Raw genomic sequence first — 53,704 nt, forward strand, 5'->3', positions numbered from 1 at the left:
AATGATGTGGGCAAGGGTAAAAGGCAGAACGGAAAATACGTTAAAAAAGATGGGTTTCAGGAATGCATTCAATTTCCGCCCGGGATTTATGAAACCCGTTGAAGGTCAAATTAATGTAAAATGGTTCTTCAAGCCATTTATTTGGTTTTTTCCTGTTGTATTCCCCTCAAAATCATTAACTTTACATGAAGTGGGCATAGCAATGATCAACGCTGTGCATAAAGGATATCCTACCTCTACTTTGGAAATTAGGGACATTAAAAATTTAGCAATATGAGAGACATGTTAAAAAGAATAATTCTTGTGGTTTTTATACTTCTGGTTCTGATGGCTGTTTCAGGCTATTTTTATATGCAGAAACATCCGATGGAAGGAAAAACCTCTGCGGGTAAATCCCTGAATTTCTCAGGAAATAAAGTAAGCGAGTAAACAAATAAGGCCGATTATCATTTGTCTTTAATTTTTACCTTTATTATACACTTTTCTCTATATTTCATCTTCCCGCAACAACTGTTACCTTTTTATTAAACATTTCTTAAAACTCCATTAAAATACTTGCAGTGTATAAAGTTCATTTTTGCATACATCTAATGCAAGTAAAAATGACCAACAACTATCTATTAAAAGGGGCTGTAATTGCCGCATTCTTCCTTCAGGGAGGGCTCTTTGGGCAAACACTCATCCATTACTGGAATTTTAACAACAATACATCTGCAGCATCCATTACCACACCTTCCTCCACTTTAGTGAGCGGTTCTCTTGTTCCCATACCCGGCGGAACCAGCGAAATAGATTTTGCCGGCGGTACAGGACAGAATTTCAGCCCTGACAATTTCAATGCACGGAACGGAGATCCGGCCGGAACCCATTTAAGACTCAATAATCCGATTGGAGGCGCACTGCAGTTCAATATTCCTTCTACAGGCTATAATAATGTTATTAGAAGATCGGAACAGGGTGCAGGATTATGAACTTTATGATATGTCCGGAAAAATGCTTGGAAAAGAGAAAAATACTTTAACTATAGATACTTCCAAATTAGCTACAGGAGTTTACCTTATTAAAACTTCTGAAGGTTATATGAAAAGAGTTATTGTAAAATAGAATATGTTATTTAGTTGATTGAAATTGCCCTGGAATACTACCGGGGCTTTTTGCTTTATTTATCGAAAAAACTTATAAAAGCGGCATTAAATTTGATACAGCAGAATGCAAAAACAAACAGATGAAAAAAATCTTTATTCTTATGGCAGCAGCAACCGCTTTCTGCTCAAATTTTAACGCCCAAATCATTAGTTTAAACACTTCTTTCGGAAACCAGGGCATAGTTTCAATTCCTCTGACAGGTGAAGCAAATGAGCTTCAAATTCTGGAAAGCAATGACGGTAAATTATTGGCATATGGAAAGGATGTTCCCGGACATGGCAATAAGATTTACAAACTTAATATGGATGGCAGCTTTGATACTTCCTTCGGAAATGCAGGTACGTTAACATTACCTAATTATCCCGGAAACTTCAACGTTGTGTTTCAGGGAAGTGATAAAATCCTGGTGACTTTTCAGAAATCCACCAATATATCACCCTTACAATTAAGCGTTCTGAGATATAACGCAAATGGCACACCGGATACAAGCTTCGCAACAAATGGTGAGTTTACCGCTTCTACTGATGCTATTGACGGTTTCGTGAATAACACGGCTGTACTTTCCGACAATTCTATTCTTATTGCAAACGGAAGCAAATTAATCAAGTTAACGTCTAACGGAGCTATAGATTCATCTTACGGAAATAACGGATCTGTTGATTATCTGAACAATGGCAGTATTCAAAATTCAAATTCTGATCTGTTTATTTTTCACAACGATAAAATCAATAAAACCAGCCTGAACGGAATCAATAATGCTACTTTTGGTACAAACGGAACGTTTACTTATCCTGAAGCCGGTTATTTCTTTTCAAAACAAAATACTGACGGCACTATCTATTCACTGGATCTGGATAACAGCAAATTCTACAATGTAAGTTCTGCCGGAATTTTGTCAAATACTATTTCATTAACGAACGACAGCAATACACTTGAATATTACAGCAGTTTTGCTTCTGCAGGGAACAAGATCTTTTTTGTTGGAACCACTTCGGCAGATGCTCCGTTTATTGTGAGTTATAATAATTCCGGGAATCCTGTTTCTTTAAATTCTCAAATTTCTTATAAAGAAACAGCCATTCCTACAGGAAATTACACTTCATTACTGGCTAAAAACAATACACTGTATGTTGCAGGTGACAGAAAAGATACTTCAACAAATCAATGGTATTATGTAGTTGCCAAATACAACATATCAGATGCTACTTTGGCCACTATGGAAAGTACAGCTGAACATTCCATTTCATTTGAAAGCCCTGCAAAATCAAACCTGAATTTTTCCACAACGGAAAAAGTAGATAAAATTGAAATATATTCTGCTGATGGAAAACTGATCAAAAGAGTAAACAAAAACAATTCTGATGTTTCGGACCTGGCAAAAGGAGTTTATATCATAAAAACAGAACTTTTAAATGGAAAAGTGATTACGAAGAAAGTTTTAAAAAATTAAGATTTTAAAGCCCTTATTTTAAAATTACTTTAGAATAAAAGACTCGGGCGGAAAGCTTTGCTTTCCGCCCGAGTCTTATGTATTATACTTCAATATTAAGCTTTTGGAGCTTCAGTTTCCGGGTTTTCCGGATTCATATCATCAAAATTCTTCTTCTCCTTTTTCTCCGGAACAGTGATGATCTCTGTCTTAACTTCATCCGGCTTTCCTTTTAAATAATCAGGTAAATTAAGACCTGCCATATTAAATAAATCGTTTAAAGGCGGAACTGTTTTCATCATTCCCGACACGAAATTAGCTGTAGAGCTGTTTCCATCCTGCCCGTTTCCGCTGTCCCAAACCGTAACTTTATCAATCTTGATATTCTTAACGGCTTCAACCTGGGTTCTAACAAGTTCAGGAAGCTTTTCAATCAATAGCAACTGGAAAGCACTGTTTGTATCACCTCTTGCGGCCTGCACTACTTTATCGTAACCTTCGGCCTGCTTGGTAAGGATTTCGTAAAGACCTTTTGCTTCGGCTTCCATCTTTGCGAAAATAGCATCTGCCTCTCCTTTTGCCTGTAATCTTATTTTTTCAGCTTCTGCCTGGGCATCAATAATAGCTTTTTGCTTTGCAATTTCTGCATGTACTACAACGTTGGCCTGTTGCGTGGCACGTTCTCTTTCTGCTCTTGCTGCTTCAGCTTTTTGCTCTGCAAGATATGATTCTTCCAAAGATCTTGCAGCCTGTACTTTTTCTGCAGCGGTTGCAATTCTTAATGCTTCTGCTTCTTTTTCTCTTCTTTCAGCATCAGAGCTTGCAATGGTAATTTTTGCCTCGTTCTCCCCTTTTACAGCAATGGAATTAGCTAATGAAGTGGCAATTCTGGACTCTTTTTCAGCTTCTGCCTTACCGATAGATTCATCTTTGATCGCAGCGGCAATACTGATCTCCTTATCTTTTCTTGTAATCGCAATTTTTACGTCTCTGTCTCTTTGTGTTTCTGCAATTTGTGTATCTTTCTCTCTGTCGGCAACCGCTTTTCCGGTTTCCCCGATCTTAGTTTGCTCGGCAACGCTGATGATGGCTTCGTTAATTGCTTTTGCAGCCGCTTCTTTACCAAGAGCTTCAATATATCCTGATTCATCGCGGATATCCGTAACGTTTACGTTAATCAGCTTTAAACCGATTTTCTTTAATTCCGTATCTACGTTTTTGGAAATATTATCTAAGAATTTATCCCTGTCTGAATTGATCTCTTCAATGGTCATCGTTGCGATCACCAAACGCAGCTGTCCGAAAAGAATATCTTTGGAAAGTTCCTGAATCTGCTCCTGTGACAGTCCCAATAATCTTTCCGCAGCATTTCCCATAGAGTCCGGTTCTGTAGAAATTGCAATCGTAAATCTACATGGTACATCTACACGGATATTCTGTCTGGATAAAGCATTGGTAAGATTCGCTTCAATAGAAATCGGTTTTAAATCAAGGTAAGAATAATCCTGGATAACGGGCCATACGAATGCACCGCCTCCGTGGATACATTTGGCAGAACTGCCTCCTGTTTTACCGTAAATAACTAAAATTTTATCCGACGGACATCTTTTGTATCTTGAAATAAGGGCCAAAAATGTGACGAATAGTACAAGTACAATAACTAATGTAAGAATAAGAGTTCCTGGTATTGCCATAAATAGTTTTATAAAATGGTTGATAATGAATTAAATTTTTGAAACAACAAGAATCTTGTCATAAATATAGATCACCCTCACCGAATCTCCGGAAGGAATATTTTCTTTCTCCTCTGTCATTGCCTGAAGTTCATGGCTGGTTCCGTTCACAGAAATGGTGATTTTCCCTTTACCGCCCATATTTGCCGGAATGGTAAGATAGACTTCTCCGCTTCTGCCAATAAGGTTTTCCAGTTTAAATGTATTGTCTTCGGTAAGTTTAAGGATCTGCATAATAAGAATAAAGAACAGAAAAATAAACCCTGCTCCCACAAGCACTGCAACAAAGATCAGCAGCGATTTGTTACCTATTGAACTGTAGAATGCCACACCACTCCATCCGAACCCCAAAAGGAAGTTGATAAGATTCCTGAATGAAAATAACTGAAAAGGGCTGTCCGCATGACTGTCTCCACTGAAATCGGCATGCATTGTATCTCCATGACTCCCTCCAACAAAAGTAAGAACCGTTTGAATTAAAAAGATAAAGCTGGCTGCTATAGCTGTATACCAGAACCCCTGATGAAGCGGTTCCAGGTTTTGTAAAAATTCAAACATAAGATGCGTTTTTCACAAATATAATTAAAAAAATTCAATAAAACCAATAAAAAACAGCATAAAACAGGTCTTTAAAGTATGAATCTGAGTAATCCGAAGCGGCAACTTTCCTGACTAAAATATACAAAAAAAGACAGGCTGAAAAACCTGTCTCTAAAAAATATCTCGTGTAATTTTTTACTCTACATTAATTACTTTTTCAATTTCGGGAGCGTGCTGCTTGATGGTATTTTCTACACCCAGTTTCAGGGTTGAGAAATTCAGCGAACACCCGGAACAGTTACCCAGAAGTTTTACAAAAACCTGGTTATCCTTCACGTCAATAAGCTCAATATCGCCTCCATCCTTATTCAGGAACGGCCTGATGCTTTCCAGAGCTTCCATTACTCTTGTTACTGTATCTTCGTGTGTTATATTTGTTTCCATATTTTTTTTCGATTCAATTCGGTTTTTTCAAACGTATTGAAAATAATTATTTTTTAGCTTTCGGCGAGCAACCTGCCATAGTGGTAATCTTTACCGCTTCTGTAGGAGGAAGGTTTTTATTTCTTTCCACTAAGCTTTCCACCATATTTCTTGCCGTTTCGGTATAGATGTCTGCAATTTTAGAGCCTTCCTGAAGCGCAGCCGGTCTTCCCACGTCTCCTGCTTCTCTGATACTCTGGATCAAAGGGATCTCTCCCAATACCGGAATCCCCAGATCTTCAGCAAGATACTGAGCTCCCTGTTTTCCAAAGATGTAATATTTGTTATCAGGAAGTTCTTCCGGTGTAAAATACGCCATATTTTCGATTAATCCAAGAACCGGAATGTTAATACTTTCCATCTGGAACATCGCAATTCCTTTTCTTACGTCTGCCAGAGCTACATGCTGAGGGGTACTTACAATCACAGCACCTGTTACAGGAACTTCCTGAATAATGGATAAGTGAATATCGCCGGTACCCGGAGGAAGGTCGATCAATAAGAAATCAAGCTCTCCCCATGCTGCATCCCTGATCATCTGGTTCAGAGCCTTTGAAGCCATAGGACCTCTCCAGACCACAGCCTGGTTGGCTCCTGAGAAATATCCTATAGAAAGCATTTTTACTCCGTAATTTTCTACAGGTTTCATTAAACTTCTGCCGCCAACTTCTACAGAAATTGGTTTTTCTCCTTCAGTATCGAACATGGTAGGCACAGAGGGACCGTAAATATCGGCATCCAGCAATCCTACTTTGAAACCCATGTTAGCTAAAGTAACTGCCATATTTGCAGAAACTGTAGATTTTCCTACGCCTCCTTTTCCGGAAGCAATAGCAATAATATTCTGAATTCCCGGAATCTGCTTGCCTTTGATCTGGCTTTGCTGAATCTCGCTAGGTTCCGGAGAAACTATTTTAAGTTTTAAATGAACTTCTTCTCCAAATTCGCTGGCAAATGCCTGCTTCATGGCTGCCTCAAGCTTTTTCTTTTCGTGCATGGCAGGCGAATGGGCTGTCATATCAATATACACATCATTACCCATAATCTGAAGGTTATTCACCAAATCGTCTACTTCTATCTCTTTAAGGAAATCCTGAACCTTTTCTTTCGTCAACATACTAAATATAAATTGTTCACAAATTTACGGATTTTTTTGACAATTTAGAATCAATAAAATCTATAACCTCATGTGATAAATAAGATTACAAAACAGATTGCTGTAACATTTCTTATCTTCATCTTTAAAACATAATATCATTCTTATAAAATCTTTTGTATGAATTCTAACATTTATCCTTCCAAATATGCTTCTCCGAAAGGTATCTTCGCTGTAGGAAAGACCCAATTCAAGTGGTATGATCTTGCAACAGATCCCGCTGAAATTCTATCTGAAGACATCAGCAAGGCCAGAACCTGCATAGAAAATGCCGGAGAAAATTTTCAGGATAAGGACGATCTTGGATTTGTCATTATGCACAGATGCGGTGAAAATTATCTTCTGCTGGTCTGCACCTGGAGAAATGAAAATGAATTATGGGAAAGTGTGTATTATGACGGTTCGGGAATATTTGAAGTCTGGGACAGGAACAAAATCCATCTCCCGACTTATTGTGTCTGGGAAATGGGCATCGTCTACCATGAATCTAAAGCCTGGAAAAAATTTCTGGGAACAGACCGGACAGAAATTCATCAGCAGGATTATTTAGATGATATTTTTGAAGGGGAAGTTTAAAAATGATCGTAATAACAGTTTAATAAAATGGGCCGTCATTCAAATCAGTATCATAATAGCTGCTATAAAAATGAGTTCCGGTCGTGTACACTGACTCCGAAAATAATATTCTCTTCATTTATTAATAACCCATCAACAAGACAGCTGTTTTTTTATTACATACGGTTCTCTGGTTTTTCAATATATTCGTTGGCATAAATTGATGTTATGAAAAAAAGCCTGGCAGTTTTCTCACTATTCATTGCCCAGATCATCTATTCCCAGGATTATTCCCAATATGTAAACCCTTTTATTGGGACCGGAGGGCATGGCCACACATTTCCGGGAGCTATTGTACCTTTCGGAATGGTGCAGCTTTCTCCGGATACCCGGACAGATGGCAGCTGGGATGGCTGTAGCGGTTATCATTATTCAGATAATGTAATCTATGGTTTTTCCCATACCCATCTTAACGGAACAGGAGTTTCGGATTACGGAGATATCATGTTAATGCCTACAATAGGAGTAAATACATTAGATTCCAACAAATATTCTTCAAAATTTTCCCACAAAAACGAAAAAGCCACGGCAGGTTTTTATGCTGTTCATTTGGATAAATATGACATTGATGTAGAGCTAACAACAACTGCAAGAGTTGGTTACCATAAATATACTTTTAATAAAGACGGATATGCGCATATAATGTTAGACTTAAATCATCGGGATAAATTACTTGAGTGGGATTTTAAAATAATTAACGACACTACTCTCGAAGTTTTCCGAAAAAGTTCAGCTTGGGCAACCAACCAACAAATTTGGGCAAGAATAGAATTTAATCAGCCAATGATTGTTGATTCTTATAAAAACTCTATGCAAGACGGGTTTATTATTTATCCCAAAAAAGGGAAAGTAAAAAAAGGAGAAAAGATTCTTGTAAAAGTGGCGATTTCCCCAACAGGTTATGAAGGTGCAGAAAAAAATATGCTCGCTGAAGGAAAGTCTAATGATTTTGATATGATCAGGAAACAAGCTGAAACCAACTGGAACAAGGAACTTTCAAAAATTGAGGTAAAATCTGATGATAAGGATAAACTTTCTGTTTTCTATACGGCTTTATACCATGTTTTCACCCAGCCGAATATCAGTATGGATGTGGACGGAAGGTACAGAGGCCGGGATAGTAAGCTTTATACGGCAAACGGATTCGATTATTATTCTGTATTCTCGCTTTGGGATACATTCCGGGCAGCTCATCCGCTGATGACGCTGATCGACAGAAAAAGAACGGCAGATTTCATCAATACTTTCATTAAACAGTACGAACAGGGCGGAAAGCTTCCGGTGTGGGAACTTGCCTCAAATGAAACGGAATGCATGATCGGGTATCACTCCGTTTCTGTAATTGCAGATGCTATGGCCAAAGGCATCAAGGGATTTGATTACGAAAAAGCATTTGAAGCGTCTAAAAACTCTGCCATGCTGGATATTTTCGGTTTAAATGCCTATAAACAGAATAATTATATCAGCATGGATGATGAATCTGAAAGTGTTTCCAAAACTGTAGAATATGCCTATGATGACTGGTGTATTGCACAAATGGCTAAAATTTTAGGCAAAAAGGAAGATTATCAGTATTTCATGAAGCGTTCCCAGAGCTGGAAAAACCTTTATAACCCAAGCAGCGGCTTTATGCAGCCGAGAAAAAACGGAAGCTGGTATGAACCTTTTGATCCCAGAGAGGTTAACAATAATTATACGGAAGGAAATTCATGGCATTATTCCTATTCTGTGCAGCAGGATATTCCGGGGCTGATCGCGGCTCATGGCGGAAAGGAAAAGTTTGAGCAGTTCATTGATGCTATTTTCGCAGCACCGGATAAAACAACCGGAAGAGAACAGGCAGACATCACAGGACTGATGGGACAATATGCACAGGGAAATGAACCGAGCCACCACATTGCCTATCTATACAATTATGCAGGAAAACCGGAAAAGACAGATGCCAAAATCAGGTATATTCTCGATAACTTCTATAAAAACTCACCGGATGGCCTTATTGGAAATGAAGATTGCGGACAGATGAGCGCCTGGTATATTTTAAGTTCAATGGGAATTTATTCAGTAACACCCGGACTTCCGGAATGGCAGACAACAACGCCTTATTTCGATGAAGTTAAAATTCATCTGGAGGATGGTACTACAAAAGTGATTACGAAAAACACAAGCAAACAGGAACTTCAAAAATTAGGTTTCGAAGATATTAAACCGGCAAAGGATTTTAAATATACTCAGCTTACTGCTGCACCAATAATTGCATCCGACAGAATTTTTGATTTTTCTGCAAAAGTTCAGATCACCCCACTGAACCCGGGTGATAAAGTATATTATATGACTTTAAGCGAGAGTGATGCGAATGTAAGAAAGACTTTCACTGCATATAAAGGACCTTTCATCATCAGTACAACTACCCAGGTTCATGCTTATTCGGAAAGAAAAGGTGAAAAAAGCTCCATAACAGTTGCCAATTTCAACCGAAGACCTAATTACTGGGATATTACCGTTAATTCAAAGGTCAATCCGCAATATACTGCCAACGGAAAACTGGCCCTGATCGATGGAATTCATGGCGATATCAACTGGAGAAAAGGTGAATGGCAGGGGTACCAGGGACAGGATTTTGAAGCCATCATTGATCTGAAATCTCCGCAGCAGATCACCAAGTTATCTTCGACCTATCTTCAGGACAGCAAAGCCTGGATCTTACTGCCTAAAAAGGTGGAATATTATGCTTCCATGAACGGAAAAGATTTTATTCTCCTGAAAAGTATGGATAATACCATTGATGCTAAAGATGAAAAAGTACAGATCAAAGATTTTGGGACAGAAATTCTTCCAACTGAAGCGCGCTACATCAAAGTAAAAGCCTATTACTACGGAAAACTTCCGGAATGGCACCAGGGAGCCGGTGGTGAGGCGTATATTTTTGTGGATGAGGTTTCTGTGAAATAGTTTAATATTTTAAATTTAAATACAAAAACACCTCTTTCAGACTGAAAAAGGTGTTTTTGTATGTATAATCATATCAGATTTTAGAGCCAAAATAATTTGAATATTTTTTAAATTCGGAAAGTACAGATTCTACTTTCTTTATTCTCTCTTCCAGATTTCCGGAAAGTAAAATATAAGGAATGTTTCTTTCTTTTAAATCTGCAATAATTTGCTTCTGAAAAATTTCTCTTTTCTGGTTTCCGCTTCTGTCCCAGGTATCATCATAGGGAATATCAATGTCGCAAAGAAAAAACAAATCATATCTTTTGTAATTTAGATTGGCTGTTTTGGTTAAAAAATCGGGAGCTTTGCCATGATAGTCCAGGGCAAACATATAAGTTGTGATCGCATTGGTATCAACAAAGAAATATTTGTCTGCATTTACAATTTCCCGGTCTTCAATTTCGATATGTCCTTTTGCTATTTCATCAAAGGCTTCAAAACCTATTCTCCTGTCTACCTGGTGCTGTGTCCAATATTCCCTTCCGTATTCAGGGGCAAAAGTTGTATTAAATTTTTTAGCCAGTGCTTCTACAAGGGTAGATTTCCCCGAAGACATGGCTCCGAGAAAAACACTTTTCGTTATAAGATCCCTGTAAACAGTATCACTAATATATTCTTTATTGGCAAAAGAATTCCCCCTGATTTTCGTGGCGGATACAGGAACGGTATTCCGGGCTTCATCAATTCTTCTGTCAACAGCATTTAAAGCTTTACTTACATGGTCACCGTAAAATTCGCTTGAATAAAAATGAGTGATTTTCTTTCCGTCCAGCATCTTCAGGATATATTCTTCCTGAATAATTTCAAACCATCTTTCACTGGAATATCCGTCCGGGCCATCCCAACATTCTATAACCTCAACCTGCGGATAAAGATTTCTTATCCAATTTGCACGGATATGCAGAGGAATTTCTGTAACATCTGTTTCATAAATAAGGACAACCAGCTCATCAACTTCACTCAAAGCCGTATCAAAAACAAACTGATGCCCTTTGTGAAAGGGTGCGTATTTTCCTAAAGTAAGTCCTGTTTTTTTCATCATTTCACTTCTTTACTTCCTTTGTTCCAATTATAATATCCGTATATAGCATTGATCAGAAAAGCGGACCACATTACGGTCATCATGACACCACTTTCGCTTCCGTTTAAAGTTCTGATTATCCAGATAATAACTGTAATAATATTTAAAATTACATATAATAACCACTGTTCTTTGTACCGAAATATCATTAAAACCGTCGCTACAATTGAAATAACTGTAGACATCCCATCTAAATAGGGATTGTTCTGACCATGAATTGTTGATAAAAAATATCCCAGAAAAATACATCCCAAGACGGTTATTAAAAACATCATTAAGACGGATTTTATATTGAGGGCTTTCATTTCCACGATATTGTCTTTCAGATGTTTTTTCCACATAAAATACCCAACGATATTCATTGGGAGAAAAAATAGGGTGTAAAGTCCAACCTCGCCAAATAATCCATTGGTAAAGGCAACGTAAGCATATGCCACTGTATTTACGGTTCCCAATACATAATTCCAGATGCTTCCTTTTGCAGCTAATACCACGCAGAAAATACCGGAAACAAGAACCAGAAAATTCAACCAGTTGTCTTTGCTTACCAGGGTAATAATAATTCCAAGTAATGAAAACGACAGAAGCCAAATGATTTCAAATGGCTTCCATGATTTTAAAATATTTTTCATTAATTTTTTAACTAATTAATTCATTCTTTCGGACCATTGCAACTCTTCAGGCAGTTCAAGATCAGAGAATTCTATATGGATCACCCTTCGTCTCCTGCCGTCTGTAGTTCTGTTGGAACCGTGCAATATTAAAGGCTTCATAATCATAATACCACCCTTTTCCACATTGCAGATTTCCTCGGTTTCTATGTTCCAGTCAATTGTTTCCGGTCTGTAAATTCCTTTGGCATGAGATTCCGGCACAATTTTCAGAGCTCCGTTATTTTCATCAGTGTCATCCAGATGAATTCTGATGGTATAAATATTTTCAAGAACAGGAAGAGGCGGTTGCACGGCAAACTGATTCTTTTTGGTTGTCCATGGACCAAAACCATCTATTTCAATCTTTTTATCTACCGAAACAGTAAGATCCTGATGATAGGCAACATACCAGTTTGAGGTTTCCGGCTTATCAAAATAGATACTTTTTACCACAAAATACTTATCCCCGAAAATTTCTCTGATAATCGTTTTAACAGTTTCATTGAATATCAATTCCTTAACTTCAGGCACTTCTTTCAGAAACTGTCGTACCGCAAAAAGATCATCAGATTTTCTAAAATTTTCCCTTGATGTATCTGCTTTCTGGATAGCTTCGGTTATCAATTCAACTTCATTATCCGTAAAGACTGAATTGATAACTGTAAAACCTTTTTTAAGAACAAATTCTTTATGATTCTGTAAATATTGTTCTTTCATATATCTTTTAAACTTCCTGAGGTGTATTTTCAAGCTGACCTTCCCATTTGGAAACAGCTGAAGTAGCCAATGCATTTCCTAACACATTTGTCATACTTCTTCCCATATCGCAGAAATGGTCAATTGGTAAAATCAAAGCGATACCTTCCGGCGGAATTCCGAACATGGAGCATGTTGCAACAATAATGACCAGGGAAGCTCTCGGAACCCCTGCAATACCTTTTGACGTTAACATCAGTACAAGAAGCATGGTGATCTGCTGACCCAGTTCCATTTCAATACCGTAGATCTGGGCAATAAAGATGGAAGCAAAGGTCATGTACATCATACTTCCGTCAAGGTTAAACGAATATCCTAAAGGTAAAATAAATGATACTACCCTGTTGTTACATCCGAATTTTTCAAGCTCTTCCACCAATTTTGGGAAAACGGCTTCTGAACTCGTTGTAGAGAACGCAATCAGTAAAGGAGCTTTAATTCTTTTAATCAATTCGAAAAGACGGTTTCCCAGGATCAGATAACCAACCAGCAGAAGCACCACCCAAAGCACCCCCAATGCAAAGAAAAAGTCTCTCAGGTAAATTGCGTATACTTTAAATATTTCAAATCCGTTAACAGCTACTACCGCAGCAATAGCCCCCAAAACCCCGAGCGGTGCAAACCACATGATGTAGCCAACCATTTTAAGGATGGCATGGGCAATAATATCGAAAAGTTTAACTACTGGCTTTGAATAATCTTCGCCTAAATTGGCCAACGCCACTCCGAACATGATGGAAAACACCACAATCTGAAGTACCTCATTGGTGGCAAAGGCTTCAAATAAACTTTTAGGGATCATGTGCTTTACAAAGTCTTCCATAGAAAAACTTTTACTGCTTTTTAAAAGATCGTCTGCAGCCGCAGCATCCTGGATAGGCAGCTTGGTCACGTGGCCCGGCTCAAGCCAGTTTACCAGGATCAATCCTATAAAAAGAGAAATCAATGAAGCACTGATGAACCACAGCATTGCTTTTGTTCCTACCCTTCCAATCATTTTGATATCGCTCATCTTGGCAATTCCCACTACCAGAGTTGTAAAAACCAGCGGCGCAATAATCATCTGTACAAGCCTGATAAAAACGGTTCCCAACAATTTGATATTTTTGGAAAACGGCTCTGCACTCTCAGGATACTGTATGTGTACCAGGCCTCCGATTCCTACTCCTACAATAAGCGCAATGATAATGGCAATAAAAAGTTTATTTTGTCCTTTCATATAAATAGTTCAATTCCCACAAATATAATAGTTTTTCAATTGGTATGAGATTTTGTCCGAATCCGGTTAAGCTTAGATTAAGTTTGTAATACATTAAAATTAAATCACTGATTTATAAAATATTGTAAAAAAATCAAGAAATATTTATTGAGTTTTTATTCTTTTGGTACAAATTTTATTATTACATTTGATCGTATTAACAATATTAATAAATATACAACTATGAAAAAAACTATCGCAATGGCTGCATTAGCTCTAGCTATATCTTTTGGAGCGGTTTCTTGTAAAAAGAAAGTTTCTGATGCTGATCTTCAGACTCAGGCTACAACTGTGGTAACTGCTAATCCCAATGCTTCTGTAGAAGTAAAAGAAGGGGTGGCTCACTTAAGCGGAACCTTCGCAGACCAGCAGTCTAAAGATGCCATGATTGCTAAATTAAAAGCTATCACCGGAGTAAAAGAGGTAATGGATATGTCTACTATTGCTGCTCCTGTTGAGGTTGCACCGGTAGAAACGGCATCTGCTGTAGATCCTGCGGTTCAGAAAAAAGTTCAGGATGCTGTTAAAGATTTCCCTTCTGTAAAAGTAGAGGTTGTAAACGGACAGCTTACGCTTACAGGAAATGTTTCAGGCCTTCAGGCAAGAAAAATCAAAGAATCTGTAGATGCTTTGAAAATCGGAAAGTATAACAATAATCTAGTGGTAAAATAATTTAAAATGAGCACATTACAAGATAAATATTCAAGTGTGGTTTCAGCAGCACAGTCTGCAGGAATTTCTAACCTTCAGGTTCAGGAGCAGGATGGTATTCTTTATGTTACAGGAAGCGCATCCAACACAGCAGCAAAAGATGCGGTATGGAATGCTTTGGGAGCTATTGATTCTACTTATTCCTCTTCAGACATCAACATTGATGTACAGGTAGCCGGGCTAACTTCTGGTGCTGCTTTAACGGTAGCTACGGAAGATTCTAACCTTAACATCAGACAGGAGCCTTCTACTGAAGCTGCTGTAGTAGGAAAAGCTGCAAAAGGTTCATCTGTAACTTTAATTGAGCAGACTTCTGATGACTGGTGGAAAGTGAAGACTGATGACGGTCAGGAAGGATATGCTTATTCAAGATATTTAAGAGCATAATTTTTAAAATACTGAATTTTAAAAAAATAATACAGGCATCCCCGATTGGGGATGTTTTTTTTATACTTTTACGCTTTAAAAACACTTAATGAAGAAAATCTTATGGCTGCTGTTACTGGCAGTCAATAGTATGATGTTACATGCGCAACACTTTTCAATCAATGGAAAGGTCTCTGATCCTGAGAAAAAACCTGTACAGGATGCCACCATTTATCTTCTCAAAGAAAAAGATTCATCCATTATCAATTATACCTCTACGAATAAAGAAGGCAAATTTTCCCTGAAAACAGATGTTTTGAATGAGCCTTCGATTTTAAGGGTTCATCATGATAAATTCTCCGGTTATTCTCAGAAAATAGAAAAAATCAGCCAATCTCTTTCTTTGGGAGATATTGAACTTCCTTCAAATAAGGTGCAAAATATTGAGGAAATAAAAATTACCGTATCGCCCGTAAAAATTAAGAAAGACACGATAGAATTTAATGCAGCAGCACTTAAAGTACGTCCGGACAGTAAAATTGAGGAGCTTCTGAAACAGATTCCCGGTGTAGAGATCGGCAATGACGGTAAGATTACCGTAAGCGGAAAAGAAGTAGACCAGGTAATGATCAATGGCAAACCTTTTTTTGATAAAGACGGTAAAATTGCACTTAAGAACCTTCCTGCAGATATCATTAAAAACATCCAGTTTACCACCACCAAAACAAAAGAGGAAGAGTTTACCGGAAAAGCACCAAAATCCAACAATACAACGATCAATTTTAATATTGATGAAAAAAAGAACAAAGGTCTTATTTCCAGGCTGAGTCTTGGCTACGGTTCCGATAAACGCTATGAAGGAAGTGCATTTATAAGTTATTTTAAGAAAGATACCAGAATAAATATTATTGCTTCATCCAACAATATCAATTCCCAGGGATTTTCCAATGATGATGTTTTTGACAGTATGGGCAGAGGGAGAAATTCTACAGGAGGCTCATCCGGTGGCGGTATTCAAAAATCTACTACTATAGGCATCAATTATAATGATAAACTTGCAAAAAATGCTGATCTGGATAATTTCAGCATAACACGCTCCAATTCTGGTTCGGAGACAGGATCGAAGGTTTCAAGAACAACCCTTCTTCCCGAATATGCACTTACCACCCATTCTGAAAGCAAGGGAGAAAATAACAGCGAGCAGTATAATTTTGATACATCTGCAAAGATCACGCTGGATTCTTTGACCACTATTTATCTTTCACCCAAATTCAACAATTCACGGAACTCAAGCATCAGCAATTCAAATTCATCTACTTCAAGGGATAATTCTTTATTGAATGAAAGCAGTTCCTATACAAGCTCTGAATCGGAAAGTAATTCATTCACTCCTAATATTTATTTCCTGAAACAGTTCAGAAAAAAAAGACGTTACCTGAACGCTACGATAAACACCACAATTTCTGAATCCACCACCTCAAACCTGAACAAATCCGGGACTGTTTTTTATGAGGGTAATAGTCCATATGACAACCGAAATCAGCTGGCGGAAACCAAAAATCAAAACAATAATTATTATTTTGGTGTGGGTTATAGTGAACCTGTTTCAGATTCTGCATCTGTAAGCCTGAATCTAACTTATAATTCAAAAATTTCCAGAGATTTCAGAGATGTGAATGATTTTAACGCTGTCTCAGGAATGTATTCCGATTACAATATATTTTTATCCAATAGCATGAATCAGAAGTTTAATGAGATTAACCCTACGCTTTCTTTTGACATGGCTAAAAAGAAATTCAGCGTATGGGCATACATGAATGTGAGTATTTCTGATATGAAAGTACATTCTATCTACAACGGGCAAGCCTACAGCCTGCAGAAAAATTTTACACTTCCGGGATATAATGTGAATTTCAATTATGAGCTTGCTGAAAACAAAAAGATTGGACTCTCCAATTCTTCAAACTTCAGTATTCCCGGGGCGAATCAACTTATACCTTATGAAGATACCTCTAACCCGTTAAGCTCTCACACGGGAAATCCCGGTTTAAAGAATACCTGGATAAACAGCAGTTCTTTGTATTTCAGCAGCTATCACAGGATAAAGGAAATGAACTACCGTTTGAATGTCGGTTTTACGTATCGGAATAATGATATTGTCAATTATTCCAGGTATGACGATTCAGGAAAGCAGCTTATCACTTATGATAATATAAGCGGTAACAAGAATGTAAATGCTACAGGAGATTTCAGTAAAAGTTTTAAATGGAAGGACAGCAAATTAACCATCAATCCCAGGTTTAGTATGCTGTATAACTACAATAAAGGATTTATTAACGGACAGCTGTTCAGCAGCAGCTCGTACAGCATGAGCCCGGGCCTGAATATAACATATACCCTCAAAGATAGATTAAGTATAAAACCTTCTTACAGGCTTTCCTACAATTCTTCAAAATATACCAACTACAGCATTGATAAAGCAAATACAACCAACCAAACTTTAAAGCTGGAGCTTACCAATTATATTTTCAACAGCAGGCTGGTTTTCGGAAATGATTTTGAATACAGTACCAATTCTAATATTGCACCCGGTTTCAAAAAAGATTTTTATTTCTGGAATACAAGTTTAGGGTATTCATTCTTTGATAAACAGTTTACAGCAAAAGTGAAAGTTTATGATGTACTGAACCAAAACCAGAGCGTAAAGAGAACCATCTCCAATGCCTATATTGAAGACCGCGAGGATCTTATTCTCAGACGCTATATCATGTTCTCGCTAAGTATGAAACTGAACAAATTTGCAGGCAAAAAGATGTAAAGAAAAACTTTACCTTTCGTTAGTTCTTAAATATTTTTATTGGAACACTAAAAGAATCTGCTTAATCTGTGAGCGTAAAAATAACCTCCGCAGATTAATAAGATTGAGCAGATGCTTATGTTTTATTTTTTTATTTTCTCTCTATTTTGTCGTAAAGATTGATGGTATACTATGTACCGGAAGCTATTTATTTTTAAATTAGCTGTAAATTTTATTTATGAAGATCCATATTTCAATTTTATTTATTTTCTTTTTTATCCTTGGAAGTGCCCAAAATGCAGATCAGAAGGATACTTTTGTAAAAGACAACTTCATCAAAAAGGAAGTCTATATTCCAATGCGTGACGGAGTAAAGCTTTTCACCGCAATCTATATCCCGAAAGATATTTCCGGTAAAAACAAATATCCTTTTCTGATGCAGAGAACCTGCTACAGTATTGCTCCTTATGGTGAAAATGAATACAGAGCCAAGCTGGGACCTAACCAGTACCTGATGAAAGACAAATATATTTTCGTGTTTCAGGATGTACGCGGAAGGTATATGAGTGAAGGAACATTCACCAATATGACCCCACAGGTAGACCGCAAGACCAAAAAAGATGTGGACGAAAGCACAGATACTTATGACACCATAGATTGGCTTTTGAAAAACGTTAAAGACAATAATGGCAAGGCAGGTCAGTACGGAACTTCATATCCTGGATTTTATACTGCGGCAGGAATACTGGCACAGCATCCGGCTTTAGTTGCCTCTTCTCCTCAGGCTCCTATATCTGATTTCTGGAATGATGATTTTCTTCACAACGGTAGGTTTATGCTGGGGTATTTCAGAACCTTCCCTGTTTTCGGGGTTCAGAAGACAAGGCCTGAAAACAAAGCCTGGTACATGGATTCTTTTGTAAAGCAGACTTCTGAAGACGGCCTTAAATTCTACAGAGATATGGGAACTTTGAAGGACGGCTATGAAAAATATTACAAAAATAATTTCTTCATGACGGAGATTATGAATCATCCAAATTATGATGAATTCTGGCAGAAAAGAAGCCTTCTTCCTCATCTGAAGAATGTAAACCACGCGGTAATGACCGTTGGCGGCTGGTTTGATGCTGAAGATCTTTCAGGACCGCTTAATATTTATAAGACTATAGAAAAAACAAGTCCAAAGGCAAAAAATACAATTGTAATGGGACCTTTTTCACACGGAGCATGGGCACAGGAACAGGGGAAACATTTTCATAACCAAATCTATTTCGGGGATAGCATTGCAACCTATTACCAGAAAAATATTGAAACCAAATTCTTCAACCATTATTTAAAAGGAAACACAAAAGAAGATGCCGGACTTCCGGAGGCTTTAATGTATGATACGGGAGCTAAAGAATGGAGAGAGTTTGCTTCTTATCCTCCGAAGAATGCTCAGAAAATCAATTTCTATTTAGCAGATGGAACATTGAAAAATTCTTCAGGGCAAGGTTTTTCAGAATATTACAGCGATCCGGACAATCCTGTTTTAAGTTCGGATAATCTGAAGGACTTTAATGGGTTTACTCCTAAAAACTATATGTCGGAAGATCAAAGGTTTGCAGTAGGGAGGCCAGATGTTCTGACTTTTACAACAGACGTTCTAACAGAAGATATCACATTTGCCGGTGAGATCATGGCTAAACTTAATATTGCTTCCACTTCTACAGATGCAGATTTTGCGGTAAAACTGATCGATGTTTATCCTGAAGATTTTAAACCAGTGGAAAAGAAAGACGGTGTAATCTATCCTAACTATCATCAAATGGTAAGAAGTGAAATTATGCCTGCCAGATTCAGAAATACCCGCGAAAAAGGAGAAGCTTTGGTACCTGACCAAAAAACAGCCCTGAATTTCAGGCTTCAGGATGTAATGCATACTTTCAAAAAAGGTCATAAAATCCAGATTCAGATCAGCAGCACATGGTGGCCGCTATTTGCAATAAACCCTCAGAAGTTTATGGAAAATCCAAATTTTGCGACGAAAGAAGAGTATACGAAAGCTTTTATTAAAGTATATAATGACAGTTCTATTGAAGCAGAGATATTGAAATAGAAATTTAGGTGGTGACTTCTGCAACTTAGTCATCGTAAAGTATATATTTAAAACTCCGGCCGCTGAGGTTCCCTCAGCGGCCGGAGTTTTTAGTTGCAGGTGGCTTCGAGAGCCTCAGCCACCTTATTTTATTCTTCAATTGTTCTGAAAGTAAGATTTACACGTGGTGCATTTACTTTAGTTGTAGGTGGAAGCCTGTGGAGCCAGTTTTCCTGGGTTGTTCCTTTCATGATCAGTAAACTTCCGTTTTCAAGGAATATCTCCACTTTCTCTTTGGTTGTTTTATGTTTAAATAAAAATTTTCTTTCAGCACCGAAAGTCAGTGAAGCAATAGCACCGTGTTTTTTAAGATCGGTTTCGCCATCGCTGTGATAAGCCATTCCTTCACTTCCGTCATGATATAAATTGAGAAGGCATGAATTGTACGTTTCTCCTGAAACTTCCTCACATTTTTGCTTGAGTTCCAGCAGTTCCGGAGTCCAGAATTTTGCCAGTTTTGTCCGTTTTGAATAAGTATATTCAAAGGCTTTTTCCCCGAACCATGCTACTTTTCTTTTTGTTAAAATTAATTTTCCGAAGATCATTGCCTCATCATTTTCCCACGGAATCTGATGGAACAGGTAATCATAAAAATGCCGGGACTTCTCCCTGTTAAAAACCTTTCCGTAATAATGGACTGTACCGTCATGCGGAAGGACATTCAAAGGGTATTCTGATATTTCTTCAAACAGGCTGTTCATAATTCCAAATTTATAAAAAGTATAAGGTAAAATGCATTTATGACCTTTATGATAAAATTTTAAGGCAAAACAGAATTTCCGGAATAGATCTGTGAACTCTCCCAGCCCACGATCATCTGTTTTCTGCCGCTTCCCCATCTGTAACCTCCAATATTGCCCGTAGACTGGATCACACGGTGACATGGAATAAGAAATGCTACCGGATTACTGCCAATTGCTGTTCCGACTGCCCTGGATGCACCAGGATTTCCTATTTTTTCGGCAAGGTTTCCATAAGTGGAAAGTTTTCCCATTGGTATGGTAAGCAGACTTTCCCAGACTTTAAGCTGAAAATCTGTTCCTTTCAGGTGTAGTTTGATGGTATTGAGCTTCGTCCAGTCCTGACTGAATATGGACAGTGCGTTTTTCTGCAGCGTATCCTGCCTTTCAAAAAAAGAAGCATTAGGAAACTTTTGTTTCAGGTTTCCCAATGCTGTTTCTTTATCGTCTTCAAAAGCCATATAGCAGATCCCTTTTTCTGTAGACGCTGCCATTACATATCCAAAAGGACTTTTGGAAAAACTGTAATTAATGTTCAGGCTTTTTCCACCGTTTTTATATTCCGCCGGAGACATTCCTTCTATTTTCACAAAAAGGTCATGAAGCCTGCTTGTACTGGAAAGTCCTGTTTCATAGGCGGTATCAAATAAACTCGCTTTTTCTTCCTTCAATAAATTTTTGGCATGTTCAAGACTGATGAACTGCAAAAACTTTTTCGGACTTGTTCCTGCCCAATCCGTAAATATTTTCTGAAAATGAGCCGGACTTAAGTGAATATTCTCTGCCACTTCCTCCAAACCTGGCTGAAGCCTGAAATTGCTCTGGATATATTCTATCGCTTTGGCAATTCTGTTATAATCTATCTGATTTTGTGCGGACATACTATTTCTTTTTTACCTCACAAATTTCCAAAGAATATACGGCAGAAAAAATCCGATTCTTGCGGAATTTAGTTGTTGTTATAGATATGGTTGTAAGCAAGCATTTTGTAATATAGCTTCGCTGCCAGGAAAGCTGTGGGCTTAGCCATCGGAGAATCCATTAATTCTACAATATCAAATGCCACTACGTTACATTTTTCAAATACTTTTCTTAATAATTCCAGAGTTGGGTACCACTGAAGTCCGCCCGGTTCCGGAGTTCCTGTAGATGGGGCAATTGACGGGTCAAAGGCATCCAGGTCGATCGTAATATAAACGTTTCCTGAAACTTTCTCCAAAACATCATTGATCCAGTTATCATTATTAGCAATCTCGTGGGCAAAAAACACTCTTCCTTCCGACAGGTATTCAGCTTCTTCAGCATCCATGGAACGGATTCCCACCTGAACCAGGTTATGCTTCTGATTGGCTTCAAAAACCGCACATGCGTGGTTGGAAGTAGATCCGTGGAATTCAGGACGAAGGTCTGTATGGGCATCCAATTGAAGAACCGTAAGATTTTCAAATTTTTCTCCTACTGCACGGATAGAGCCTATAGAAACAGAATGCTCACCGCCGAAAAGGGTAAATACTTTTCCTTCGTTGTTCAAAAGCTCTTTGGTTTTCTGGTAAACTGCTTCTGTCATTGCTTCCGGAGTGGAATTTTCAGAAATTTCTCCTGCCAGATATACTCCGTCAAGATAAGGTTCAGTTCCTGTTTCAATATCATAAAGCTCCATATTTTCAGAAGCATTTAAAAATAATTCAGGACCTTTGTCGGCTCCTTTTCCCCATGTTGAAGTTCCATCGTAAGGAACTGTTACCAGCATTACTTTAGAATTTTCTAAGGTTGCATTTTCTTCAGGAATTCCTGCGTATGTTCTCATGTTTTATTTAAAAATTTAAATGATGTAAAGATTGAACTATTTACCGCAAAGATACAAAATAGTAGTTGAGTTATTAATCGAGTTTTTGCGTTCCGAATGTTTAAATTTTTGAATCTTTTAATGTTTAAATTTTAAAAGCTATTTTTGCAAAAAACAAAATATGTCCTTAAAAGCTGTTCTTTTCGATATGGATGGGGTGATTGTAGATACGGAACCATTGCACAGAAAAGCTTATTTTAAAACGTTTGACGAACTGGAAATTGCCGTTTCCGAAGATTTATACACTTCTTTTACCGGAGCCTCTACCAAAAGGGTTTGCGAAACATTGATTGACAAATATAGTTTAACACATACCCATGAAGCCATCGCAGGTATTAAAAGGTCCCACTTCAAAAATTATTTTGATAATGATGAAGATTTTGATCTGATTCCGGGCGTAAGGGAACTGATTAAACATTATTACGAAAACGATATTAAGCTTATCCTGGCTTCTTCAGCGACAATGATAACCATCAATATGGTTTTTGAAAAATTCGGGCTTGAAAAATATTTCAGCGGAAAGATCAGCGGTGCAGACCTGAAGGAATCAAAACCTCATCCTGAAGTATTTTTATTAGCAGCAGAAATGGCAGGAGAATCTGTGAAAAACTGTATGGTAATTGAAGATTCCACTAACGGGATTCTTGCTGCACACAGAGCGGAAATTTTCTGTGCAGCCTACAGAAGCCCGCATTCAAAAGATCAGGATTATACTTTAGCGGATATCGTGGTTTCAGACTATGAGGAACTGGAGCTTGATAAGCTTACAAAATATTTTTAAATGAAAAAGCTCTCAGAAATCTAATTTGAGAGCTTTTGTTTTTGTATAGTTTTGGCTAAAGCCATTTGATTTTTTTCTTGATTAAACGGGCTAAAGCCCGTTCTATTGATTATAAAATTATTTATATCCTAAAATTTTCAAAATATCTTCAGGTTCCTGTTTTTCACGGAAAATTTCATACTGAAGCTCTCCGTTTTCATCTTTCTGGATCAGGACATGTCTTGGCTGCGGCATCAGGCAATGGTGAACTCCACCGTATCCTCCGATTGTTTCCTGATAGGCTCCTGTATGGAAAAATCCAATATACAGAGGTTTTGTATCACTGAAAACGGGCAGGTAGATGGCATTGGTATGCTGCTCAGAATTATAATAATCATCCGAATCACAGGTTAATCCACCCAGGAAAACTCTTTCATAGGTATCTTCCCATCTATTCAGCGGAAGCATGATAAAATGTCTTGAGATAGCCCATGTATCAGGAAGTGTGGTCATGAATGAAGAATCAATCATATTCCATTTTTCTCTGTCGTTCTGGCGTTTCTGAGAAATGATTTTGTAAAGGTTGGCTCCGCTCTCTCCTACTGTAAAGCTTCCGAATTCCGTATAAATATTAGGTTCTTCCACTCCTTCCTCTTCGCAGAATTTCTTGATCTGGGAAACGATTTCTTCTACCATATACTGATAGTCGTATTCGAAATTTAAAGAAGTTTTGATAGGAAAACCTCCACCAATATTCAGAGAATCTACCTCTGGAGCAATTTTCTTCAAACGGGCGTATACGCGAAGACATTTGTACAATTCGTTCCAGTAATAGGCTGTATCTTTGATCCCTGTATTGATGAAGAAATGAAGCATTTTCAATCTTGCATTCGGGTGTTCTGCGATTTTCTGGCTGTAATAAGGGATGATATCTTTGTATCCGATTCCTAATCTTGAGGTATAAAATTCGAATTTCGGTTCTTCTTCTGAAGCAATCCTGATCCCGATATCGAAAGTGGTATCAATACTTTCTGTAAGCTTGTCCAATTCACGGTAGTTATCCAGAATCGGGGTAATATTTTCAAAACCGCTGTTGATCATTTCTGAAATTTTCACCAGATAATCATCAGTTTTGAACCCGTTACAGATCACTTCAATATTTTTATCTACTTTCCCTTTCTCATAAAGAGATTTTACAATATCCATATCATAGGCGGAAGAAGTTTCTATAGAAATATCATTCTTAAGAGCTTCTTCAAGCACAAAATTGAAATGACTGGATTTTGTACAGTAACAGTAGGTATAATTCTTTTTATATCCGGTTTTCTCAAAAGCTTCCCTGAACCAGCTTTTCGCCTTCTGGATATTTTGAGAAATTCTTGGCAGGTAGCTGATTTTCAGTGGAGTGCCAAATTTTTCAACGACTTCCATTAAAGGAACATCGTGAAACAACAAATTGTTCTCAGAAACATTAAATTCCTCTGTAGGGAAATACAATGTCTGATCAATAAGTTCCGAGTACTTTATTTTCATTTCTTGACAAGTGAATTACGAAATGCAAAATTGCTAAAAAAGTTTGGTTTTTAAGCGTTAAATTTATTATAAATTTCAAAACAGAATCAAAGGAAAACAGCGGTGAATTATTAATTTGTAAACTTATTAATATATTCTTCCCGCTTATTGTCTGAAATCCCCAACACCTGTTGAATATATGCATCTGTTGAGCCATATTTTTTATTGATTTCATCAAAAGCGGCATCAAGGTATGCTGTTTCTACCCAACTTAGTTTTTCAAGGACATTGACATCCATTTTAGGGTATAAAAAATGTAAATTATTTGCCAGATTTAATCTTTTAAGGACAAGTTTTTTCCTGTAGTTATTGGATAAAAGATAATCATTATATATTGTTTCTTTGTCAAATTTCAATATCGTTAAAATCAAGGCGGTTGTAATTCCTGTCCTGTCTTTTCCTGCGGTACAGTGATACAGAACCGGCTGGTCGGATTCCAGGATATCCGTGATAATCTTTTTGATGATTTCCGGATTTTCCGTTACATATTCACGGTAGAAATCAATCATTCTTTTATCTGCATCAGAACCGTTCACTTTTCCTTTCAGAACCAGTTTTTTGGCTTGAGTCAGCTGATCTCCTTCATCTTCAAATGCTGAATATTTTTTATAAGTAATATCACCCGGAAGCTGATCAGGTTTAGCAGCTATTTCTTTTGAATTTCTAAGGTCAATTACTTCCTTTATCCCTAAGTTTTCAAATTCTCTGAACGATTTTTTCTTCAGCTTGTGAAGATGTGCACTTCTGTAAAATTTCCCTTCTTTTAACGTTCTTCCTTCTGAGTTTTTAATGTTTTCTACTGCACGCAAATTGTGGATTTTTTTAATCTTAATTTGTTTTTCGTTTTTTGTTTTTCCGTATTCAGGGGTGGAGAAGTTTTGCGTTTTACAGGAGAAAATGCAGAATATTGAGAGGATTAGAAATGATATTTTGATAAGGTTTTTCATTTATTTACCACGGATTTCACGGATTTTCACAGATGTTTGCGTTATTTTTTATTTAGGCTAAAGCCAATTGGATTGATCTATTTTTTAAATGGGCTAAAGCCCATTCCTATTGAATATTTTAAGTTGATTATGATCGAAAAAATTGTGCTTATTTGTGAAAGGATTAGTGTTATTTGTGTTTAAATCTACAAATATTTCTTTCCTACAAAAATCAGCAGATCTCCTTTTTCATATTCGATTGAAACCTCATCATCAACGGCAAAATTCCTTGTTCCGATTTCTGTAGTAATACTCAGTTTGTCATTGGTTAAAGGCCAGTTTAGTCCTTTTGTTGTAATATTTTCAACAGAAGGAAAGGGATACAGCGAAACCATTCTGTCTTTTATTCCTTGTATGCTAAAGTTTTTCGGAATAAAATAATATTCTGAAAATTCATCATAAAATTTAATATCCATCCGGTCTTTAAAACGAAATGCAACAGTAAGGTTTCCCAGAAAATGATCCTGCTCGCCACCGCTTCCACCAAAAACATCAACTGTATTAAAGCCTCTCTCTGCAATAATATCCAGCGCTTTATGAAAATCTGTTTTTTCCTGATCCGGAGTATGAATAAATTTTTCGTGGTAAATATTTTCATCTGCTCCTGAATGGGAATCGAAATCACCGGAAATAAAATCCAGTTTATCCAAGGGAAAGCCCATACTCTTCAGATAATGAAAAGCACCGTCCGTACAGGCAATAAGCTCATAATTACCATAATCCGGAAGTTTTTTTGGAGGATCTCCATTGATAAAAAGCAGCACTTTATCTTTCATTCGGGTTCCAATATTCTTCCGGTTCGTTATTGATTTTTGAAATATATCTTGCCAGAACAAAAAGATAATCCGAAAGCCTGTTCAGGTATTTGATGAGCTCCGGGCGCACTTCTTCAGATTCGTTCAGAAAAACAAGGGAACGTTCTGCCCTTCTGCAGATGGTTCTTGCAGCATGTAAAAATGTGGCTGATTTTCCACCACCGGGAAGAATAAAGTACTGAAGCGGCTCCAGCTTTTCTTCAAATGCATCCATCCAGTTTTCCAGTTCTTCGATTTCTGTATCTGAAATGATTAATGGAAGACGTGATTTTCCATTGGCTAACATTAGCTTATCAACAGGTGTTGCTGCTTCCGATCCTACTGTAAAGAGATCAAACTGAATTTTCTTCAGCTGTTTTAAAACTTCTTCATCTTCAATATGACTTTTGGAAATACCAATGAATGAATTAAGCTCATCTATATTTCCGTAGCTGTCTACCCTTGCACTGGCTTTGGAAACTCTTGTTCCGCCATATAAAGCGGTCTGTCCTTTATCTCCTGTTTTCGTGTAAATTTTCATACTACTAAAATACTTTATTAAAATTATGCGGACAAATGTTTTGCCTGCAGGATCTGAATGAATACATGAATATTTATTTCAGTTAAAATCCTTTGACTGTGCTCAGAATGACAATGTATAATAAATCAGGTGGTATTAGAGCTGTCATCCTGAGCGCAGTCGAAGGATTCTTATATTTGATATCCAGTAATTTTATTTCCGCAGATTTCACGGATTTGCACAGATGATTTTGTTATAAGCTTGTTTTGGCTAAAGCCTAAACCTATTGAATATATCAGGTTTTAGAATAAAAAATGACCGGATCAATCCGGCCACTCACAAATTATTTATTTACCTCTACATACTGTATGACGGTCTGGTTTTTGGGGTTATAGATTATTGTACTGGTATTGGGAAACCTTTTCAGTTTATAATATTCTATATTCTTATCGTTTTTAATATCTTCCAGAAAACTGGTGTCAAAAGTATTTTCCGGAAGAAATTTTGAAACAAAACTTATTTTATCGATAATGCTTTGTCCGTCTATTTTACGGGCTGTTTTATCTGATTTGTTTTCGTCTGATGAAGGTTGTTTTTCAAGAAAAGGAAGGAGTATCGAAATATCTGATTTATATTTAAAAATATAACCCTCGGAACCATTTGGAAATTTGAATTTCTTTCCGCTTTCTTCTGAAATTACAGACTTTCCTCCATCGGGAAATACCTGGTTAAATTTTACGTCCTGCGAATTGGTTAAAGAATTAATTGATTCACTGACTGTTTTCTTAACAGTTTCTTCAACTGCCTGCTGGGCTTTCTGCTGTACGGTTTCAGTCGTTTTCTGAACGGTCTGGTCTATTTTTTCTTCGATTTTATTACATGATAGTAATAAAAGTGCAGAAACAACAGGTAAAATATACTTCTTCATTTTAAAATTCTAATGGATTACTATTTTTTTATCCATACACTTTTCTTTTAACGGAAAACAGGTAGAGATATTACAGTAAAGAAATAAAATATTTTTTTAATCTCAAAAATACTGCTGACAAACTGTTGTCATAACCCTGTCATACCTTTGTATCAACAATAACAAAATAAACAATACAATTATGACAACTACAGCAACAGCCACCAAACAGTTCATGACATCCGATCAATTATTAGAGCACTGGCAGGGACACAGAAACCTGACCAGAAGAGTAATAGAAGCTTTTCCTGAAAAAGATTTATTTGAATTTTCCGTAGGCGGCATGAGACCTTTCGCAAAGCTGGCGATAGAGCTTATCAGCATTGGCGGACCTGCTTTAAAAGGAATTATTGATCAGAATATGGAAGCTTACAACGAGGAAGGGTTCAACCCAACAACGAAAGAAGATCTTCTTAAAAAATGGGACGAAGAAACGGAAGTAATCAACCGTTATTTCAGCCAGATTTCTGAGGAACGCTTCCAGGAAACTTTTAATTTGTTCGGACAATATGAATTCCCGGTATACCAGAATATTCTTTATTTCGTAGATAATGAAATTCACCACCGCGGACAGGGATATACGTATCTGAGAGCATTAGGAATTGAGCCTCCTTTCTTCTGGGAAAGATTCTAGAGAGATAAAATGACGGAACTGCAAAAGGCAAAGAAAGCAGGTTGCGGTTGAATTGCTTATAAACGATGCTTTTTATGGATACTTTCAATAGAAATCATTCCATTCAATTTAGACACGACTCATATAAAAGGTATCTGCTCAGCAATTTATGACTGCAGCATTCCACTGTTCGGATGTGCTTTAAGCTTTTTCGTCATTCTGTTTTTTGTTTCTACACAAAAAGCCATTCTTCAGTTAAATTAATATTGCCTAAACCTCAACAGATTTTTGTTGGGGTTTTATTGGTGCTTACCTGAGATTCTGCTGACAATATCATTCAGCTTCAGTCTGAGGCTTTCAGGTTCCAAAATGGCTGCATAATCCGCAAAAGTGATCAGCCAGCGAGGGAAACCTTCCTCAATCCATTCTGTTTCAAAGATCATTTCAATTCCATTTTCTGTCTCCATTTCTTCAATAAATCCGTAATATTTCCTGGAATTAACAATATGTCCGATTATTTTTTTATCAACCAAAAGTCTGACTTTGGTTTTCTCTCCGTCTGAATACCTTCTGTAATCATTGATCTGCCCGTATTCCTGGGAAAAAGGGTTCTGAGTTTTTAAAATCTGCAGAATTCTGTCAACCCGAAACTGTCTGAAATCTTTTCGCATTGTACAGAAAGCCATGATATACCAGTAATTGAACTCAAAGAAAATACCTACGGCTTCGATAGTTCTGTTGGTAACCCTGGAATCAACGGTTTTGTATTCAATAATCAGCTGTGTTTTGTCTGCAATACTTTCCAGGATGGTTGGAATTACATTTTTGATACTATCATTGGTCTGTGGATAATGATTATAAACATCAATCTGTTTTTCAATATTCTGAATCAGGTTCTTATCTGAATTCCGAAGCACTGAACGTACTTTTTCCATTGCAATCTGATAATGGCTTCCGAGACTTTGATGTGAGAATTTCTGCATCAGTTTTTCGGCAGTGATAAAACTGAGGACCTCTTCTTTGGTAAACATAATGGGCGGAAGCTTATAACCATCCATCAGGGAATATCCGTTTCCGGCCTCGCCTATGATGGGAATTCCTGCATTTTCCAATGTTTTCACATCACGATAAATCGTACGGATACTGACATCAAATTTGGCAGCAAGATCCTGTGCCCTTACCGTCGGCTTTGACTGTAATTGTGTGAGAATAGCGGTTACCCGGTCTATTTTTTTAAGATAGTGGTCGTTCATATTGATCTACAAATCTATCAATCTTTTTTGGTGTTCGGGTATAAATTTTACTGCTTTTATTATATTATTCTCCCGCAGATTGAACGGATTTTTAATTAGTTATCCTTAAAGGTGCTTACCAGCTTATCCAGATTTAAGCTTCTTGCTGAAGCATCGAAAATTTCACGGTAGGTTCCGTTTAGCTGAACCAGTTCATCATGAGTTCCGCTTTCTACTACTCTTCCTTTTTTCATCACGTAAATGGTATCAGAATCCAGGATCTGTGATAGTGAATGGGAAATAATAACTACAGTACGGCCTTCTTTAATGGCATCCAAAGAATTTTTGATCTGCTCTGTAGCAATAGCATCGAGGCTGGCAGTTGGTTCATCCAGGAAAATAATGGGCGGGTTTTTCAGGAATAGTCTGGCAATGGCAATTCTCTGCTGCTGTCCTCCTGAAAGTTGTGTTGCATCGTGCTGGTAGCCGTCCGGAAGATCCAGAATCTGGTCATGCAGATAAGCTTTTCTTGAAGCTTCCTGAATTTCTTCAAAAGTGGCATTCATGTTTCCATAGCGGATGTTATCTTCTATGCTTCCCTGGAAAATATGGTTTTTCTGCAGTACCAGGCCAAGATCGTCTCTCAGGAAGGTATTATCATAATCATTTAAATTGACTCCATCCAGAAGGATTTCCCCTGAGTCCGGAAGATAAAATTTGCATAAAAGGTTAATAACTGTTGATTTTCCTGCTCCGCTCAGTCCTACCAGTGCCGTAGTTTTTCCGTTCTCTATTTTCATGGAAACATCATGCAGTGCCTGTGTTCCGTTTGGATAGCTGAAATCTACATTTTTCAATTCAAAATTTCCTTTGATCTCCTTTTCCACGAAAGTTCCATTCGGTTCTGTTTCGTCATCTGCATTAAGAATCTCGAAGTAGCCTTCAGCGTAAATCATAGCATCGTTCATATCATCATAAATCCTATGCAGCTGACGAATAGGTGCTGAAATATTGTTGAACAGCATAATATGAAGCATGATTGCACCAATAGTCATCTGCTGGTCAAGAACGAGATAAACTGTCAAAAGAATGATTAAAACCACTCCAAACTGTTCAATAAAAGTTTTCAGGCCATCATAAATAAAGTTGGTTTTCCTGGTGAACATCTGGCTTTCCATCAGCTCCATTTGTAGATCATACTGTTTTTTGCCTTCGAATTTTTCCCGCACAAAACTTTTAATCACCATAATGGAATTGATCAGGTTCAAAAGTCCTGAAGTTTTTCTTTCTCTCTGATTTCTGAGCTGGCGGCGTACTCCTCCCAGCTTTTTTGCCTGCAATGAACTTATATAGAAATAAATAGGTACAATGATCGTAGAAACCATTCCCACATATACATTCTGCATATACATGATGATCAGAGCGATGATAGCGTTGGAAAAAAGCGGAAGAATATCAATGAAAAAATTCTGTACCAGTCTTGTTAAACTTTCAATTCCACGGTCTATTCTAATCTGTAGTTTACCGGATTCATGATTTTCATCGTTGAAATAGGCTACCCTATACATCAGTATTTTGTCGATAGCCGACTGTGCCAGAACAGAGCTTACATTGATCCTTATTTTTTCACCATAAAATTTCTGTCCGAAGTTGATGAAAATATTCAGCAACTCTTTTCCCAATAAAATAATGGAAATCACGATCAGGATATGAACACCTTCGGACATGGGATGCGGAAGGTGGGTAAGTTTTGTTACCTCATCTACCGTATATTTTAAAACAATAGGGTTTACCTGCGCCGCAAGGGCTCCTAAAAAGGTCAGAAAGAGCGTCCCATAGATCATTAAACGGTAAGGTTTGATGAATGGAACAAGCTGTTTATAAATCCCGAATAAAGTGACGGTTCTGTTGAAAGGTTTTGCCATGAATTTTATTTAGCAAAAACTATACTGTTCTATTAATAAGTCTTGAGAATTATCTGGTTATAAGTTTATATTGTCTCAATAAATTTAAGTTTACCAGTCTTATTTTTAGTACATTTTAAAATATGTTTTTCTGGAGTAGTCATATCATCAAAATTAAGAAAAGTTTTTGTTTCAATTATTGCTTCTTTTTCACCATCACTATCTACATCTTCAAAATATAATTTTGCATGATCTGCACCAACTGTTTCACCCAGCTTTATTGAGGGATTGGATTTTAAAACAGGAGTAAAAGTAACAAACCTTTCACTAGCACCTGGTGCATCACTAATCCATAATACTTCGTAAAAAGGGTTTTTATATTTTATATAATTGTTTAGAATAAAAATAAGTACTAAAACTCCAAGTAAGATAAATGAAAAATTTTTAATCCTTTTTTTCATGATTAATTTTTATCCTTCGTAAAAATACGTTGTAAGATAATGCAGCTCCGGTTTGCTGGCTGCTTTGGATTCAGCCTGTGCCTGCTCCAGGGGATATTGTGAAGTCAGTTCTTTTCTTTGGAACACAAATGAGTTATTTGCATTTTTATCAACAACATCATTGAAGATATGTTCAATTTCCGAATTGGCTAATGATGCAAAGCTTATATCTTCAAAGCCATACATCAGTCTCAGGTCGTCATACTGTCCGAAATTTTCATCAACAAATCCTTGTAACTGTACTTTTGAATCAAAATTACCTGCCCAGATATTATAAATGTATTTTTTCTTTTTCGGTTTGTCTAAAATACTCTGGTATACAAAGTTTTCTCCGAGATATGCCTCTCTTACCTGAGGATCGTTGGCAAGGTCTTCAGGAAGTCCTTCTTTAAGGATTTTCCCTTCAAACATGATGTATGTTTTATTGGTAATGGCCAAAGTCTGCTGTACGTTGTGGTCAGTAATAAGAATACCGATGTTTTTATCCACTAAACTTCTTACAATTTTCTGGATATCTTCCACAGCAATCGGGTCTACCCCTGCGAAGGGTTCATCGAGAAGGATAAAGTTTGGGCTTGTGGCCAGACAGCGTGCAATTTCTGTTCTACGTCTTTCTCCTCCGGAAAGAAGATCTCCTCTGTTTTTACGAACGTGCTGCAGTGAAAACTCTTCTATCAGTTCATCACATTTGATCTGCTGTTCACGTCTTGAAAGCTTGGTAAGCTGTAAAACTCCCATGATATTTTCTTCTACAGACAGCTTTCTGAAAACGGAAGCTTCCTGCGCCAGATAACCAATTCCTTTTTGGGCCCGGCGGTACATTGCATCGGTAGTAATCTCCTGTTTATCGAGGAAAATTTTTCCTGAAGTAGGCTTAACCAATCCTACAATCATATAAAACGAAGTGGTTTTCCCTGCTCCATTGGGACCAAGCAAACCAACAATTTCTCCCTGTTGAACCTGTACAGAAACGCCTTTTACTACTTTTTTAGGACCGTATTCTTTGATTAAGTTTTCTCCTCGTAAAATCATAGGGCAAATATATCAAAAATATAAACTTTCTTTATTAGCAATATAAACTTTGTTTATCCTTAATTATAAACGTATTCACTTTCATAGTATTGTAACTTTTTATCATTTCAAACTACATATATTAAAAAGAATCAATCAATTACAAATAATAAGAAATGGAAAATTACGGTTATACAAAAACAGAAGGTACACAGAATCCAAATCCACAAAACAATATGCCTTACCGTTCCGAAAAGAAAATTCCTGCAGCAATATTAGGAATTCTTGTAGGGTGGCTTGCTTTAAATAAATTCTATCTGGGTTATACCAAAGAAGGCATTATCCAGCTTGTCTTAAATATCATTACTTTTGGAGCAGCCTCTATTATTCCTTTTATTGAAGGCATTTTGTACCTGTTTATGAGTGATAAACAGTTTGATGACACGTATGTTTATGGAAGAAAAGGCTGGCTGTAAACAGATGAAATATTAAGTTCCATAACTTTTTTAAGTCTTTTATCATGTAACATATTATTTCCCTATTTTTATACTACCCAATCAAGAATTAAAATAATATGGAAAATAATCAAGACCTGACGGATCTTCTTGCCCTGGATCTGGGTATTAATATTGTAGACAGAAGACCTTACGCCAAAGAAGTTTTTAAATGGCAGGATATGGATCTTCTGCCCCATTCATCCACAGACACGCTGCTTTGCGAGATTTTCGAATGGAACGGAAGAAACTGGAGAACTACTGGAAACAACCTCATCGGTTATCTTTTTTCGGGAGATGTTCTTAATATGGTAAAGGAACAGCTTATCAATACACCTAAGCATCCCGCACTGATCCCTGATTTTGAATTCACCAAAGACAGCATGATTGAATATGGTCTTTCATTACCGTCTTTGTTTAATATTGGCGTGAATGGAAATATTAAAAATGCTAAAAGCTTTTCAGTAAGAGTAAATGGTGTTACAAAATCCAGGATCACCAATATTGATTCCCCGGGAATTGAGATTCTGAAAAGTTATTCTTTGTTCACACAAAGTAAATCCAAGACCTACAGAAAGAACATTAAGTTCAATTATCTGAGTACCTCACTATTCTATGCAGAAAGTGTAGAGATTTTTCTTGAAAAAGAATCGGGAGTCGGGCTGGATGTAAGTTTCCAAACACAGGATGTACAAGTGGAGGCTAAAATAGATACGGATACGAAGAAACATTTTGTTTTAAAGTATTCAGGAAACCAGGCTCCTTTTGCTGCAAAATTTACCAAAGGAAAAGATTTCAACATCATGTAAACTTATTTACATCAAGAAAATAACAGCATGCTTCGGATAAAAATAAAACACCTCAGATTAATGAGGTGTTTTTTTACTTTAATGATGATTTTTTCTATTTGTTTAAAATCATTGCTGCTTCCTTCGCAAAATAGGTAAAAATCATATCTGCTCCGGCTCTTTTGAAGCATGTCAGACTTTCAATGATTGTCTTATCATTATCCAGCCAGCCATTCTGTGCAGCTGCTTTTACCATTGCGTACTCCCCGCTCACATTGTATACCGCTATCGGAAGATCAATAGCTTCGCGGACTTTGGAAACAATATCAAGGTAAGGAAGTCCGGGTTTGATCATAATGATATCAGCACCTTCATCAATATCTTTAAATACTTCGTTCAAAGCTTCGCGGGAATTGTGGAAATCCATCTGGTAGGTCTTTTTATCTTTCGGAATTTCCATACTGTCTTTTGGAGCACTGTCCAGAGCGCTTCTGAAAGGTCCGTAGAAAGAACTTGCATATTTTGCGGAATAGCTTAAAATTCCAACATCTGTAAATCCGTTTTCTTCCAGGGCTTCACGGATGGTAAGAACTCTTCCGTCCATCATATCGCTTGGTGCCACAATGTCAGCTCCTGCTTCTGCATGTGATACAGACATTCTTGCCAGCGCATCATTGGTAGCATCATTCACAATCTTTCCGTTTTCAATAATCCCATCGTGGCCATAGATTGAATAAGGATCTAAGGCTACATCAGGCATCACGATCATTTCCGGAACCGCATCCTTGATCGCTTTGATGGTTTGCTGCATTAATCCGTCCTTGTTCCAGGCTTCTTTTCCGGTATTGTCTTTCAAATGTTCTGATACCTTCATGTACAGATTGACAGATTTTACGCCCAAAGAAAATAATTCTTTACATTCCTTCACCGTCAGATCTATGCTCCTCCTGAAAATTCCCGGCATCGACGGGATTGCCTCCTGCTGGTTTTCGCCCTCCATTACGAAGATAGGCATTACAAAATCATCAGTTGTAAGAATACTTTCTCTTACCAGACTTCTGATAGATTCATTAACTCTAAGCCTTCTATTTCTTGAATGTATCATTTTGGAATACTTTTTGAATAAGTTTGTACAAATTTACTACAACTTATATAAAAAACTATTGTATAGAATTGTAGAATTGTTTATTTTTGTTTTAATACATTCGAGAAATTATAATTTGATGAAAAAACTTTTACTTTTATTTATATTTTTAGGCGCTTTCGTTGGGTTTTCCAATAATATGCAGGCACAGCTGAGAGAGCCGGGTTCCCTATCACAGAAGTCTGATGACGGTGTATTGGTAGCCTACCCAAATCCTGCAAAGGATTTCCTTCTGATCAAAGCAAAAGATTCTGCTTTAAAGATCAAAAGTGTAACCTTTTATTCAATTTTAGGAACACAGGTGGCTAACTATTCTGTCAACATGAACTCCGGAGAGATCAATATTGAAAAGCTGAAACCCGGAAAATATCTGATTCGCTATATCTTAAGCGATAATACCCAAAAGGTAACTCAAATCGTAAAACAATAAAATTAAATCCTGATAATCATCAGGATTTTTTCTTTTACACGAATTCCGGCTTAATAATTCCGTAACTTTCAGAACTTTTTTAGACTCATTGTAAAAACAATTTAATGCTTAAAGCTGAACATATCAGAAAGACGTATAGTGCCGGAAAAAAAATAGCATTGGATGATTTCAGCATCCATGTACCACAAGGCAGTATTTATGGTCTTCTAGGGCCGAACGGAGCCGGAAAAACCTCCTTTATCCGTATCATCAATCAAATTACACAGGCAGATTCCGGGGATGTATTCATCAATGGAAACAAGCTTAATCCAAGCCATATCAGGGATATTGGTTATATGCCCGAAGAAAGGGGGCTGTATAAGAACATGAGCGTAGGCGACCAGATTCTTTATTTTGGCGAACTGAAAGGAATGACCAAAAACGATGCTTTAAATGAAGCAAAAAAATGGTTTGAAAAGCTGAATATAGATCAGTGGTGGAAGAAAAAACTTTCCGAACTATCAAAAGGAATGGCACAGAAAATCCAGTTTGTGGTTACCGTTCTTCACCGTCCGCATCTTCTGATTCTGGATGAGCCTTTTTCCGGTTTTGACCCGGTGAACGCCAATTTAATTAAAGATCAGATTATCGACCTTAAAAATAACGGAACTACGATTATTCTTTCTACCCACAGAATGGAAAGTGTGGAAGAAATGTGTGATTATGTAGCACTGATTAACAATTCCAAGAAAATTATCGACGGAAAGGTTTTTGACGTAAGGGAAAAATTCAAGAAGAATATTTTTGGAATCACTCTCTCCGAAGTGGATGAAACGAAGTTTGAAAATTTTAAAATAAAGCATGAGATTTTCAACTTTTCCAATGAAAACAATCTGGTTTCTTTTGATCTGAAAAACGAAAGCGGACAGAACGATATTCTTCTGGATCTTGTGAACGTGGGAAAAGTAAGATCATTTGACGAAAAAATCCCAAGCATGAATGAAGTGTTTATTAATGCCGTAAGTAACCATTCTTAATTTTTTATGAACAATATTTTCTTAATTACAAAAAGGGAATTTCTTACACAGGTTAAGAAAAAATCCTTCATTATATTAACACTGCTCGCACCTCTTCTGCTGGTTGCTTTTGGATCTGTAATCGGGCTGATGTTTAAAGCTAATGAATCTCACAGCATCATTGAGGTTGTAGACAAAAGCGGACTTTTCACGAACCAGCTGAAATCCAATGACAAACTGAATTATGTATTTGTTTCCGCCGCAGACGAGAAAGCGAAGATCAATAACCTGAAAGACAATGAATCTCTGGACGGTATCCTAATCCTTCCTGAATTAAAGGATCATAATTATAATGAGCTTGAAAACAGCACAAGACTGATTGTGAACACTAAAATGGGCTTTGATACGAAGCAGAAGATCGTTTCTGATATTACTGATGTTATTAAAAAGGAAAAGATGAAACAGCTTGGCATTGAAGAAATCCAGCTGAACAGTCTTGATAAAGGGTTTACTTTAAAGACTATTAATGTTTCCGATAACAATAAAGAGGATTCTGATCTTGCTTTTGGTGTAAAAAGCGGTTTAAGCATCCTTTTGATGTATGTAACGTTTATGTTTATCATTATTTATGGAGTAAGGGTGATGAGAAGTGTTCTTGAAGAGAAGAACAACCGTGTGGTAGAGATTATTATTTCATCTGTCAAGCCTTTTGAGCTGATGATGGGTAAAATATTAGGGGTAACTCTTGTTGCTCTGACGCAGTTCGTGATCTGGATCACGATGTCTGTTATAGGAGCTTTGGTCTTGAATACCGGGTTTTCATCTTTCCAGAAAAACATTCCTGGTGGTAATGAAGAGCTGGCAAGCAAACTGGATATCACTCAGATTGCCACTCAGGTTTCGCACAGTCTTTTAGAACTGAATTTCCCATTGATTATTTTCGTATTCATTGTATTTTTCCTTTTGGGATATATTTTCTACAGCTCAATTTATGCGGCCATTGGCTCTGCAGTAGATAATGAGACGGAGACCCAGCAGTTCACTTTATTTGCTATTTTACCGCTTAGTTTGGGAATGTACGGCAGTTTTTCTTTGATGAACAATCCTGACGGCCCGTTGGGCTTCTGGCTGTCTATTATCCCGTTTACGTCCCCGGTTGCAATGATTGCCAGAATACCTTTTGGTGTTCCTGCATGGCAGATTGCTCTGTCTATTGCATTATTACTGGGAACTACTGTTCTTATGATATTCCTGGCCGGAAAAATTTACCGTGTAGGGATTTTAATGTATGGAAATAAGGCTACTTTGAAGGAGATATGGAAATGGATCAGAGGATAGAAAAATATCTAATTATTTCTTCTGATTGCTCTTTTGGTCTGAAACAAAGATCCAAGACTGGAATCTATTAATACTTGCTCCTGTATCGAAGGACAATAACATAAAAACAAAAAATCCCGGAAATTAAAATTTCCGGGATTTTTTTATAGTTGAATAATTTTCGTTATTCTATTTGAAAATATAGCTTAAGCTTAGGCTGATCACCTGCTCAGACTTACCTTTGGTAGTACCTCCTTTTTCTTTTGCGAGATCAGGGTAGGTATCTGTAAGACCTAAGTCATATTTAAGAGCTAATTCCAGCTGTCTCTTATAGCTGTATCCTACTCCTAATCCAATGGCAAAGTTAAAGCTGGAAGCTTTTCCACTTACGCCCGGGTATAAAGGATCGGTAACATCCGGATCATAGTATGGTCTGCTTACCGGAGCATTTTTAACGTTCTGACTCATCAGAAAGTTAAATCTCGGTCCTATCATTCCAAAGAATTCCGATTCTGCTTCGGAAAAATATCCTTTAAAATAAACCGGTACGCTCAGATAATTGTTACCATATACTGCATCATAACCGTCTTTTCCTTTGGCTTCCTTATCTTTTCCGGTTTCTCCTGCACCGTAATACACAACTTCCGGCTGTAAAAAGAACTGGTTTGCCTTTCCAATCGGGATAAGAGCCAATGCTCCGCCCTGGAATGCATATCTTGGACCAGAAGGGTTATGGGCATTCCTTACTCTGGAATAGTTACCACCTGCTGTGACACCAAATCTTGTATTTGCAAAGTCAATCTGGGCAAAAGACAGAGTTGAAAGGGTCAATGCTGAGGTTAATAAAAGTTTTTTCATATGTTTTGTTTTTGTATAGCTTATTATCCTAGAATTTTTGCAACTGTAGCACCGATATCTGCAGGAGAATCTACAACGTTGATTCCGTTATCTTTCATGATCTGCATTTTTGCCTGAGCCGTATCTTCATCACCTCCTACAATAGCACCTGCATGTCCCATAGTTCTTCCTTTAGGAGCAGTTTGTCCGGCGATAAATCCTACAACCGGCTTGGTAGATCCGCTAGCTTTGTACCATCTTGCAGCTTCAGCCTCTAATCCACCACCAATCTCACCGATCATTACAACCGCTTCAGTTTCAGGGTCGTTGATGAATAATTCCAAAGCTTCTCTTGTAGTAGTTCCAATGATTGGGTCACCACCGATACCGATTGCTGTAGAAACACCGTAACCGGCTTTTACAACCTGGTCAGCAGCTTCGTAAGTAAGGGTACCTGATTTTGAAACGATACCTACTTTACCTTTTTTGAAAACGAATCCTGGCATAATACCAATTTTAGCTTCTTCAGAAGTAATGATTCCCGGACAGTTCGGACCGATTAATCTGCAGTCTCTGTCGGCGATGTAAGATTTTACTTTTACCATATCCGCTACAGGAATACCTTCAGTAATACATACGATAACTTTGATACCTGCTTCAGCAGCCTCCATGATTGCATCAGCAGCGAATGCAGGTGGTACGAAAATGATACTTACGTTTGCTCCAGCTTTTTGAACAGCATCAGCCACTGTATTAAATACAGGCTTTCCTAAGTGCTCAGACCCTCCTTTTCCCGGAGTAACCCCTCCTACTACGTTGGTTCCGTATTCAATCATCTGGCCCGCATGGAAAGTACCTTCGTTCCCTGTAAATCCTTGTACAATTACTTTAGAATCTTTGTTTACTAAAATTGACATTTTATTGATGTTTTAATTTATTTAACTATTTTATTAATGCTCACAAATTTACTTATTTTTCTTTGATTTCAGACAAAACCAAGTGAATAGTTTATTTGAGATTTCTCAGCTTTACTTCTTTTTTTAAGTAGCCTTTGAAATCTTCTGCAAACATTCCAATGTAGGTTCCTTTTTTAAGATCTCTGTTCACTCCTGTTTTACCAAGAATAACAGATCCGCTTTCAATTTTGTTACCGGAAGCGATGCCGACCTGTCCCCAAAGTGTTACTTCATCTCCTATAACACAGCATCCTGCAATTCCCACCTGTGATGCAATCAGACATTTTTTCCCGATAACCGTGTCGTGGCCTATCTGAATTTGATTATCCAAAACAGAACCTTCACCAATAACCGTAGAATCAGTAACTCCTCTGTCGATTGTACAGCCGTTCCCGATTTCTACATTATTTTCAATCACAACATTTCCTACGGAGATCAAACGGTCGAAATTGCCATTTAATTTTCTGTAATAAAAAGCATCGCCTCCTAAAACGGTATTTGCCTGAATAATGACATTATCCCCGATTTCGGTTCTGTCCCCGATTACAACGTTGGGAAAGATAAGGCTGTTTTTTCCGATTTTCACATTGTTTCCAATCACTGCGGTACGATGAATCCTTGTTCCTTCACCAATTTCAGCATCATGAAGTTCTTCTGTAAAATTATAGATTCTCGTAAAATGGGTATTGATCTTATTGAAATCTCTGAAAGGGTCATCAGAAACTAAAAGCGCTTTTCCTTCAGGGCATTCTACTTTTTTGTCAATAAGAATGATTGTTGCAGCAGAATTTAATGCTTTATCATAATATTTCGGATGGTTGACAAAAACAATGTCACCTGGTTTAACCATATGGATTTCATTGGTTCCAAGTACTTCAAAGTCTTCGGGACCAACAAATTCCGAGCCTATTAAATCGGCAATAGTTTTGAGCTTTTGTGGAGAGTGGAATCTCATAACAATTGATTTTCTTATAAAAACAAAATTCGGACTGCTGGTGCAAACCGAATTGTTGTAAATTTAATTATTATTTTACTCTTTCTAAGTAAGAACCGTCTTCCGTGCTTACTTTGATTCTGTCTCCCGGTTCAATAAACAAAGGAACCATTACTCTTGCTCCTGTTTCAACGATTGCGTTTTTAAGAGCGTTGGTAGCTGTATTTCCTTTTACTCCCGGATCAGCTTCGATAACGTCCAAATAAACGGACTGTGGAAGTTCGGCAGAAAGTGGTGTTTCATCAACTTCTTTCAAAATGATTGTAACTTCCTCGCCAGCTTTCATAAACTGGGAATTTTCAATCATTTCTTTATTAAGATAAAGCTGGGAGAAATCATCATTATTCATGAAGTGGAATCCATTCTCATCATCGTAAAGATATTGGAATTTTCTAGTAATTACCTTTACTTCATCAATTTTGTGACCTGCAGAAAAAGTGTTATCCAATACTTTCCCGTTGGTTACTGATTTTAATTTTGTTCTTACAAAAGCAGGTCCTTTCCCTGGTTTTACGTGAAGAAATTCAATTACTTTGAAAATATCATTGCTAAATTCAATGCAAAGTCCTTTTCTTATATCGTTACTTGTTGCCATTAATATATGTTATCTTTTTATTTTAATTTTTAAAACGAATAAGCTATCCGTCTTTTTACTTTTTAGTTGCTTTCTTTTCCTGTTCCGTATCCTTTTACAATACCTCTAGGTGAGTTTTGGATAAACTGAAGGATTTCATCTCTTTCAGCGGTTGGCAGCATTTCTTTTTCAATGTGTGAAATGGCCTGGGAAACATTCATCTTCATCTGGAAGATGGCTCTGTAGATTTTCTGGATTTCAAAGATTTTCTCATTGGTAAATCCTCTTCTTCTCAAACCTACTGAGTTAATTCCGGCATAGGACATAGGCTCTCTTGCTACTTTTACGTAAGGCGGAATGTCTTTTCTTACCAAAGTACCTCCTGAAATCATCACATGCTTACCGATTTTACCAAACTGGTGAACAGCACTAAGACCTCCCATTACGGTATAATCGCCAATTTCCACGTGTCCTGCAATACCGCAGCCATTTACAATAATAACGTGGTCTCCGATTACACAGTCATGAGCAATATGTGAAGTAGCCATAATAAGGCAGTTCTTACCTATTTTTGTAAATCCTAAAGCTTTTGTACCTCTGTTCACGGTAACACATTCTCTGATAGTAGTGTCATCACCAATGATTGTCTGTGTATCTTCACCATCAAATTTAAGGTCCTGGGGAATTGCAGAAATTACAGTTCCGGGAAAAATTCTGCAATTTTTCCCGATTCTTGCACCATCCATGATGGTAACATTAGAACCGATCCATGTTCCTTCTCCTATTTCCACATCTCCTGCAATTGTAGTAAATGGTTCTACAATAACATTTTTGCTGATTTTCGCACGTTTATCTACGGCTGCTAATTGATGAATCATTTAATCAACTTTATTTTTTGCAACTTGAGCCATTAATTCTGCTTCTACCGCTACAGTGTCTCCAACATATCCGTATCCCTGCATATGAACGATACCTCTTCTGATAGGCTCTATGAGTTCGATTTTGAAAATCATAGTATCACCGGGAACTACTTTTCTCTTGAATTTTACTTTATCAATTTTAATGAAATAAGTGGAATAATTTTCAGGATCCGGAACGCTTGCCAGTACAAGGATACCTCCTGTCTGGGCCAGTGCTTCTACCTGAAGTACTCCAGGCATTACGGGCTCTTTAGGGAAGTGTCCAACGAAGAAAGGCTCATTCATGGTTACATTTTTCAAACCTACCACATGAGAATCTGAAAGTTCAAGAATTTTATCAATCAATAAGAACGGAGGTCTGTGCGGCATAAGACGCATAATTCCGTTGATATCGAAAACAGGTTCTTTGGTAAGGTCGAAATCAGGTACGTTTTTCTTTTTCTGAAGTTTCCACTGACGGTTCAGTTTTTTCGCAAATTGGGTGTTCACAAAGTGACCGGGTTTATTTGCAATTACTTTACCTTTTATTTTTACACCTGCCAATGCCAGATCACCAATTACATCAAGCAATTTGTGTCTTGCGGCTTCGTTAGGATAGTTTAGGGTAAGGTTATCTAAAATACCGTTAGGTCTGATAGAAACATTATCTTTTCCAAACGCTTTTTTCAGTTTTTCTGTAGTATCAGGTGTAAGGTCCTTGTCTACATAAACGATTGCATTAGAAATATCTCCACCTCTGATCAATCCGTGATCCAGAAGCATTTCCAGTTCATGCAGGAAGCTGAATGTTCTTGCAGAGGAGATTTCGTCTTTAAATTCTGAAATATTTTTAAGGGTGGCATTCTGGGTTCCCAATACTTTGGTTCCAAAATCCACCATGGTAGTTACTTCGTAGGTATCTGAAGGAATGATTGTAATTTCTGATCCTGATGCAGGGTCTGCATAGCTCAGGACTTCTTTTATTACCAGATATTCTCTGGCGATATTCTGTTCTGCTATTCCAACACTTTCGATAGCTTCAACAAAGAATTTCGAAGATCCGTCTAAAATAGGAGGTTCAGAAGCATCCATTTCCAGAATGGCATTATCAATATCACATCCTACCAATGCGGCCAAAAGGTGCTCGCAGGTAGTGATCTTTACACCTAATTTCTCTAATGTTGTTCCTCTTTCTGTGGCTACTACATAATTAACATCAGCTTCTACCTGAGGATGTCCCTCCAGATCTGTTCTTACGAACACAAAACCTGTATTTTCTTTTGCAGGTTTGATGGTAAGTTTTACTTCTTTACCCGTATGAAGGCCAATTCCAGAAAGCGTTACTTCTTCCTGGAGTGTTTTTTGCATATCACTCATTAGTTTTATCTTTTGAGATATCCTCAAGATTATTTATTCTCTTTACAATTTCAGTAAAATTCCTGAAATGGACATAGTTTCTAAGATAGTCATTGTAGCTTATCGCCGGGGATCCGTACAATGTTTCTTTATCATTAACGCTGGAATTCACACCACTCTGGGCCTGAATCTTGACCTGATTACCAATTTTGATATGGCCTACCACACCTACTTGTCCGCCAATCTGGTTCCAGTCCCCGATGGTAGTAGATCCTGCAATTCCGGCCTGTGCGGCAATGACGTTGTTCTGTCCGATTTTCACGTTGTGGGCAATCTGGATCAGGTTATCGATCTTTGTTCCTTTTCCGATAACGGTGGAACCTATTGTAGCTCTGTCGATACTACAGTTCGAACCGATCTCTACATCGTCTTCAATAATTACGTTGCCCAGCTGAGGGATCTTTTTGAATCCTTCTGCTGTAGGCTGGAAACCAAATCCGTCACCGCCTACAACGGTATTGGAATGAATGACACAATTATCCCCGATAATGCAGTAGTCGTAGATTCTGGCACCACTGTCGATTTTACAGTTTTTACCAATCTTAACTCCTTTACCGATATATACATGCGGATAAATCTGTGAACCTTCCCCGATTTTGGCTTTCTCCGAAACATAAGTAAATGCACCGATATACACCTTTTCACCAATCACGGCAGTGTCATGAATAGAGGAACCCGTTTCAATTCCTTCTTTTCTTCCCTGCATTTCCTGGTACAGATTCATCAGAATCTGGAAAGAAAGGTATGCATCCTTTACAACAATTAAGGTAGGATTATAATTAACTTTATCTATAAGTTTTTCCGAAACAATAATAACGGAGCATTTTGAGGTATCTAAAAAATGGGAAAATCTATCCTGTGCTATAAAAGAAAGATGTCCTGATTCACCACTTTCAATTGGTGAAACCCCTGTAATAACCGTACTTTCGTCGCCTATTATTTGTCCGTCAATAAAACTTGCAATTTGCGAAGCTGTAAATTCCATATTCTGCAAAGATAAGAAATTCTGTAATTCGCAAACATTTTTTGATTTTAGGAACGTGAATTTTAAGATTATTTAAGAAATTATCTGGGAAATTTCCCTCGGAAAGGTAAGGATATACCGGGTTGTCTTATGTACCATAAGTCCGGACAGCAACTGGTCCTGCGACTCTTCCAGCCTTATCTTTTTACCGTTTTTCTGAAGCAGGTAGATTGGTTGTTTTTTAGTATCATAAGGCAGTAATTTCCTCTTAATTTCGTGTACAAGCTCTCCTCCATTATCGATTCCGAAAAATTCATTGGTGTTTTTTACTTTTTCCTCAATGAATTTCCGTTTAAAAGAACGGGTTGAAATTATGGTTTTCGGCAGGTTTCTCTGGATCACAGATTTGCACCAATAGGAAAGAATAAAGTCTTCCGAATCCTGCCAAGATTTCATGGCATGAATTATATCATTATCATCCAGTTGTGTAAATCTGTAAATATCTTCATCGGTAGCAGAGCTTTTTCCACGGTTCAGAAAGTATTTTAAATTCTCTCCTGCCGGCAGATCCATTCCCTCAGAAATAAGGTATTTTGCCCTTTCCAGAATTTTAACCAAAAGAAATTCCGCCAATGCCGAGGTTTTATGGTAATATACCTGCCAGTACATGAACATTCTTGCAGTCAGAAAGTTTTCGATGGAATAAACACCTTTGGCATCAATCACCAGCTCACCTTCACTGCAGACATTCATCATGGAGATGATTCTTTGGGTATTGATATTTCCTTCTGAAACCCCGGTAAAAAAACTGTCTCTGTTGAGATAATCGAGCCTGTCCACATCAAGCTGGGAAGAAATAAGCTGGTTGAAAAACTTTCTGTGATATTTTCCCTGGAACATTTCAATGGCTATGGAAAGCTGACCATCAAATTCTTCATTTAGTTTATTCATCAGTAACAGGGAAAGTTTTTCATGATGCCAATCGTCCATCAGCATATTTTCCAATGCATGCGAGAAGGGTCCGTGCCCGATATCATGCATCAGGATGGCAAGCATAGCTCCTTTTTCTTCCTCTTCTGTAATCTTCACTCCTTTCTGGCGAAGGGTTTCCAATGCGGTAAACATGAGATGCATCGCTCCTAGTGCGTGATGAAATCTTGTATGAGTAGCTCCTGGAAATATCAGGTTGAGAAGCCCGGTCTGCCCGATTCTGCGTAATCTCTGAAAGTAAGGGTGCTCTATAACGTCAAATAAAATTTCGTGTGGGATCCTGATGAAACCATGAACGGGGTCGTTGATGATCTTTAGCTTATTCTGCATTGAAACTTTGGTATTAGTAAACAAAGTTAGGGATTTTAAATTTTAAGGATGATACATTGCTGTTAAAGAATTTAAACCTTTCAAAACACTGCATAATTTGTAAATGTATTTAAAATTTGTGTTTTATTTTTTTTTAACCACAAATTACACAGATTTACACTGATGTTTGCAGTTATTTTCTGTTTAAAAATATATCTTTGATTGTATAAATAATGTTTGTATTTAATGAGAAAAATTTCTCTTTTTATCCTGCTTTTTTTTAGTTTACATTTTTCTGCGCAGGTTCTATCGGAAATACAAAAGCTGGAATCGCTGTGTAAGGTATGGGGATTTTTAAAGTACTATCATCCTCATGCTGCAAAAGGAGATTTTGATTGGGATAAGCAACTTGTTGAGAAAATTGATGAGCTTGACAATATCCGGGATAAAAACCAACTGAATGAGCTATATTTTAACTGGATCAGCAGTCTTGGAAAAGTTGATGAGTGTAAAAAATGTTCAAAAGAAAATAAAGGGAAAACTTATTTTTCCAGAAATTTTGATCTGAGCTGGATTAATAACAGGCATATTTTCACTGAAAAAGTAAGCAGCCAGCTTGTTTTTATTCAAAACAACCGGAATCTTGGCAGTAATCATTATTTAGGGACCGGTGGAAAAAAAGTGTATTTCAGGAATGAAAATTCTTATGGTTCAAAGTTTACATCAAAAAATACGGTTCTTCTTGAACTGTTCAGATACTGGAATTTCGTGGAATATTTTTTTCCTTACAAATATCAGACGGATCAGAACTGGAATGATGTTTTAACGGAAATGGTTCCGAAATTCTTAAAGGTTGATAACGATGAAAATTATCACCTGGCACTTGCCGAATTGGTAACAAAAACAGATGATTCCCACGCCTTTTTATATTCACCTCTGATTAATGCCAATCTGTACGGAAGAAGAAAGGTTCCCGTAGAATACGCTTATGCGGAGGGAAAATTAGTAGTAACAAAAATCCTTGAAAATAAATTCAGCGAAGAAATACCTTTAAAAACCGGTGATGTAATTTATGATATCAATGGCCGGACGATTCCCCAGATGGTTAACAGTTTCGGAAAGTTTGTGCCTGCTTCCAATTCGTGGGGAAAGATCGCAAAAGTGAAAAGTCTTTTTCTTTTCAGTAATCATGATTCTATCACCCTGAAAATAGAACGGGGCGGACAAAACCTGGCCGTTACAGCCAAAACCTATCTTCTTAAGGATATTACCCGTGAAAAACCTGCTGTTCAGCAAAAGTGGCAATTTCTGGATCCTGATAAAAAAACAGGGTACGTAAACATGGGTATTATTGAAAAAGGTGATCTGGACGATATGTACAGGGATTTAAAATCTGCAGCGTCAATTATTTTTGATCTAAGGAATTATCCCAAACAGACTATTTTCCCTTTAAGCAGGATGCTTCTGCCGGAAAAATCAATTTATTATCAATTTAATTTTCCTGAGACGGATTATTTGAGTAAATTTTATAGCGCAAAAAACAGCATCGGGAGAAAGAATCCGGATTACTATAAAGGAAATGTTGTGGTTCTGGTGGATGAAAATACCCAGAGCCAGGCAGAAACCACCACTATGATGTTTAAGCAGCACCCTAAAGCCAAAGTAATAGGAAGCAACACTTCAGGCGCGAACGGTGATATTATAAGATTTAAAATTGCGGATCTGGATACATGCTTCACAGGGCTTGGAGCGTATTATCCCGACGGAAAGGAAACGCAAAGAATCGGAATTATTCCTGATATTATAATAAAACCTACTGTAAAAGGCATACAGGAGGGAAAGGATGAAGTTCTTGAAAGAGCTTTGTATTATATAAAGACCGGTTTTTGAACGAATTGAATATCAGTAATAATGAACTGGGTTTTCATTTAACTAATATTTAACTTTTGAAGTCTCTAATTTGTGAGAATTTAAAAAGAATTGGTCAACATTTTGATGCTATAACCATGTAAAAAAATAAATTATGTCGGAAAAGATATTATGGATAGATGATGAAATAGATTTACTCAAACCCCATATCGTATTTTTAGAAAAAAAAGGGTACCAGGTAACGCCTGTTAACAATGTGAATGAAGCTCTGGAACTTATGGATTCAGAGAAATTTGCATTAACGCTTATTGATGAAAATATGCCCGGCATTTCGGGGTTGGAAGCCATTCCGATGATCAAGGAAAAAGACAATTCCTTAAAGATCGTAATGGTGACAAAAAGTGAAGAGGAACATATTATGGAGGAAGCCATCGGATCTCAGATTGCTGACTATATTCTAAAACCTGTAAATCCTAACCAGATTTTATTATCATTAAAAAAGAACCTGCAGGAGGACAATCTTGTAGAGCAGAAAACAATTCTTCAGTACCAACAGGAGTTCAGAAACCTGTCTATGGAGCTTTCTTATATCAGAACTTACCAGGAATGGGCAGAATATTATAAAAAGATACTGAGCTGGGAAATTAAATTTGATAAGGTAGCGGATAACGAATTTTCCGATCTTCTGCAGTCTCAGAAAGAAGAAGCCAATATACAGTTCGCCAAATTCATTGAAAAAAATTATGAGGACTGGCTCACAGATCCGGAAAAACCTTTAATGAGCCATACCCTTTTCAAGGAAAAAATAAAACCTGAAGTAGAAAAAGAAAAAGTTCTTCTTCTTATGGTGGATAATCTCCGTTTTGACCAGTGGAAAGTTATTGAGCCTCTGTTCACGAAATACTACAATAAAATTTCGGAAGATTATTATTACAGTATTCTTCCTACAGCTACGCAATATGCAAGAAACTCTTTCTTTGCAGGATTGATGCCGTCTGAAATTGAGAAGCGTTTTCCGGATAAATGGTTCAACGATAATGAAGAAGGGAATAAGAATGAATTTGAACGCGATTTCCTGGAAGACCAGATGAAAAGAATCGGTTTGGGATCAAAATCTATGAAGTACCTTAAAGTCCTGAATGCGGATTTCGAGCGAAAGATCTATGATGATTTTAACCAGCATAAAAACAATGATCTTCTGGTAATTGTCTACAACTTTATTGATATTCTTTCTCATGCGAAAACAGACAATCATATTGTAGACCAGCTGATCCGCGATGATAAAACGTTCAGATCCCTTACTTTTAACTGGTTTGAAAATTCATCATTATTAAAAATCATTAAAGCAGCAGCAGAAAACGGTTATAAGCTTGTGATCACCACAGACCACGGAACGGTATATGTTAAAAAGCCGAGCAAGGTAGTGGGTGACCGTGAAACATCAACCAATATCCGTTATAAAACAGGAAAGAGCTTAACATATGATGACAGCGATGTATGGGCCGTTACCAACCCGGAAAAGCTGTTTCTGCCAAAAGGAAATCTAAGCTCAAAATATATTTTCGCAAAAAATAATATTTTCCTGGCGTATCCTAAAAATTACAATCACTTTGTGAATTACTATAAAGAAACTTACCAGCATGGAGGAATTTCACTGGAAGAATGTATTATTCCTATCAGCATTTTAGAACCCAAGTAGTTTTTTTCATAGTTTATTTAAAATTTTGGGTTCAAGGCGGCAAAAATCGAATGATTTTTGCCGCTTCTTTTTTTTACAACCGCTTTTAATAGTCTTAAAGAGTTCATATCTTAGCAAAAAAACGATGTTTATTATTTCGCTTACCTATAAAACAGCCCTCGAAAATGTGGAGCGTTTTATTCCGGAACACAATGATTTTCTTGACAAATATTACAGTTCCGGAAACTTTATCGCTTCGGGCAGAAAAGAGCCAAGAATTGGAGGAACCATACTTGCAAACGCTTCTTCCAGAAATGAGGTTGAAGAGATTATTAAGGAAGATCCTTTTTATATCCATCAGATAGCTGATTATGAAATCACAGAATTTATTCCATCAAAATATAACGAACATTTTAAATTTTTTATCCAAAACTCATGAAGTTAATCACGTATAATGTTAACGGAATCAGAGCTGCCTTTACGAAAGATTTTCTGGGCTGGCTGAAGACTGCCGATCCGGATATTATCTGTATCCAGGAAAGTAAAGCCGGAAACGACCAGATAGATATTGAAAGTCTTGAAAAAAATGGTTATCACAGTTATTGGCACTCTGCGGTAAGAAAAGGCTATAGTGGCGTCGGAATTGCGTCAAAAATCAAACCCAATCATATTGAATATGGATGTGGTATTGAAAGCTACGATAATGAAGGCAGGATCATCCGTGCGGATTTTGACGGATATTCTGTTATTTCAGTGTATGTACCTTCCGCCAGTAATATTGACAGGCTGGAGTTTAAAATGCAGTTCTGCCATGATTTCCTGGTTTACATAAAAGAGCTGAGAAAAACGATTCCCAACCTTATTATTTCCGGTGATTTCAATATTTGCCATCAGGCTATCGATATTCATGATCCGGTCCGCTTAAAGAATGTTTCCGGGTTCCTTCCGATGGAAAGGGAATGGATGACCAGCTTCATTGAAGAATGTGAGCTGATTGACAGTTTCCGCTTTTTCAATAATGAACCGGACAATTATACCTGGTGGAGCTACAGACAGAATTCCAGAGCTAATAACAAAGGCTGGCGATTGGATTATAATTTTGCAACCTATACTTTGAAAGATAAGCTCTCACGGGCGGTCATTTTAAAGGAAGCGGTACATTCCGACCATTGTCCAGCATTACTGGAAGTAAATATATAAAACAACAAAAGCCAGCTGATACAGCTGGCTTTTAATTTAAATCATAAATTTAGTCGACAATTTCATATTCAACCGGAATGGTACCATGACTGATGTCTCCGATTTCATCGAACGCGGCCTTAGAAATATCTAATGCTCTTGATGAATGGAAAGGTCCTCTATCATTAATCCTTACTATTACCTGTTTTCCATTGTTCAGATTGGTAACTTTAATATTAGTACCAAACGGAAGCGTTCTGTTTGCAGCGGTGAACTTTGAATTACTAAAGATCTCTCCGCTTGCTGTTTTTCTACCGTTAAATTTATCGTGGTAGTACGATGCATAACTTGTTTTCTTCGCATCTGAGGCGTTATTTGTAAAAGAATAAACACCTAGGGTTGAAATCATCATTATGATTACGAGAATGAATCTTTTCATCATCTTGAATTTTATTGGTTTTGACGGAGCAAAAGTATAAGGAATGTTCTAAAGTCCCCACTCCATATGTTAAAAACCGTTAACGAAAACAAAATTATATGTTAACAAAGCCTGTAAGTTCCTATTAACAGGGGCTTTAGATAGTAGTGTTAAAAAACGTTAAAAAAACAAGTTAAAAGTTAAGATAATTAACTTATTCTTAAAAAAATTCAAAATTAGAGTTTAATAAATGGTTGAAAATCAATATTTTAATCATTTATTGAAATTTAATTTAAAAGCATAAATCAATTTAAAAAAATAAAAACTTTAAGATATTAAACCGCACTAAAGAGTTTTAGAAGGAGCATTTATAATTATTAAGCATATTCATATGTTATATTTTAACAATGATTTTTAAGGCTTAATAAGTTAATTAAAGATCACCTTAGCTATTTTTCCAAATAAAACATCATTTCTTCTTATTTTACAATCAAATCAAATACCAAAAGATCTCTTAATGCTGCTTCGCTTTTCTAGACTCAAAGAGTATTAATAATATATTATAAAACAAAAAACCAATGATTGCTCATTGGTTTTGATTATATAAGTTTGTTATCTTATTTTAAGTATTCTAGTATATATTCATAAGTATCCTGAGGATAAACAACTGACATACTCTGAGAACCTGTAACAGCTGCACCAGTAGCTATATCATACGAATATAAATCTCTTGCATAAACTACTTTGTTACCGTTACCTGTACCTACACCAGCTTTTTTATAGATAGTAATACCATACATAGATGTAATACCGGTTGGTGGAGTAATTGTAACAGCAGTACTACCCGCTGTAGTTGTAAATTGTCCTTTTATTGCATAAACCTGAGCACCGGCTACCAATGTATTAGTAGCAGTTCCGGCAGCCGCGGTAGTTACATCAAATTTAGGAGAACCTCCACCCATTGGTAGCCATCTACCATTAGCAATACTTGTAGATTGCCCAGGGTTAGAGAAATAATAGAATCCAGGAGTTACAGCAACCTGTACACCTTGTCCAGAAACTGTGTTACCAGTAGCGCCATTATATACAATCATTCCATCAAACGCTGTTGGATAGGTTATCCCATCCATGTTGGCAGTTTTGAATGTCCATGTTGTCAAATTTGTTGTAGGAAAATACAAACCTTTACCTACGTTATTAGGAGTACCAGTAGATGCAGTATCAAAGTTTGTAGAAGCATCAAAAAAAGGATTCTCTCCTACTGTATTATTAACTACGACACCATTACTTGATACCTGAGCTGATAAGGAAGCGAACCCAATAGTCACAAGGGAAAGTGCTACTACAGATCTAAATATATTTTTCATTGTATATTGTATTTTATTAAAATTATTAATTTATTATCTACTTGCAGCATTCCACCAGTTAGTACCATCAGAAATAAACATTACACCAGAACCTACAGTTAGGTTAGCAAAGTTCAGCGGCCAAGCAACCCCATCAGCATTTGTAGGAGCAACAGCAACACCTGTATTATTTCTTATACATAAAACTCTACCTGCATTTGCACCAGTCGGGCTAGGTAAAGCTAATTGTCCAGAGATAGCAGGATTAGTAAGAACTACAAAATAATCACTTGCAGTCCATGTAACATTCGTTGAACCTGTATAAGTTCTTACGCTGGTATTATAAACACCACCCTGTGTTTGGAAACTACCATTGATAATTGTTTTTGCAGTACCTGTAGTAAAAGTTAAGTTATTATTTGCCTGATTAACAATTCTAGGACCTCCCAATGTACCATCATTTAAATAGATACTTGTGTCAGTACTGCTACCTCCACCACCTACAGGTTTCCAAACATTATTACCTGTAGTACCGTCATAGTAATAAAATCCAGTTGCAGTAACATTTACTGTTTTACCAGCTCCCGTACCGCCTAAACCATTAACAAACACTAACGCACCGTTCTGAGCACTTGGAGTAGCTCCAACCGCATCAGCATACGCTGTATTTTTTTGTTCTAACTCAGCTCTTGACATACGAGGGACTAGCAAGGCGTATAATACTCCCCATCCTTAGGACAGTATTTAACAAAATTTAAGATATTTTTTTTCAATTTTTGGGCTAAAATTGTTAATAACTTTTTGGCCCTT

The 53,704-nt window shown here is 37.1% G+C and carries 53 protein-coding genes and 1 pseudogene (1 of these 54 only partly in view); 22 read left to right on the forward strand and 32 right to left on the reverse strand.

Annotation, left to right across the window (positions count from 1 at the left end; all coding sequences use genetic code 11):
• From HNP36_RS09600 to HNP36_RS09620, 5 genes are all read left to right on the forward strand, one after another.
• Positions 1-277 carry the 3' end of an NAD-dependent epimerase/dehydratase family protein gene (locus HNP36_RS09600; RefSeq protein ID WP_184158080.1) on the forward strand. It extends 377 nt beyond the left edge of the window, so only the last 277 of its 654 coding nucleotides appear in the window; its start codon lies beyond the left edge, outside the window; it ends in the stop codon at positions 275-277.
• On the forward strand, positions 274-429 hold the full coding sequence (locus tag HNP36_RS09605) for a hypothetical protein (RefSeq protein ID WP_228456303.1): 156 nt from the start codon (positions 274-276) through the stop codon (positions 427-429). The genes HNP36_RS09600 and HNP36_RS09605 overlap by 4 nt, the downstream gene beginning before the upstream one ends.
• A 173-nt stretch (positions 430-602) precedes the next feature.
• A complete protein-coding gene (locus HNP36_RS09610; RefSeq protein WP_228456305.1) occupies positions 603-971 on the forward strand; it encodes a hypothetical protein in 369 nt (122 codons plus the stop codon).
• Entirely contained in the window at positions 934-1,104 is a 171-nt protein-coding gene (locus HNP36_RS09615; protein ID WP_184158076.1) for a T9SS type A sorting domain-containing protein, read from the forward strand. Before HNP36_RS09610 ends, HNP36_RS09615 begins: the two co-directional genes overlap by 38 nt.
• Before the next feature lie 121 nt (positions 1,105-1,225).
• Positions 1,226-2,596 (forward strand): T9SS type A sorting domain-containing protein, encoded by a 1,371-nt coding sequence (locus HNP36_RS09620; protein WP_184158074.1) that lies wholly within the window; start codon positions 1,226-1,228, stop codon positions 2,594-2,596.
• Positions 2,597-2,691: 95 nt separating this feature from the next.
• Here HNP36_RS09620 and HNP36_RS09625 read toward each other — a convergent pair whose 3' ends face one another.
• From HNP36_RS09625 to HNP36_RS09640, 4 genes are all read right to left on the reverse strand, one after another.
• A complete protein-coding gene (locus HNP36_RS09625; RefSeq protein ID WP_184158072.1) occupies positions 2,692-4,269 on the reverse strand; it encodes a flotillin family protein in 1,578 nt (525 codons plus the stop codon).
• A 30-nt stretch (positions 4,270-4,299) separates the two neighbouring features.
• Entirely contained in the window at positions 4,300-4,866 is a 567-nt protein-coding gene (locus HNP36_RS09630) for an NfeD family protein (protein ID WP_184158070.1), read from the reverse strand.
• Positions 4,867-5,043: 177 nt separating this feature from the next.
• Positions 5,044-5,292, reverse strand: coding sequence for a NifU family protein (locus HNP36_RS09635; protein WP_002977212.1), 249 nt, complete (start codon positions 5,290-5,292; stop codon positions 5,044-5,046).
• A 46-nt stretch (positions 5,293-5,338) separates the two neighbouring features.
• Positions 5,339-6,448 (reverse strand): Mrp/NBP35 family ATP-binding protein, encoded by a 1,110-nt coding sequence (locus tag HNP36_RS09640; protein ID WP_184158068.1) that lies wholly within the window; start codon positions 6,446-6,448, stop codon positions 5,339-5,341.
• A gap of 159 nt (positions 6,449-6,607) precedes the next feature.
• Here HNP36_RS09640 and HNP36_RS09645 point away from each other — a divergent pair, with 159 nt between their 5' ends.
• The gene (locus HNP36_RS09645) at positions 6,608-7,063 is read left to right on the forward strand and encodes a hypothetical protein (protein ID WP_184158066.1); all 456 of its coding nucleotides are present in this window, start codon (positions 6,608-6,610) and stop codon (positions 7,061-7,063) included.
• A gap of 207 nt (positions 7,064-7,270) precedes the next feature.
• Positions 7,271-10,051, forward strand: a complete 2,781-nt coding sequence (locus tag HNP36_RS09650) for a GH92 family glycosyl hydrolase (RefSeq protein WP_184158064.1) — start codon at positions 7,271-7,273, stop codon at positions 10,049-10,051.
• 73 nt (positions 10,052-10,124) lie between these two features.
• Here the strand turns inward: HNP36_RS09650 and HNP36_RS09655 are convergent, their stop codons facing one another.
• The 4 genes from HNP36_RS09655 to HNP36_RS09670 are packed head-to-tail and all read right to left on the reverse strand — an operon-like array spanning position 10,125 to position 13,802.
• Positions 10,125-11,135: an AAA family ATPase gene (locus HNP36_RS09655; RefSeq protein WP_228456307.1), complete on the reverse strand. Its 1,011-nt coding sequence runs from the start codon at positions 11,133-11,135 to the stop codon at positions 10,125-10,127.
• Positions 11,132-11,806, reverse strand: a complete 675-nt coding sequence (pnuC, locus tag HNP36_RS09660; RefSeq protein ID WP_184158062.1) for a nicotinamide riboside transporter PnuC — start codon at positions 11,804-11,806, stop codon at positions 11,132-11,134. Before pnuC ends, HNP36_RS09655 begins: the two co-directional genes overlap by 4 nt.
• 15 nt (positions 11,807-11,821) lie before the next feature.
• Entirely contained in the window at positions 11,822-12,544 is a 723-nt protein-coding gene (locus tag HNP36_RS09665; protein ID WP_184158060.1) for a phytanoyl-CoA dioxygenase family protein, read from the reverse strand.
• Positions 12,545-12,551: 7 nt separating this feature from the next.
• Positions 12,552-13,802 carry a dicarboxylate/amino acid:cation symporter gene (locus tag HNP36_RS09670; RefSeq protein WP_184158058.1) on the reverse strand — a complete coding sequence of 417 codons (1,251 nt, stop codon included), beginning with the start codon at positions 13,800-13,802 and terminating at the stop codon, positions 12,552-12,554.
• A gap of 222 nt (positions 13,803-14,024) precedes the next feature.
• On the opposite strand from HNP36_RS09670, the gene HNP36_RS09675 reads away from it, so the two are divergent.
• The 4 genes from HNP36_RS09675 to HNP36_RS09690 all read left to right on the forward strand — a co-directional run bounded on the left by HNP36_RS09675 (position 14,025) and on the right by HNP36_RS09690 (position 19,813).
• A complete protein-coding gene (locus tag HNP36_RS09675; protein WP_184158056.1) occupies positions 14,025-14,513 on the forward strand; it encodes a BON domain-containing protein in 489 nt (162 codons plus the stop codon).
• A gap of 6 nt (positions 14,514-14,519) precedes the next feature.
• Positions 14,520-14,939, forward strand: a complete 420-nt coding sequence (locus HNP36_RS09680) for an SH3 domain-containing protein (RefSeq protein WP_184158054.1) — start codon at positions 14,520-14,522, stop codon at positions 14,937-14,939.
• A gap of 88 nt (positions 14,940-15,027) precedes the next feature.
• Complete coding sequence (locus tag HNP36_RS09685; RefSeq protein WP_184158052.1) at positions 15,028-17,736, forward strand: TonB-dependent receptor; 2,709 nt, start codon at positions 15,028-15,030, stop codon at positions 17,734-17,736.
• Positions 17,737-17,953: 217 nt separating this feature from the next.
• On the forward strand, positions 17,954-19,813 hold the full coding sequence (locus HNP36_RS09690) for a CocE/NonD family hydrolase (protein WP_184158050.1): 1,860 nt from the start codon (positions 17,954-17,956) through the stop codon (positions 19,811-19,813).
• 128 nt (positions 19,814-19,941) lie between these two features.
• Here the strand turns inward: HNP36_RS09690 and HNP36_RS09695 are convergent, their stop codons facing one another.
• The 3 genes from HNP36_RS09695 to speB all read right to left on the reverse strand — a co-directional run bounded on the left by HNP36_RS09695 (position 19,942) and on the right by speB (position 22,399).
• The gene (locus HNP36_RS09695; protein WP_184158048.1) at positions 19,942-20,553 is read right to left on the reverse strand and encodes an alpha-ketoglutarate-dependent dioxygenase AlkB family protein; all 612 of its coding nucleotides are present in this window, start codon (positions 20,551-20,553) and stop codon (positions 19,942-19,944) included.
• Positions 20,554-20,612: 59 nt separating this feature from the next.
• The gene (locus HNP36_RS09700) at positions 20,613-21,473 is read right to left on the reverse strand and encodes a bifunctional helix-turn-helix domain-containing protein/methylated-DNA--[protein]-cysteine S-methyltransferase (RefSeq protein WP_184158046.1); all 861 of its coding nucleotides are present in this window, start codon (positions 21,471-21,473) and stop codon (positions 20,613-20,615) included.
• Positions 21,474-21,541: 68 nt separating this feature from the next.
• A complete protein-coding gene (gene speB, locus HNP36_RS09705) occupies positions 21,542-22,399 on the reverse strand; it encodes an agmatinase (RefSeq protein ID WP_184158044.1) in 858 nt (285 codons plus the stop codon).
• A 160-nt stretch (positions 22,400-22,559) separates the two neighbouring features.
• On the opposite strand from speB, the gene HNP36_RS09710 reads away from it, so the two are divergent.
• The gene (locus tag HNP36_RS09710; RefSeq protein WP_184158042.1) at positions 22,560-23,219 is read left to right on the forward strand and encodes an HAD family hydrolase; all 660 of its coding nucleotides are present in this window, start codon (positions 22,560-22,562) and stop codon (positions 23,217-23,219) included.
• Between the two features lie 117 nt (positions 23,220-23,336).
• Here the strand turns inward: HNP36_RS09710 and HNP36_RS09715 are convergent, their stop codons facing one another.
• From HNP36_RS09715 to HNP36_RS09735, 5 genes are all read right to left on the reverse strand, one after another.
• A complete protein-coding gene (locus tag HNP36_RS09715) occupies positions 23,337-24,731 on the reverse strand; it encodes an arginine decarboxylase (protein WP_184158040.1) in 1,395 nt (464 codons plus the stop codon).
• Positions 24,732-24,841: 110 nt separating this feature from the next.
• Positions 24,842-25,717, reverse strand: a complete 876-nt coding sequence (locus HNP36_RS09720; protein ID WP_184158038.1) for a tyrosine-protein phosphatase — start codon at positions 25,715-25,717, stop codon at positions 24,842-24,844.
• A 185-nt stretch (positions 25,718-25,902) separates the two neighbouring features.
• Positions 25,903-26,532: a thiamine diphosphokinase gene (locus tag HNP36_RS09725; RefSeq protein ID WP_184158036.1), complete on the reverse strand. Its 630-nt coding sequence runs from the start codon at positions 26,530-26,532 to the stop codon at positions 25,903-25,905.
• On the reverse strand, positions 26,522-27,091 hold the full coding sequence (locus HNP36_RS09730) for a cob(I)yrinic acid a,c-diamide adenosyltransferase (RefSeq protein ID WP_034674575.1): 570 nt from the start codon (positions 27,089-27,091) through the stop codon (positions 26,522-26,524). The genes HNP36_RS09725 and HNP36_RS09730 overlap by 11 nt, the downstream gene beginning before the upstream one ends.
• Positions 27,092-27,413: 322 nt before the next feature.
• Positions 27,414-27,998, reverse strand: a complete 585-nt coding sequence (locus tag HNP36_RS09735; protein ID WP_184158034.1) for a hypothetical protein — start codon at positions 27,996-27,998, stop codon at positions 27,414-27,416.
• A gap of 181 nt (positions 27,999-28,179) precedes the next feature.
• On the opposite strand from HNP36_RS09735, the gene HNP36_RS09740 reads away from it, so the two are divergent.
• Complete coding sequence (locus tag HNP36_RS09740) at positions 28,180-28,671, forward strand: DinB family protein (RefSeq protein ID WP_184158032.1); 492 nt, start codon at positions 28,180-28,182, stop codon at positions 28,669-28,671.
• Positions 28,672-28,949: 278 nt separating this feature from the next.
• Here the strand turns inward: HNP36_RS09740 and HNP36_RS09745 are convergent, their stop codons facing one another.
• The 4 genes and pseudogenes from HNP36_RS09745 to lptB all read right to left on the reverse strand — a co-directional run.
• Positions 28,950-29,903, reverse strand: coding sequence for a helix-turn-helix transcriptional regulator (locus HNP36_RS09745; RefSeq protein ID WP_184158030.1), 954 nt, complete (start codon positions 29,901-29,903; stop codon positions 28,950-28,952).
• Positions 29,904-29,998: 95 nt separating this feature from the next.
• A complete protein-coding gene (locus HNP36_RS09750; protein WP_184162150.1) occupies positions 29,999-31,726 on the reverse strand; it encodes an ABC transporter ATP-binding protein in 1,728 nt (575 codons plus the stop codon).
• Positions 31,727-31,872: 146 nt separating this feature from the next.
• Positions 31,873-32,247, reverse strand: a complete 375-nt coding sequence (locus HNP36_RS09755) for a hypothetical protein (RefSeq protein WP_184158028.1) — start codon at positions 32,245-32,247, stop codon at positions 31,873-31,875.
• A 345-nt stretch (positions 32,248-32,592) separates the two neighbouring features.
• Positions 32,593-33,318: pseudogene (gene lptB, locus HNP36_RS09760) on the reverse strand (LPS export ABC transporter ATP-binding protein); the annotation flags it as partial.
• A 155-nt stretch (positions 33,319-33,473) separates the two neighbouring features.
• Between lptB and HNP36_RS09765 the strand changes: the two are divergent.
• Both HNP36_RS09765 and HNP36_RS09770 read left to right on the forward strand, forming a co-directional pair.
• Positions 33,474-33,773, forward strand: coding sequence for a TM2 domain-containing protein (locus HNP36_RS09765; protein ID WP_184158024.1), 300 nt, complete (start codon positions 33,474-33,476; stop codon positions 33,771-33,773).
• 98 nt (positions 33,774-33,871) lie between these two features.
• Positions 33,872-34,600, forward strand: coding sequence for a hypothetical protein (locus HNP36_RS09770; RefSeq protein ID WP_184158021.1), 729 nt, complete (start codon positions 33,872-33,874; stop codon positions 34,598-34,600).
• 94 nt (positions 34,601-34,694) lie between these two features.
• On the opposite strand, the gene hemB is transcribed toward HNP36_RS09770, so the two are convergent.
• A complete protein-coding gene (gene hemB / locus HNP36_RS09775) occupies positions 34,695-35,684 on the reverse strand; it encodes a porphobilinogen synthase (protein WP_184158018.1) in 990 nt (329 codons plus the stop codon).
• A gap of 118 nt (positions 35,685-35,802) precedes the next feature.
• Here hemB and HNP36_RS09780 point away from each other — a divergent pair, with 118 nt between their 5' ends.
• The 3 genes from HNP36_RS09780 (at position 35,803) to HNP36_RS09790 (ending at position 38,486) form a co-directional block, all read left to right on the forward strand.
• Positions 35,803-36,153 carry a T9SS type A sorting domain-containing protein gene (locus HNP36_RS09780; protein WP_184158016.1) on the forward strand — a complete coding sequence of 117 codons (351 nt, stop codon included), beginning with the start codon at positions 35,803-35,805 and terminating at the stop codon, positions 36,151-36,153.
• A gap of 104 nt (positions 36,154-36,257) precedes the next feature.
• The gene (locus HNP36_RS09785) at positions 36,258-37,169 is read left to right on the forward strand and encodes an ABC transporter ATP-binding protein (protein ID WP_184158014.1); all 912 of its coding nucleotides are present in this window, start codon (positions 36,258-36,260) and stop codon (positions 37,167-37,169) included.
• Positions 37,170-37,175: 6 nt separating this feature from the next.
• The gene (locus HNP36_RS09790) at positions 37,176-38,486 is read left to right on the forward strand and encodes an ABC transporter permease (protein WP_184158012.1); all 1,311 of its coding nucleotides are present in this window, start codon (positions 37,176-37,178) and stop codon (positions 38,484-38,486) included.
• Positions 38,487-38,654: 168 nt separating this feature from the next.
• Here the strand turns inward: HNP36_RS09790 and HNP36_RS09795 are convergent, their stop codons facing one another.
• The 8 genes from HNP36_RS09795 to HNP36_RS09830 form a co-directional block, all read right to left on the reverse strand.
• Complete coding sequence (locus HNP36_RS09795) at positions 38,655-39,323, reverse strand: porin family protein (protein ID WP_184158010.1); 669 nt, start codon at positions 39,321-39,323, stop codon at positions 38,655-38,657.
• 23 nt (positions 39,324-39,346) lie between these two features.
• Positions 39,347-40,219, reverse strand: a complete 873-nt coding sequence (gene sucD, locus HNP36_RS09800) for a succinate--CoA ligase subunit alpha (RefSeq protein WP_184158008.1) — start codon at positions 40,217-40,219, stop codon at positions 39,347-39,349.
• Between the two features lie 91 nt (positions 40,220-40,310).
• Positions 40,311-41,213 (reverse strand): LpxD N-terminal domain-containing protein, encoded by a 903-nt coding sequence (locus tag HNP36_RS09805; protein WP_184158006.1) that lies wholly within the window; start codon positions 41,211-41,213, stop codon positions 40,311-40,313.
• 70 nt (positions 41,214-41,283) lie between these two features.
• Entirely contained in the window at positions 41,284-41,847 is a 564-nt protein-coding gene (gene efp, locus HNP36_RS09810; protein ID WP_184158004.1) for an elongation factor P, read from the reverse strand.
• Between the two features lie 62 nt (positions 41,848-41,909).
• A complete protein-coding gene (gene lpxA, locus HNP36_RS09815; protein WP_184158002.1) occupies positions 41,910-42,704 on the reverse strand; it encodes an acyl-ACP--UDP-N-acetylglucosamine O-acyltransferase in 795 nt (264 codons plus the stop codon).
• Complete coding sequence (locus HNP36_RS09820; RefSeq protein ID WP_184158000.1) at positions 42,705-44,102, reverse strand: bifunctional UDP-3-O-[3-hydroxymyristoyl] N-acetylglucosamine deacetylase/3-hydroxyacyl-ACP dehydratase; 1,398 nt, start codon at positions 44,100-44,102, stop codon at positions 42,705-42,707.
• A complete protein-coding gene (gene lpxD, locus HNP36_RS09825; protein ID WP_184157998.1) occupies positions 44,095-45,126 on the reverse strand; it encodes a UDP-3-O-(3-hydroxymyristoyl)glucosamine N-acyltransferase in 1,032 nt (343 codons plus the stop codon). The genes HNP36_RS09820 and lpxD overlap by 8 nt, the downstream gene beginning before the upstream one ends.
• Positions 45,127-45,198: 72 nt before the next feature.
• Complete coding sequence (locus tag HNP36_RS09830) at positions 45,199-46,425, reverse strand: HD domain-containing protein (protein WP_184157996.1); 1,227 nt, start codon at positions 46,423-46,425, stop codon at positions 45,199-45,201.
• A gap of 225 nt (positions 46,426-46,650) precedes the next feature.
• Between HNP36_RS09830 and HNP36_RS09835 the strand changes: the two genes are divergently transcribed.
• The 4 genes from HNP36_RS09835 to HNP36_RS09850 all read left to right on the forward strand — a co-directional run bounded on the left by HNP36_RS09835 (position 46,651) and on the right by HNP36_RS09850 (position 51,151).
• Positions 46,651-48,294 carry a S41 family peptidase gene (locus tag HNP36_RS09835; protein WP_184157993.1) on the forward strand — a complete coding sequence of 548 codons (1,644 nt, stop codon included), beginning with the start codon at positions 46,651-46,653 and terminating at the stop codon, positions 48,292-48,294.
• Between the two features lie 133 nt (positions 48,295-48,427).
• On the forward strand, positions 48,428-49,972 hold the full coding sequence (locus tag HNP36_RS09840) for a bifunctional response regulator/alkaline phosphatase family protein (RefSeq protein WP_184157991.1): 1,545 nt from the start codon (positions 48,428-48,430) through the stop codon (positions 49,970-49,972).
• Between the two features lie 124 nt (positions 49,973-50,096).
• The gene (locus HNP36_RS09845) at positions 50,097-50,390 is read left to right on the forward strand and encodes a YciI family protein (RefSeq protein WP_184157989.1); all 294 of its coding nucleotides are present in this window, start codon (positions 50,097-50,099) and stop codon (positions 50,388-50,390) included.
• Positions 50,387-51,151, forward strand: coding sequence for an exodeoxyribonuclease III (locus HNP36_RS09850; RefSeq protein ID WP_184157987.1), 765 nt, complete (start codon positions 50,387-50,389; stop codon positions 51,149-51,151). Before HNP36_RS09845 ends, HNP36_RS09850 begins: the two co-directional genes overlap by 4 nt.
• A gap of 49 nt (positions 51,152-51,200) precedes the next feature.
• Here HNP36_RS09850 and HNP36_RS09855 read toward each other — a convergent pair whose 3' ends face one another.
• The 3 genes from HNP36_RS09855 to HNP36_RS09865 all read right to left on the reverse strand — a co-directional run bounded on the left by HNP36_RS09855 (position 51,201) and on the right by HNP36_RS09865 (position 53,590).
• On the reverse strand, positions 51,201-51,572 hold the full coding sequence (locus HNP36_RS09855; RefSeq protein WP_184157985.1) for a septal ring lytic transglycosylase RlpA family protein: 372 nt from the start codon (positions 51,570-51,572) through the stop codon (positions 51,201-51,203).
• Between the two features lie 593 nt (positions 51,573-52,165).
• A complete protein-coding gene (locus HNP36_RS09860; protein ID WP_184157983.1) occupies positions 52,166-52,915 on the reverse strand; it encodes a hypothetical protein in 750 nt (249 codons plus the stop codon).
• A gap of 33 nt (positions 52,916-52,948) precedes the next feature.
• On the reverse strand, positions 52,949-53,590 hold the full coding sequence (locus HNP36_RS09865) for a hypothetical protein (RefSeq protein ID WP_184157981.1): 642 nt from the start codon (positions 53,588-53,590) through the stop codon (positions 52,949-52,951).
• Positions 53,591-53,704: the final 114 nt, after the last annotated feature.

The organism is Chryseobacterium shigense (assembly GCF_014207845.1).
GTDB classification, from domain to species: Bacteria; Bacteroidota; Bacteroidia; order Flavobacteriales; family Weeksellaceae; genus Chryseobacterium; species Chryseobacterium shigense_A.

What these genes read in the sequence shown, in the direction of transcription:
- HNP36_RS09605 (WP_228456303.1), top strand. Translation starts at nt 274, where the DNA reads ATGAGAGACATGTTAAAAAGAATAATTCTTGTGGTTTTTATACTTCTG.
- HNP36_RS09610 (WP_228456305.1), top strand. Translation starts at nt 603, where the DNA reads ATGACCAACAACTATCTATTAAAAGGGGCTGTAATTGCCGCATTCTTC.
- HNP36_RS09615 (WP_184158076.1), top strand. Translation starts at nt 934, where the DNA reads ATGTTATTAGAAGATCGGAACAGGGTGCAGGATTATGAACTTTATGAT.
- HNP36_RS09620 (WP_184158074.1), top strand. Translation starts at nt 1,226, where the DNA reads ATGAAAAAAATCTTTATTCTTATGGCAGCAGCAACCGCTTTCTGCTCA.
- HNP36_RS09625 (WP_184158072.1), bottom strand. Translation starts at nt 4,269, where the DNA reads ATGGCAATACCAGGAACTCTTATTCTTACATTAGTTATTGTACTTGTA.
- HNP36_RS09630 (WP_184158070.1), bottom strand. Translation starts at nt 4,866, where the DNA reads ATGTTTGAATTTTTACAAAACCTGGAACCGCTTCATCAGGGGTTCTGG.
- HNP36_RS09635 (WP_002977212.1), bottom strand. Translation starts at nt 5,292, where the DNA reads ATGGAAACAAATATAACACACGAAGATACAGTAACAAGAGTAATGGAA.
- HNP36_RS09640 (WP_184158068.1), bottom strand. Translation starts at nt 6,448, where the DNA reads ATGTTGACGAAAGAAAAGGTTCAGGATTTCCTTAAAGAGATAGAAGTA.
- HNP36_RS09645 (WP_184158066.1), top strand. Translation starts at nt 6,608, where the DNA reads ATGAATTCTAACATTTATCCTTCCAAATATGCTTCTCCGAAAGGTATC.
- HNP36_RS09650 (WP_184158064.1), top strand. Translation starts at nt 7,271, where the DNA reads ATGAAAAAAAGCCTGGCAGTTTTCTCACTATTCATTGCCCAGATCATC.
- HNP36_RS09655 (WP_228456307.1), bottom strand. Translation starts at nt 11,135, where the DNA reads ATGATGAAAAAAACAGGACTTACTTTAGGAAAATACGCACCCTTTCAC.
- pnuC (WP_184158062.1), bottom strand. Translation starts at nt 11,806, where the DNA reads ATGAAAAATATTTTAAAATCATGGAAGCCATTTGAAATCATTTGGCTT.
- HNP36_RS09665 (WP_184158060.1), bottom strand. Translation starts at nt 12,544, where the DNA reads ATGAAAGAACAATATTTACAGAATCATAAAGAATTTGTTCTTAAAAAA.
- HNP36_RS09670 (WP_184158058.1), bottom strand. Translation starts at nt 13,802, where the DNA reads ATGAAAGGACAAAATAAACTTTTTATTGCCATTATCATTGCGCTTATT.
- HNP36_RS09675 (WP_184158056.1), top strand. Translation starts at nt 14,025, where the DNA reads ATGAAAAAAACTATCGCAATGGCTGCATTAGCTCTAGCTATATCTTTT.
- HNP36_RS09680 (WP_184158054.1), top strand. Translation starts at nt 14,520, where the DNA reads ATGAGCACATTACAAGATAAATATTCAAGTGTGGTTTCAGCAGCACAG.
- HNP36_RS09685 (WP_184158052.1), top strand. Translation starts at nt 15,028, where the DNA reads ATGAAGAAAATCTTATGGCTGCTGTTACTGGCAGTCAATAGTATGATG.
- HNP36_RS09690 (WP_184158050.1), top strand. Translation starts at nt 17,954, where the DNA reads ATGAAGATCCATATTTCAATTTTATTTATTTTCTTTTTTATCCTTGGA.
- HNP36_RS09695 (WP_184158048.1), bottom strand. Translation starts at nt 20,553, where the DNA reads ATGAACAGCCTGTTTGAAGAAATATCAGAATACCCTTTGAATGTCCTT.
- HNP36_RS09700 (WP_184158046.1), bottom strand. Translation starts at nt 21,473, where the DNA reads ATGTCCGCACAAAATCAGATAGATTATAACAGAATTGCCAAAGCGATA.
- speB (WP_184158044.1), bottom strand. Translation starts at nt 22,399, where the DNA reads ATGAGAACATACGCAGGAATTCCTGAAGAAAATGCAACCTTAGAAAAT.
- HNP36_RS09710 (WP_184158042.1), top strand. Translation starts at nt 22,560, where the DNA reads ATGTCCTTAAAAGCTGTTCTTTTCGATATGGATGGGGTGATTGTAGAT.
- HNP36_RS09715 (WP_184158040.1), bottom strand. Translation starts at nt 24,731, where the DNA reads ATGAAAATAAAGTACTCGGAACTTATTGATCAGACATTGTATTTCCCT.
- HNP36_RS09720 (WP_184158038.1), bottom strand. Translation starts at nt 25,717, where the DNA reads ATGAAAAACCTTATCAAAATATCATTTCTAATCCTCTCAATATTCTGC.
- HNP36_RS09725 (WP_184158036.1), bottom strand. Translation starts at nt 26,532, where the DNA reads ATGAAAGATAAAGTGCTGCTTTTTATCAATGGAGATCCTCCAAAAAAA.
- HNP36_RS09730 (WP_034674575.1), bottom strand. Translation starts at nt 27,091, where the DNA reads ATGAAAATTTACACGAAAACAGGAGATAAAGGACAGACCGCTTTATAT.
- HNP36_RS09735 (WP_184158034.1), bottom strand. Translation starts at nt 27,998, where the DNA reads ATGAAGAAGTATATTTTACCTGTTGTTTCTGCACTTTTATTACTATCA.
- HNP36_RS09740 (WP_184158032.1), top strand. Translation starts at nt 28,180, where the DNA reads ATGACAACTACAGCAACAGCCACCAAACAGTTCATGACATCCGATCAA.
- HNP36_RS09745 (WP_184158030.1), bottom strand. Translation starts at nt 29,903, where the DNA reads ATGAACGACCACTATCTTAAAAAAATAGACCGGGTAACCGCTATTCTC.
- HNP36_RS09750 (WP_184162150.1), bottom strand. Translation starts at nt 31,726, where the DNA reads ATGATCTATGGGACGCTCTTTCTGACCTTTTTAGGAGCCCTTGCGGCG.
- HNP36_RS09755 (WP_184158028.1), bottom strand. Translation starts at nt 32,247, where the DNA reads ATGAAAAAAAGGATTAAAAATTTTTCATTTATCTTACTTGGAGTTTTA.
- HNP36_RS09765 (WP_184158024.1), top strand. Translation starts at nt 33,474, where the DNA reads ATGGAAAATTACGGTTATACAAAAACAGAAGGTACACAGAATCCAAAT.
- HNP36_RS09770 (WP_184158021.1), top strand. Translation starts at nt 33,872, where the DNA reads ATGGAAAATAATCAAGACCTGACGGATCTTCTTGCCCTGGATCTGGGT.
- hemB (WP_184158018.1), bottom strand. Translation starts at nt 35,684, where the DNA reads ATGATACATTCAAGAAATAGAAGGCTTAGAGTTAATGAATCTATCAGA.
- HNP36_RS09780 (WP_184158016.1), top strand. Translation starts at nt 35,803, where the DNA reads ATGAAAAAACTTTTACTTTTATTTATATTTTTAGGCGCTTTCGTTGGG.
- HNP36_RS09785 (WP_184158014.1), top strand. Translation starts at nt 36,258, where the DNA reads ATGCTTAAAGCTGAACATATCAGAAAGACGTATAGTGCCGGAAAAAAA.
- HNP36_RS09790 (WP_184158012.1), top strand. Translation starts at nt 37,176, where the DNA reads ATGAACAATATTTTCTTAATTACAAAAAGGGAATTTCTTACACAGGTT.
- HNP36_RS09795 (WP_184158010.1), bottom strand. Translation starts at nt 39,323, where the DNA reads ATGAAAAAACTTTTATTAACCTCAGCATTGACCCTTTCAACTCTGTCT.
- sucD (WP_184158008.1), bottom strand. Translation starts at nt 40,219, where the DNA reads ATGTCAATTTTAGTAAACAAAGATTCTAAAGTAATTGTACAAGGATTT.
- HNP36_RS09805 (WP_184158006.1), bottom strand. Translation starts at nt 41,213, where the DNA reads ATGAGATTCCACTCTCCACAAAAGCTCAAAACTATTGCCGATTTAATA.
- efp (WP_184158004.1), bottom strand. Translation starts at nt 41,847, where the DNA reads ATGGCAACAAGTAACGATATAAGAAAAGGACTTTGCATTGAATTTAGC.
- lpxA (WP_184158002.1), bottom strand. Translation starts at nt 42,704, where the DNA reads ATGATTCATCAATTAGCAGCCGTAGATAAACGTGCGAAAATCAGCAAA.
- HNP36_RS09820 (WP_184158000.1), bottom strand. Translation starts at nt 44,102, where the DNA reads ATGAGTGATATGCAAAAAACACTCCAGGAAGAAGTAACGCTTTCTGGA.
- lpxD (WP_184157998.1), bottom strand. Translation starts at nt 45,126, where the DNA reads ATGGAATTTACAGCTTCGCAAATTGCAAGTTTTATTGACGGACAAATA.
- HNP36_RS09830 (WP_184157996.1), bottom strand. Translation starts at nt 46,425, where the DNA reads ATGCAGAATAAGCTAAAGATCATCAACGACCCCGTTCATGGTTTCATC.
- HNP36_RS09835 (WP_184157993.1), top strand. Translation starts at nt 46,651, where the DNA reads ATGAGAAAAATTTCTCTTTTTATCCTGCTTTTTTTTAGTTTACATTTT.
- HNP36_RS09840 (WP_184157991.1), top strand. Translation starts at nt 48,428, where the DNA reads ATGTCGGAAAAGATATTATGGATAGATGATGAAATAGATTTACTCAAA.
- HNP36_RS09845 (WP_184157989.1), top strand. Translation starts at nt 50,097, where the DNA reads ATGTTTATTATTTCGCTTACCTATAAAACAGCCCTCGAAAATGTGGAG.
- HNP36_RS09850 (WP_184157987.1), top strand. Translation starts at nt 50,387, where the DNA reads ATGAAGTTAATCACGTATAATGTTAACGGAATCAGAGCTGCCTTTACG.
- HNP36_RS09855 (WP_184157985.1), bottom strand. Translation starts at nt 51,572, where the DNA reads ATGATGAAAAGATTCATTCTCGTAATCATAATGATGATTTCAACCCTA.
- HNP36_RS09860 (WP_184157983.1), bottom strand. Translation starts at nt 52,915, where the DNA reads ATGAAAAATATATTTAGATCTGTAGTAGCACTTTCCCTTGTGACTATT.
- HNP36_RS09865 (WP_184157981.1), bottom strand. Translation starts at nt 53,590, where the DNA reads ATGTCAAGAGCTGAGTTAGAACAAAAAAATACAGCGTATGCTGATGCG.